Annotated in this window: 54 protein-coding genes (2 of these 54 cut by a window edge); 24 read left to right on the top strand and 30 right to left on the bottom strand. The window is 46.5% G+C overall.

Features of this window, described 5'->3' with window-relative positions; translation table 11 throughout:
• Together FJ444_RS06660 and FJ444_RS06655 are read right to left on the bottom strand one after the other, a co-directional pair.
• Nucleotides 1-79: the 5' end (the start) of an efflux RND transporter permease subunit gene (locus FJ444_RS06660; RefSeq protein ID WP_140957152.1), read on the bottom strand. It extends 3,077 nt beyond the left edge of the window; 79 of the gene's 3,156 nt are visible here — the first part of the coding sequence; its start codon is at nucleotides 77-79; the stop codon falls past the left edge of the window.
• 3 nt (nucleotides 80-82) lie between these two features.
• Nucleotides 83-1,291 carry an efflux RND transporter periplasmic adaptor subunit gene (locus FJ444_RS06655; protein ID WP_140957151.1) on the bottom strand — a complete coding sequence of 403 codons (1,209 nt, stop codon included), beginning with the start codon at nucleotides 1,289-1,291 and terminating at the stop codon, nucleotides 83-85.
• Between the two features lie 371 nt (nucleotides 1,292-1,662).
• Between FJ444_RS06655 and FJ444_RS06650 the strand changes: the two genes are divergently transcribed.
• Nucleotides 1,663-1,971: an isoamylase early set domain-containing protein gene (locus FJ444_RS06650; RefSeq protein ID WP_140957150.1), complete on the top strand. Its 309-nt coding sequence runs from the start codon at nucleotides 1,663-1,665 to the stop codon at nucleotides 1,969-1,971.
• 61 nt (nucleotides 1,972-2,032) lie between these two features.
• Here FJ444_RS06650 and FJ444_RS06645 read toward each other — a convergent pair whose 3' ends face one another.
• Nucleotides 2,033-2,959, bottom strand: coding sequence for an electron transfer flavoprotein subunit alpha/FixB family protein (locus FJ444_RS06645; RefSeq protein WP_140957149.1), 927 nt, complete (start codon nucleotides 2,957-2,959; stop codon nucleotides 2,033-2,035).
• Nucleotides 2,959-3,708 (bottom strand): electron transfer flavoprotein subunit beta/FixA family protein, encoded by a 750-nt coding sequence (locus tag FJ444_RS06640; RefSeq protein WP_140957148.1) that lies wholly within the window; start codon nucleotides 3,706-3,708, stop codon nucleotides 2,959-2,961. The genes FJ444_RS06645 and FJ444_RS06640 overlap by 1 nt, the downstream gene beginning before the upstream one ends.
• 283 nt (nucleotides 3,709-3,991) lie before the next feature.
• Here FJ444_RS06640 and FJ444_RS06635 point away from each other — a divergent pair, with 283 nt between their 5' ends.
• From FJ444_RS06635 to fldA, 5 genes are all read left to right on the top strand, one after another.
• Nucleotides 3,992-5,638: an electron transfer flavoprotein-ubiquinone oxidoreductase gene (locus FJ444_RS06635; RefSeq protein WP_140957147.1), complete on the top strand. Its 1,647-nt coding sequence runs from the start codon at nucleotides 3,992-3,994 to the stop codon at nucleotides 5,636-5,638.
• A gap of 106 nt (nucleotides 5,639-5,744) precedes the next feature.
• Entirely contained in the window at nucleotides 5,745-6,143 is a 399-nt protein-coding gene (locus FJ444_RS06630; protein ID WP_140957146.1) for an H-NS family nucleoid-associated regulatory protein, read from the top strand.
• A 96-nt stretch (nucleotides 6,144-6,239) separates the two neighbouring features.
• A complete protein-coding gene (locus tag FJ444_RS06625) occupies nucleotides 6,240-7,028 on the top strand; it encodes an alpha/beta fold hydrolase (RefSeq protein WP_140957145.1) in 789 nt (262 codons plus the stop codon).
• 109 nt (nucleotides 7,029-7,137) lie between these two features.
• Nucleotides 7,138-7,362, top strand: a complete 225-nt coding sequence (locus FJ444_RS06620; RefSeq protein ID WP_140957144.1) for a DUF2788 domain-containing protein — start codon at nucleotides 7,138-7,140, stop codon at nucleotides 7,360-7,362.
• 32 nt (nucleotides 7,363-7,394) lie between these two features.
• A complete protein-coding gene (fldA, locus tag FJ444_RS06615) occupies nucleotides 7,395-7,919 on the top strand; it encodes a flavodoxin FldA (RefSeq protein WP_140957143.1) in 525 nt (174 codons plus the stop codon).
• Nucleotides 7,920-7,989: 70 nt separating this feature from the next.
• Here the strand turns inward: fldA and FJ444_RS06610 are convergent, their stop codons facing one another.
• Nucleotides 7,990-8,610 carry a PEP-CTERM sorting domain-containing protein gene (locus tag FJ444_RS06610; RefSeq protein WP_140957142.1) on the bottom strand — a complete coding sequence of 207 codons (621 nt, stop codon included), beginning with the start codon at nucleotides 8,608-8,610 and terminating at the stop codon, nucleotides 7,990-7,992.
• Between the two features lie 275 nt (nucleotides 8,611-8,885).
• Complete coding sequence (locus FJ444_RS06605; RefSeq protein WP_255439061.1) at nucleotides 8,886-10,913, bottom strand: methyl-accepting chemotaxis protein; 2,028 nt, start codon at nucleotides 10,911-10,913, stop codon at nucleotides 8,886-8,888.
• A gap of 332 nt (nucleotides 10,914-11,245) precedes the next feature.
• Between FJ444_RS06605 and fur the strand changes: the two genes are divergently transcribed.
• Nucleotides 11,246-11,671: a ferric iron uptake transcriptional regulator gene (gene fur, locus FJ444_RS06600; RefSeq protein WP_140957141.1), complete on the top strand. Its 426-nt coding sequence runs from the start codon at nucleotides 11,246-11,248 to the stop codon at nucleotides 11,669-11,671.
• A gap of 74 nt (nucleotides 11,672-11,745) precedes the next feature.
• On the opposite strand, the gene FJ444_RS06595 is transcribed toward fur, so the two are convergent.
• The 4 genes from FJ444_RS06595 to FJ444_RS06580 are packed head-to-tail and all read right to left on the bottom strand — an operon-like array spanning nucleotide 11,746 to nucleotide 15,057.
• Entirely contained in the window at nucleotides 11,746-12,609 is an 864-nt protein-coding gene (locus FJ444_RS06595; RefSeq protein ID WP_140957140.1) for an aminotransferase class IV, read from the bottom strand.
• 22 nt (nucleotides 12,610-12,631) lie between these two features.
• On the bottom strand, nucleotides 12,632-13,570 hold the full coding sequence (locus FJ444_RS06590) for a biotin-dependent carboxyltransferase family protein (protein WP_140957139.1): 939 nt from the start codon (nucleotides 13,568-13,570) through the stop codon (nucleotides 12,632-12,634).
• 3 nt (nucleotides 13,571-13,573) lie between these two features.
• On the bottom strand, nucleotides 13,574-14,290 hold the full coding sequence (pxpB, locus tag FJ444_RS06585; protein WP_140957138.1) for a 5-oxoprolinase subunit PxpB: 717 nt from the start codon (nucleotides 14,288-14,290) through the stop codon (nucleotides 13,574-13,576).
• Nucleotides 14,290-15,057: a 5-oxoprolinase subunit PxpA gene (locus FJ444_RS06580; protein ID WP_140957137.1), complete on the bottom strand. Its 768-nt coding sequence runs from the start codon at nucleotides 15,055-15,057 to the stop codon at nucleotides 14,290-14,292. Before FJ444_RS06580 ends, pxpB begins: the two co-directional genes overlap by 1 nt.
• A 66-nt stretch (nucleotides 15,058-15,123) precedes the next feature.
• Between FJ444_RS06580 and FJ444_RS06575 the strand changes: the two genes are divergently transcribed.
• The 5 genes from FJ444_RS06575 to FJ444_RS06555 all read left to right on the top strand — a co-directional run bounded on the left by FJ444_RS06575 (nucleotide 15,124) and on the right by FJ444_RS06555 (nucleotide 24,042).
• Nucleotides 15,124-15,954 carry a S1 RNA-binding domain-containing protein gene (locus tag FJ444_RS06575; protein WP_140957136.1) on the top strand — a complete coding sequence of 277 codons (831 nt, stop codon included), beginning with the start codon at nucleotides 15,124-15,126 and terminating at the stop codon, nucleotides 15,952-15,954.
• Between the two features lie 7 nt (nucleotides 15,955-15,961).
• Complete coding sequence (locus FJ444_RS06570; protein WP_140957135.1) at nucleotides 15,962-16,354, top strand: OsmC family protein; 393 nt, start codon at nucleotides 15,962-15,964, stop codon at nucleotides 16,352-16,354.
• A 223-nt stretch (nucleotides 16,355-16,577) separates the two neighbouring features.
• Nucleotides 16,578-17,657, top strand: a complete 1,080-nt coding sequence (locus FJ444_RS06565) for an efflux RND transporter periplasmic adaptor subunit (RefSeq protein WP_140957134.1) — start codon at nucleotides 16,578-16,580, stop codon at nucleotides 17,655-17,657.
• 24 nt (nucleotides 17,658-17,681) lie between these two features.
• The gene (locus FJ444_RS06560) at nucleotides 17,682-20,981 is read left to right on the top strand and encodes an efflux RND transporter permease subunit (RefSeq protein WP_140957133.1); all 3,300 of its coding nucleotides are present in this window, start codon (nucleotides 17,682-17,684) and stop codon (nucleotides 20,979-20,981) included.
• Entirely contained in the window at nucleotides 20,974-24,042 is a 3,069-nt protein-coding gene (locus FJ444_RS06555) for an efflux RND transporter permease subunit (RefSeq protein ID WP_140957132.1), read from the top strand. Before FJ444_RS06560 ends, FJ444_RS06555 begins: the two co-directional genes overlap by 8 nt.
• Nucleotides 24,043-24,120: 78 nt before the next feature.
• On the opposite strand, the gene FJ444_RS06550 is transcribed toward FJ444_RS06555, so the two are convergent.
• The 3 genes from FJ444_RS06550 to FJ444_RS06540 form a co-directional block, all read right to left on the bottom strand.
• Nucleotides 24,121-24,447: a DUF3718 domain-containing protein gene (locus FJ444_RS06550; protein WP_140957131.1), complete on the bottom strand. Its 327-nt coding sequence runs from the start codon at nucleotides 24,445-24,447 to the stop codon at nucleotides 24,121-24,123.
• A gap of 520 nt (nucleotides 24,448-24,967) precedes the next feature.
• Complete coding sequence (locus FJ444_RS06545) at nucleotides 24,968-25,762, bottom strand: DUF2189 domain-containing protein (protein WP_140957130.1); 795 nt, start codon at nucleotides 25,760-25,762, stop codon at nucleotides 24,968-24,970.
• A 165-nt stretch (nucleotides 25,763-25,927) separates the two neighbouring features.
• Entirely contained in the window at nucleotides 25,928-26,446 is a 519-nt protein-coding gene (locus FJ444_RS06540; RefSeq protein ID WP_140957129.1) for a hypothetical protein, read from the bottom strand.
• Between the two features lie 269 nt (nucleotides 26,447-26,715).
• Here FJ444_RS06540 and FJ444_RS06535 point away from each other — a divergent pair, with 269 nt between their 5' ends.
• The 8 genes from FJ444_RS06535 (at nucleotide 26,716) to FJ444_RS06500 (ending at nucleotide 34,889) form a co-directional block, all read left to right on the top strand.
• A complete protein-coding gene (locus FJ444_RS06535) occupies nucleotides 26,716-27,939 on the top strand; it encodes a pyridoxal phosphate-dependent aminotransferase (protein ID WP_140957572.1) in 1,224 nt (407 codons plus the stop codon).
• Between the two features lie 2 nt (nucleotides 27,940-27,941).
• Nucleotides 27,942-28,547 (top strand): 5'-deoxynucleotidase, encoded by a 606-nt coding sequence (gene yfbR / locus FJ444_RS06530; RefSeq protein WP_140957128.1) that lies wholly within the window; start codon nucleotides 27,942-27,944, stop codon nucleotides 28,545-28,547.
• Between the two features lie 14 nt (nucleotides 28,548-28,561).
• Nucleotides 28,562-29,929 (top strand): anti-phage deoxyguanosine triphosphatase, encoded by a 1,368-nt coding sequence (locus tag FJ444_RS06525; RefSeq protein WP_140957127.1) that lies wholly within the window; start codon nucleotides 28,562-28,564, stop codon nucleotides 29,927-29,929.
• A gap of 78 nt (nucleotides 29,930-30,007) precedes the next feature.
• A complete protein-coding gene (msrP, locus tag FJ444_RS06520; RefSeq protein WP_140957126.1) occupies nucleotides 30,008-31,000 on the top strand; it encodes a protein-methionine-sulfoxide reductase catalytic subunit MsrP in 993 nt (330 codons plus the stop codon).
• 15 nt (nucleotides 31,001-31,015) lie between these two features.
• Nucleotides 31,016-31,645: a sulfite oxidase heme-binding subunit YedZ gene (locus tag FJ444_RS06515; protein ID WP_140957125.1), complete on the top strand. Its 630-nt coding sequence runs from the start codon at nucleotides 31,016-31,018 to the stop codon at nucleotides 31,643-31,645.
• A gap of 222 nt (nucleotides 31,646-31,867) precedes the next feature.
• The gene (locus FJ444_RS06510; protein ID WP_255439060.1) at nucleotides 31,868-32,227 is read left to right on the top strand and encodes a deoxyguanosinetriphosphate triphosphohydrolase; all 360 of its coding nucleotides are present in this window, start codon (nucleotides 31,868-31,870) and stop codon (nucleotides 32,225-32,227) included.
• A 104-nt stretch (nucleotides 32,228-32,331) separates the two neighbouring features.
• Nucleotides 32,332-32,805: a YchJ family protein gene (locus FJ444_RS21780; protein ID WP_140957123.1), complete on the top strand. Its 474-nt coding sequence runs from the start codon at nucleotides 32,332-32,334 to the stop codon at nucleotides 32,803-32,805.
• 254 nt (nucleotides 32,806-33,059) lie between these two features.
• The gene (locus tag FJ444_RS06500) at nucleotides 33,060-34,889 is read left to right on the top strand and encodes a M2 family metallopeptidase (RefSeq protein WP_140957122.1); all 1,830 of its coding nucleotides are present in this window, start codon (nucleotides 33,060-33,062) and stop codon (nucleotides 34,887-34,889) included.
• 33 nt (nucleotides 34,890-34,922) lie between these two features.
• Here the strand turns inward: FJ444_RS06500 and FJ444_RS06495 are convergent, their stop codons facing one another.
• Nucleotides 34,923-35,951 (bottom strand): family 43 glycosylhydrolase, encoded by a 1,029-nt coding sequence (locus FJ444_RS06495; RefSeq protein ID WP_140957121.1) that lies wholly within the window; start codon nucleotides 35,949-35,951, stop codon nucleotides 34,923-34,925.
• 211 nt (nucleotides 35,952-36,162) lie between these two features.
• Between FJ444_RS06495 and zntR the strand changes: the two genes are divergently transcribed.
• Both zntR and FJ444_RS06485 read left to right on the top strand, forming a co-directional pair.
• A complete protein-coding gene (gene zntR / locus FJ444_RS06490) occupies nucleotides 36,163-36,588 on the top strand; it encodes a Zn(2+)-responsive transcriptional regulator (RefSeq protein ID WP_140957120.1) in 426 nt (141 codons plus the stop codon).
• Nucleotides 36,585-37,907: an SO_0444 family Cu/Zn efflux transporter gene (locus FJ444_RS06485; RefSeq protein WP_140957119.1), complete on the top strand. Its 1,323-nt coding sequence runs from the start codon at nucleotides 36,585-36,587 to the stop codon at nucleotides 37,905-37,907. Before zntR ends, FJ444_RS06485 begins: the two co-directional genes overlap by 4 nt.
• Nucleotides 37,908-37,923: 16 nt before the next feature.
• On the opposite strand, the gene FJ444_RS06480 is transcribed toward FJ444_RS06485, so the two are convergent.
• The 6 genes from FJ444_RS06480 to FJ444_RS06455 form a co-directional block, all read right to left on the bottom strand.
• Nucleotides 37,924-38,241, bottom strand: coding sequence for a hypothetical protein (locus FJ444_RS06480; protein ID WP_140957118.1), 318 nt, complete (start codon nucleotides 38,239-38,241; stop codon nucleotides 37,924-37,926).
• Nucleotides 38,242-38,262: 21 nt separating this feature from the next.
• Complete coding sequence (locus FJ444_RS06475; RefSeq protein WP_140957117.1) at nucleotides 38,263-39,810, bottom strand: tryptophan halogenase family protein; 1,548 nt, start codon at nucleotides 39,808-39,810, stop codon at nucleotides 38,263-38,265.
• 3 nt (nucleotides 39,811-39,813) lie between these two features.
• On the bottom strand, nucleotides 39,814-41,307 hold the full coding sequence (locus FJ444_RS06470) for a tryptophan halogenase family protein (RefSeq protein WP_140957116.1): 1,494 nt from the start codon (nucleotides 41,305-41,307) through the stop codon (nucleotides 39,814-39,816).
• A 12-nt stretch (nucleotides 41,308-41,319) separates the two neighbouring features.
• Nucleotides 41,320-42,345 carry a cupin-like domain-containing protein gene (locus FJ444_RS06465; protein ID WP_140957115.1) on the bottom strand — a complete coding sequence of 342 codons (1,026 nt, stop codon included), beginning with the start codon at nucleotides 42,343-42,345 and terminating at the stop codon, nucleotides 41,320-41,322.
• Nucleotides 42,346-42,358: 13 nt separating this feature from the next.
• Entirely contained in the window at nucleotides 42,359-43,087 is a 729-nt protein-coding gene (locus FJ444_RS06460; RefSeq protein ID WP_140957114.1) for a SapC family protein, read from the bottom strand.
• Nucleotides 43,088-43,319: 232 nt separating this feature from the next.
• Complete coding sequence (locus tag FJ444_RS06455) at nucleotides 43,320-46,382, bottom strand: TonB-dependent receptor (protein WP_140957113.1); 3,063 nt, start codon at nucleotides 46,380-46,382, stop codon at nucleotides 43,320-43,322.
• Between the two features lie 740 nt (nucleotides 46,383-47,122).
• On the opposite strand from FJ444_RS06455, the gene FJ444_RS06450 reads away from it, so the two are divergent.
• A complete protein-coding gene (locus tag FJ444_RS06450; protein ID WP_181405089.1) occupies nucleotides 47,123-48,238 on the top strand; it encodes an ROK family transcriptional regulator in 1,116 nt (371 codons plus the stop codon).
• 74 nt (nucleotides 48,239-48,312) lie between these two features.
• Here FJ444_RS06450 and FJ444_RS06445 read toward each other — a convergent pair whose 3' ends face one another.
• Nucleotides 48,313-49,653, bottom strand: coding sequence for a GntP family permease (locus tag FJ444_RS06445; protein WP_140957111.1), 1,341 nt, complete (start codon nucleotides 49,651-49,653; stop codon nucleotides 48,313-48,315).
• Nucleotides 49,654-49,788: 135 nt separating this feature from the next.
• Between FJ444_RS06445 and FJ444_RS06440 the strand changes: the two genes are divergently transcribed.
• Complete coding sequence (locus FJ444_RS06440) at nucleotides 49,789-50,325, top strand: gluconokinase (RefSeq protein ID WP_140957110.1); 537 nt, start codon at nucleotides 49,789-49,791, stop codon at nucleotides 50,323-50,325.
• On the opposite strand, the gene FJ444_RS06435 is transcribed toward FJ444_RS06440, so the two are convergent.
• From FJ444_RS06435 to acpP, 9 genes are all read right to left on the bottom strand, one after another.
• The gene (locus tag FJ444_RS06435; RefSeq protein ID WP_181405088.1) at nucleotides 50,295-51,293 is read right to left on the bottom strand and encodes a substrate-binding domain-containing protein; all 999 of its coding nucleotides are present in this window, start codon (nucleotides 51,291-51,293) and stop codon (nucleotides 50,295-50,297) included. The genes FJ444_RS06440 and FJ444_RS06435 overlap by 31 nt on opposite strands.
• 193 nt (nucleotides 51,294-51,486) lie before the next feature.
• A complete protein-coding gene (locus FJ444_RS06430) occupies nucleotides 51,487-52,050 on the bottom strand; it encodes a pyridoxamine 5'-phosphate oxidase family protein (RefSeq protein ID WP_140957108.1) in 564 nt (187 codons plus the stop codon).
• Nucleotides 52,047-52,838: a TatD family hydrolase gene (locus tag FJ444_RS06425; protein ID WP_140957107.1), complete on the bottom strand. Its 792-nt coding sequence runs from the start codon at nucleotides 52,836-52,838 to the stop codon at nucleotides 52,047-52,049. Before FJ444_RS06425 ends, FJ444_RS06430 begins: the two co-directional genes overlap by 4 nt.
• Nucleotides 52,839-52,848: 10 nt before the next feature.
• On the bottom strand, nucleotides 52,849-53,757 hold the full coding sequence (gene holB, locus FJ444_RS06420; protein WP_140957106.1) for a DNA polymerase III subunit delta': 909 nt from the start codon (nucleotides 53,755-53,757) through the stop codon (nucleotides 52,849-52,851).
• Nucleotides 53,754-54,371, bottom strand: coding sequence for a dTMP kinase (tmk, locus tag FJ444_RS06415; protein ID WP_140957105.1), 618 nt, complete (start codon nucleotides 54,369-54,371; stop codon nucleotides 53,754-53,756). The genes holB and tmk overlap by 4 nt, the downstream gene beginning before the upstream one ends.
• A 6-nt stretch (nucleotides 54,372-54,377) precedes the next feature.
• Complete coding sequence (gene mltG, locus FJ444_RS06410; RefSeq protein ID WP_255439059.1) at nucleotides 54,378-55,391, bottom strand: endolytic transglycosylase MltG; 1,014 nt, start codon at nucleotides 55,389-55,391, stop codon at nucleotides 54,378-54,380.
• A complete protein-coding gene (pabC, locus tag FJ444_RS06405; protein WP_181405087.1) occupies nucleotides 55,384-56,217 on the bottom strand; it encodes an aminodeoxychorismate lyase in 834 nt (277 codons plus the stop codon). The genes mltG and pabC overlap by 8 nt, the downstream gene beginning before the upstream one ends.
• A 125-nt stretch (nucleotides 56,218-56,342) precedes the next feature.
• Complete coding sequence (gene fabF / locus FJ444_RS06400; RefSeq protein ID WP_140957102.1) at nucleotides 56,343-57,581, bottom strand: beta-ketoacyl-ACP synthase II; 1,239 nt, start codon at nucleotides 57,579-57,581, stop codon at nucleotides 56,343-56,345.
• Nucleotides 57,582-57,663: 82 nt separating this feature from the next.
• On the bottom strand, nucleotides 57,664-57,671 hold the 3' portion of the coding sequence (acpP, locus tag FJ444_RS06395) for an acyl carrier protein (protein ID WP_018981476.1). 232 nt of this gene lie beyond the right edge of the window; only the last 8 of its 240 coding nucleotides appear in the window; its start codon lies off the right edge, out of view; it ends in the stop codon at nucleotides 57,664-57,666.

Genomic DNA, 57,671 nt, shown 5'->3' with positions numbered 1-57,671 from the left:
TCCACATTAACAGGTTAGCCGCAACGTTGTTGCGTGCAAACCAGGCTATCAGGCCTGTATGCGTATTGTAGGATTGCATGGCTTACTCTCCTGTGCTCAACGTGTTTTGCGGCTCTTCAACATCGTCTTGTGCAGGATCTTCACCCGCGATCCGCACCGGCATTCCCTCGTAAGGCGTAGGCACAGCACTGCGTACTACCTTATCACCACTTTGCAGACCCTCAGACACATAAACACTTTCAGGACTGGAGCGCGCAATTTTTACATTGCGAATCGATAGTGTGTTATCTTCGCTTACCACCAGAACAGAACCATCAAGACGCAATAAACTGCGTGGGATTACAATTAACGTTTGCGCCTGAGTGCCACTCACCGTTGCCTGTACAAACTGACCAAAACGCAGTGGAACCGGATGCAAATCCGTGTTGTCTCGGCCGTAGGGATCATTCACTTCAACTACTGCATAAATTAAGCGGTTTGTGGTATCCAGAACACCTTCACTTCTCACTAAACGGCCATGCCACTGATGAAATTTACCGCCAACCACAGCCGACAAAGCAACCGGATTTTGCTCTTTCACACCTGCAGACAAATCGATGAAAGCTAAATCAGCATCAGTAAGGGGTAATCGCACTTCAGCAACACTGGTTCCATACAGTTCACCTACCTGAGCGCCGGTAGACACAAACTGCCCTAAATCCACGTTCCGTTTAATTACAATGCCATCGTAAGGCGCAACAATTTGCGTACGGGCGAAGTTACGCTGTGCTCTGGCCAATTTTGCTTTCGCTGCTTTAACGTTCGCCTGCTCTTTGGCAAGCTGTGGCTTGCGTAGACCCAGTTCAGGTGGCACTACACTGCGCACCGAACGCCATTCTTCTGCCGCCACTTTGCCACGCGCCATCTCTTCTTCCAATGCGGCTTCAGCCTGCGCCAATTCCGCCTCGGCTAAACGCAAGTCGGTTTCGTAATCATCTTGTTCAAGGGTTAACAGCACATCGCCTTTTCGAAACATGCCGCCCACAACAAAATTATCCGACAGTTTTATTACACGGCCACTCACCTGCGCAGCCACCTGAGTTTTATGCTTGGGAAGCACGTTCCCCTGAGAACTCACTGTAAACTCAACGTGTTCACTGAAAACCGGCTGTGCATCGACCAGAAAGGCCTTTTCTTCGACAACCTTTTTTTCAGGTGGCTTTTTACCAAGCACCATTAAGGCGGTTAAAACAATTGCAACCAGCAGTATTATTAGTGGAATACCCGCTTTTGCTATAGAAGAAACTTTCATGTGAGTGTCACCCGATTGGCCCAAAAGCACGATGCTTTTGTGTGTAATTATTGTATTTGTTCACGGTTTTGCACGTGTAGATACAAGCAAAGTCTACAAACGGCAGTCCTTATACTGAAGTGTAAAATGGCTGGATTACAAACGCTTTAATAACTTTGTTAGAAATTGTAACGGTATCTGAGCGGTAATGCCGCTATAACCTTTTCATTTTTATTTGCATTCCCAAATTCGCCGACAAACTTAATCGTTTAAGTTGATTTGACAAAATACTTACACAAATTGTCTGTTAATTGTGCCAAACCCCTTGAATTGCTAGTTTTTTGAGCGTAACTTGTAAGTTAATTACACATTGTAATGCGTAGGAGAAAACAATGAGCCTGAAGAAGCAATATTTAAAGTCAAAGCCCGTATGCAAAGTGACCTTTAAGCTCACTGCAGAGGAAGCCAAAAATGCATCTACAGCAAAATTGGTTGGCGATTTCAATGAGTGGGATTTGGGTGCAACACCCATGAAGAAGTTAAAAAACGGTGATTTTACCCAGACTGTCGATTTACCAGCGGATTGTGAATACCAGTTCCGCTATTTACTGGATGAAGACGTGTGGGAGAACGACTGGGAAGCTGATGCCTACGTTGCATCGCCGGTAAGTCTGGAAGAAAATTCTCTGGTTCGCGTTTAACGTTCACAAAAAAGGGCTTCTGATCAGAAGCCCTTTTTACATTGTACTTTCAAGCAGATCTTTACAGACCTGCTTCTATCTCGGGTAGTGCCTCAAATAAATCAGCAACCAGTCCGTAATCTGCCACCTGAAAGATTGCCGCTTCCGGATCTTTATTAATCGCAACAATCACTTTTGAGTCTTTCATACCTGCAAGGTGTTGAATAGCTCCCGAAATTCCCACTGCAATATACAGTTGTGGCGCTACAATTTTCCCGGTTTGCCCTACCTGCATGTCATTGGGAACAAATCCGGCATCAACTGCCGCACGAGATGCTCCAACCGCCGCTCCAAGTTTGTCAGCAATGCGCTCCAGCATGGCAAAATGCTCGCCATCCTGCATACCCCGGCCACCTGAAATAATAATATTCGCGGCAGTCAGTTCCGGACGATCAGATTTAGTTACCTCTTCACGCACGAACGCGCTCATCTTATTTTCAAACACCGCATCCACAATGCTAACAGGTGCACTGTTTCCGGTGGCTGCCGCATCAAACGCAGAGGCACGTACCGTAATGACTTTTACCGGATCACTGCTTTGCACTGTTGCTATGGCGTTACCCGCATAAATAGGTCGCACAAACGTATCTGCACTTTCAACCGCGATCACATCAGATAATTGCACCACATCAAGCAGTGCTGCTACGCGTGGCATAAAGTTCTTACCTGTGGTGGTAGCCGCCGCAATAATATGGGAATAGTCACCGGCAAGACTGTGTACCAACTCAGCAGTATTTTCCGCTAACTGGTGTTCATAAACAGCATTGTCGGCAACCAATACTGCTGCCACACCGGCTATTTCACTAGCTTGCGCGGCAACGCCTGCACAGTTAGCCCCAGCTACCAGGACATGCACGGTATCACCCATTTTAGTAGCGGCATTCACCAGTTTATGAGTTTCTGATTTTAACTGATGGTTGTTGTGTTCTGCATAAACTAAAACGGCCATTAGATCACCTTTGCTTCGTCGCGTAATTTAGATAACAACTCTTCTACTGAGTTTACTTTGATGCCTGCTTCACGCGTGGGTGGAGGCGTAACTTTAAGGGTGGTTACTCTCGGCGTTAAATCAACACCCAGCTCGTCTGCAGTTTTGACGTCTAAAGGCTTGCGCTTGGCTTTCATGATATCTGGTAACTTCGCGTAACGCGGCTCGTTCAGTCGCAAGTCCGTTGATACCACAGCAGGTAATGTCAATTTCAAGGTTTGTAATCCGCCATCCACTTCGCGGGTAACTAAAGCGTGTTCACCTTCTACAACCACTTCAGAAGCAAATGTACCTTGGGGCATACCGGTTAAGGCAGCTAACATCTGACCGGTTTGATTATTATCTGAATCGATGGCCTGTTTACCAATAATCACTAAACCAGGTTGTTCCAGCTCAACCAGCTTAGCCAGCAACTTTGCTACCTGCAGTGATTCCGGGAAACTCTCGCACTCTACGTGAATCCCGCGATCAGCCCCCAAAGCCATGGCATTGCGAATTTGTTCCTGGCACGCTTTTGGCCCAACGGTTACCGCTATAATTTCCGTTGCCACGCCCTTTTCTTTCAACCTTACGGCTTCTTCTACTGCGATTTCACAAAAAGGATTCATCGACATTTTTGCGTTTGTCAGATCAACGTCAGACTGATCTGATTTCACTCTTACCTTTACGTTGTAGTCGATCACCCGTTTTACCGGTACGAGTATTTTCATAATTTCCTCTGATTTGAATCAATTGCCGAATATTGAAAAAACACTACTGTAACTGCCTATACTGACATGATGGCATAGCCGCCTGAAATTACTTTGATGACAATCAAAGCATAGTGTCAAACAAGGATTACAACAGTTTTATAACATTTCTATCATAAAATTTACTTCCAGTTGACGTAAACGTCAACCTGGTTTAGTTTGACGCGAAATATTCAAGAGGTCGCTGGTGGCAAAAGTTCTTGCCATTACGTAACCCAACGCCTTAACGATGAGGAGTGACACTGTGGAAAGAGAATCAATGGAATTCGACGTAGTGATTGTTGGCGCAGGCCCGTCTGGTCTGTCTACCGCAATCCGGTTAGCCCAACAAGCTCAGGAGCAGTCTCACCCCGTGAGTATTTGTGTGGTAGAGAAAGGCTCTGAGGTAGGCGCACATATTCTTTCTGGCGGCGTAATGGAGCCAGAGGCGTTAACCGCGCTTATTCCTGACTGGAAAGAGAAAGGCGCCCCGCTCAATCAGGCCGTTACTGCAGACGAAACCTATCTGCTGCGCAGTGAAGTTGGCGCTATAAAGCTACCTGGTTTCATTACCCCCAAAACAATGAACAATAAAGGTAACTATATTGTGTCGTTAGCCAATGTCTGTCGTTGGCTGGCAGAACAAGCAGAATCATTGGGTGTTGAAATATTCCCGGGCTTCGCCGCAGCAGAGATTTTCTATAATGAAGATGGCAGCGTAGGCGGTGTGATCACCGGTGATATGGGCGTAAATGCCAATGGTGAAGAAAAAGACGGCTACATGCCAGGAATGATTTTGCAGGCAAAGCACACTGTATTTGCCGAAGGCTGCCGTGGACACCTCGGTAAAATGCTGATTGAACAGTTCAAACTCGATGAGCACGCCACACCACAACATTACGCCATCGGTTTCAAAGAAATCTGGAATATTGACCCTACCAAGCACAAACCTGGTCTGGTAATTCACACTGCCGGCTGGCCCCTAACCGAAGCATCCGGCGGCAGCTATTTATATCATGCAGAAAACAACCAGGTGTTTGTGGGTTTAATTGTTGATCTTAATTATCACAACCCGCATTTGAGTCCGTTTGATGAATTCCAGCGCATGAAACACCATCCACTCTTTGCTCAGTATTTACAAGGTGGTGAGCGGGTTGCTTATGGCGCGAGAGCCATTACTAAAGGCGGATTGAATTCCTTACCTACCATGTCATTCCCCGGTGGATGTTTAGTGGGTTGTAATGCGGGTACGCTGAATTTCTCAAAGATCAAAGGCATTCACACAGCTATTAAGTCTGGTATGTTAGCAGCCGAGAGTATTTTTACTGCACTTACCAATAATGAAACCACTGACTTTTGTACATTGTTCAATCAGAAATTTGAAAACAGTGAATTACGCGAAGAATTATATAAAGCCAGAAACTTTGGCCCTGCCCTGCATAAATTTGGCAACTTACTGGGCGGCGCATTTAATACATTTGAACAAAATATATTAGGCGGAAAAAGTTTTTTCACATTAAAAGACCTGACACCAGATTACGCTAAAATGGAAAAAGCGTCGGAGTCAAAACGGATTGAATATCCAAAGCCCGATAATAAACTTAGCTTTGATAAATTGTCGTCAGTTTACTTAGCCAATACCAATCACGACGAAGATCAGCCTTGCCATTTACAGTTGAAAGATATGGCTATTCCGGTATCGGTTAATTTGCCTGATTATGATGAACCCGCACAGCGCTACTGCCCTGCCGGGGTGTATGAAATGGTAGAGGATGAAAATAAACAACCCCGCTTGCAAATAAACGGGGCAAACTGTGTTCATTGTAAAACCTGCGACATAAAAGATCCGTCGCAAAACATTCGTTGGTTTGTACCCGAAGGTGCCAGTGGACCAAATTATCCGAACATGTAATTTAAAGATTCAGTAAAATGAATTAAAAAATACTTTTGAAAAAAATCGCACTTAATTTAAACTTACGTGCGATTTTTTTATGGGTCTAATTTATAAAGGTAATTTAATGAGTGATTTTTTAGAAATTTTAACTCATGGAAGACGTTTACAAGGTGCAGTAAAGGATTTATCTGTAGAAGAATTAGAAAGTGTAATTGAAAAACTCAATGGCATTATCGAAAAGAAAAAAGCAGAAGCTGAAGCTGAAATTCAGGCCCAACAGGAAAAACTGGAAAAGCTTGCTCAAATTAAACAGCAAATGGCTGATGCTGGCATTGAGATTAGTGACTTGCAGGAAGTCGCAGAGCCAAAAGCAAAACGCAAATCTGCGGGTAAAAAACGCCAGGTAAAATACAAAATTACTGTTGATGGCGACACCACTGCGTGGACAGGCGTGGGCAGAATGCCAGTGGTATTTAAACAAGCTCTGGAAAGCGGAAAGTCGCTGGAAGATTTCGCGATCTAATTCGTTTTCTGCAACTTTGCTTTAAAAATGGGGGCCAGGCCCCCATTTTGTTATCATTAATAAATTCACAACACAAAGCGCACTTGCTATTTGCTCATGTCATTTCAATTACATCATCAAGTTTACTCGCATTCTGAGAATGCTCCCTGGGTTGTATTAATTCACGGATTATTTGGCAATCTGGATAATTTAACTGTATTGCGTAAACCGCTTTCAGAACACTTTAATGTGATCACGCTGGATTTACCTGATCATGGCGAATCGCCTCATGTAAATGCATTTACAATGGCGTTATGTGTAGAAGGTATCACTGCCCTGCTAAACAAATATAATGTGCCAACAGCCCATTTGGTTGGTCATTCGTTAGGGGGTAAGGCAGCGATGATGACTGCACTGTTATCGCCTGAAAGAGTAACATCGCTGGTTGTAATTGATATTGCCCCGGTTAACTATCCTCCGCATCACCAAACTATTTTCAAAGCCCTCAGGCTTGTTGATTTGTCGCAGGTACAATCCCGTAAAGACGCTGACAAACAATTACAAAGTGGTATTGAAGAAGCGGGTGTAAGACAGTTTTTACTTAAGAGTTTGTATCAAACAGAAGCCGGCAATTGGCAGTGGCGCTTTAATCTTGCAGGGTTAGAATCCAATTACAGCAACATTAGTGAATTTAATGCGCCTGAGAATGCCTGCTACCAAGGACCTGTGACCTTCATAAAAGGCGGGAATTCTGATTATATTCGCCGGGAGCATCAATCTGCTATTGCGACATTATTCCCACATGCCAAAGCCCGCATTGTAGAGGGCACAGGGCACTGGTTGCATGCCGAAAAGCCCCAGGTAGTGGCTAAACTCGTTGAGCGGGCATTACTCACTGCTCAATAAATTGATCAGAACAGTTAAGTGGCAGGTATAACGAAAAGTGCGTCAAGACGCCTGCGCAACCACAAAGTCTGTGGTATAGTTTGCGCGCAAAAAATAGCGAAGGTTTATTATGCTTGCGAAAAATTACGAACTCATTGAAACCATCATGCTCAATGCGGGTTTAGTGTGTTTATTTGCATTAATGGGATTCGCAGTACACGACGTACTGAAAAAGAACGATGTTCCCATGATTGGACGTGTTGTAGCTTATGGCGTATTAGGCCTGGGTGCAATGGGCTTTGTCGCCAAGGGCATCATCCAGATTTTCTGGACCACCAGTGGCGTAGGCAGTTAACTTAGTTAAGTGACAGGATATAGAGGTTAAATATGGCAAGTGTTGGCCTTTTCTTTGGCAGTGACACCGGCAATACTGAACATGTTGCCAAAATGATTCAGAAAGAGTTGGGCAAGAATCTGATTGCCGTTCACGATATTGCGAAAAGCACCAAAGAACAAATCGCCGAGTTCGACTTACTGATTTTTGGTATTCCAACCTGGTATTACGGTGAAGCTCAGTGTGATTGGGATGACTTTTTCCCGGAGCTGGAGCAAATTGATTTTAACGACAAGCTGGTAGCCATTTTCGGTTGTGGTGATCAGGAAGACTACGCAGAATATTTCCTTGATGCCATGGGCATGATTCGGGATATCGTTGAAGCGCGTGGGGCTATTCTGGTTGGGCAGTGGTCTACCGAGGGTTATGATTTCGAAGCTTCCAAAGGCATGGCAGACGACAATCACTTTGTCGGTTTAGGTATCGATGAAGATCGTCAGCCCGAGCTGACTGATGAGCGTGTTCGCGCCTGGTGCAAGCAGTTACACGAAGAACTGTGTCTGGCTGAATTAGCCTGATAACCGCTTGTAATCAATACAAAAAAGCCCGTTTTACACGGGCTTTTTTGTCACAACTGCAAAAAATTGATTAGTTTACACGCTTCCGAGAAGAAGCAATACCTACTAAGCCGAGAGCTAATAACATTAACGCTGCAGGAGCTGGTGCTGGCGTTGACTCTGAAGAAATCGTGCCTTGTTGATAATAAATTGTACCGTTCCAAATGCGTGGTGAGAATGTTGAATCAAATAGGTATCCTTTACCTACACCTTGCAGAATTTGTAGTTCGCCATTGTCTGCGTATACGCTGCCCACCGAAGTACCATTGGTATAATTCATTACAGTATTATTCGCTGTTATGTATAAAGCAGTTGTTGTAAATCCACTTAGCACAAAGTCAGCAACATCGAAAAACGTGGCAACATTTGCACCAGAAGATACCACTGCGCTTGAGCCAATCAAAGACCATGCACCCGAAGTAGTTTCAAATCCGCTATAAGACCCAGATTTGGTATAAACCTCAATAGTATGTGTACCATTGTCGAGATTTAAATCTAATCCGGTAACAGTAACATCACCTATTAAGTTTACAACGTCAAACATATTTCCGGCCTGACCGTTATTTGATGCAAAGGTCGTACTGATAAGACTAGCCTGCGCCTGACCAGCTACCATTAATAACGATGCAACCACTCCCATCCACTTCTTCATAATATTAAACTCCAGCTTAACAACACAATAAACAATTAATACCAACCTAGTTAATCAACTTGCATGCCAATCATGCAAGCTATTGTATTTAATACAATAAAACACAAAGTGTAAATTTTTTAAACAATAGATGTAAAAAAATCAGACACATAAAAACAGAATGTGAAATGGAGTAAAGTAAGGAATTAAGGCACTACTATGAGGTACTAACGCGCCAGTTTGGCTTGGCACTGACGCGGTATTTAATAATGAGGCAACAATAATATTGCGCCAGTTTATAACTTAAACTGCGTAACCGCCCGTTTAAGATCCGAGATTTCTTCTTCAATTTGAGACGTAGACTCATTGGCTTTTTGCGTGCTGCTAGCACTGAGTTCAGCCAATTCAACAATGCGTTGCAGGCTGCCAGCCACATCTTCTAACAAGTCATCCTGCTTGCGGGTATCGTTAACGATTTCAAGATTGATGCTGCTAAGTTCATTAATAATTGCACTGATATTGGCCACCTGTTCGGTAACCTGCTCAGTAAGGCTAACCCCGTGTTGTGACTGATCACGCCCCAGATTAATGGCTTTTACGGCCTGAGCGGCATCGCGCTGCAGGTTACCAATCATCGACTCAATTTCTTCGGTAGAATTATGCGTGCGATTTGCCAGTGTTCTCACCTCATCTGCCACCACCGCAAACCCTCTGCCCTGTTCACCCGCTCGGGCGGCTTCAATGGCAGCGTTTAACGCCAATAAGTTAGTTTGTTCGGCAATCGTTTTAATTACGTCCAGAATACTGCCAATACTGCGGCTGTTTTCATCAAGACGATGTACCACATTGGCCGATTCTTCTGCTTGTCTGGCCTGGCTCAGAACCTGCTGACGGTTAGTTTCGGCTAGTTTGGCAATGTTGCGAGATTGCTCTTCAACAATGCGTAGCTTTTCCATCGCAATGTTAATTTGCTGCAGGTTGTTATTGCTGGTCTCACGGACGTGCTGAGTGTTGGTGGCAGTAACCTGAACCTGCTCGCGTTGTTCATCTACCTGTTGCAGGCTTTTTTCGCCAAGCGATACGCTGGATTTAATCACCTCTTCCAGGCGATGCTCCTGAGAAATAATATTGCCTACCAATGTTCGCAAGCTCTCTGTAAGCGCATTGATTTTGGCAGACAGCGCGGCAAATTCGTCGCTACCGGACTGGTCAAGCCTGCGTGTTAAATCGCCCTGGCTTAATTGTGTTAACCCGCGATTAATCTTCACAAGCGGTTTTGCAATACTGCGTGTAGTAAGCACCCCTAAAAATACAGCGGCAATCAGCCCTATAACAAATACGGCTGCTGTTTTTACCAACGCACCTACTACCGTATCCAAAATTTTCTGCTGTGCACTAAGGGTACTGTCATTCACCTGCGCATATAACGAACCAATGCTCTCCAGGGCCTGTTTAAGTGCTACCTGCGCAGCCTGTTGATGCGCAATGCTTTTTGCCGCGTGATCCAACTTTTCCTGCTGCATCCATATCAAACCTTCAGCACCGTTGATTGCATCCATTAACTTATCAAATTGTTCATTAAAGCTATCAACGGTACCCTGCGTATCCACTTGTTCAGCCAACCTGTTCAGATAATCTTTGTCTACCTGAAGGTTACTGATTTGATAGCTGAGGTCGTCCACAATAACTGTCGTCGCGTCAGGGTCGAAGCTGGATGACAAATCCGTGATAGCGTTATTCATGGTTAGCAGTTTATTGTCGATATTGGTGCCTGTACCAATGATGGTCTCGACGCCTTGCTGGCTGGTATCCAAATAACTTAAATCCAGCATTAATGCGCTGGCTTCATCGGCAATCATTAACACGTTATCCCGATGGGAAAGCAATCGCTGTTCAAATTCGATTCGCAGCGCCAGTTCATTATACATAGCGTTACTTTCTGTTACGTAAGTGCGACTTGCATCAATTGCCTGAGTTGAGACCTGGCCACTGCCTAGCATTTTTGCCAGTTTATCGAGTTTGGTAATGAAGGCTTCGGAGCGACGTTTAAACGCATCCTGACTATCTGAAAGGCCTTGTTTGGTAGACTCGTGAAATCCGTTTGCGGTGACCGTGGCAAGCGTAAGAATATCAGTATTAACGTCGTTCATTTGCGTCTGAACTGGCATTTTTACTTCAATGACGTCTTCGGCAGACGATTGAATCGCGGACAAGCCCGTATAGGAGAGGATGCTGGTAATTAATAACAAGCATCCAAAAGACGCGAATCCGAGAATTATCTTATTAACGACGGTTAATGGCATGAGTTGACCTGCTTTATTCACACATTGCTCTTTATTATTGTATTCGTAATCATTAGCAACCTAACTTAGTCAATAGACTAAATTATGCTAATTATCAACAGCGTTACGTTATTGCCTGATTTAACAGGACAGACCACTCCTTTGCAACGCTTTAATTACATTATCGGCACAAAATCGTTATATTTCAGCACAATTTATTTACGTCTAAATAAAGATAGCTTACATCTTATCGCTTAGCCGACAATTTCTTATTATTTTGTCTATAAAGTCCATTTCATTGAAAGCTAACCCTTTTAAATCTGATTAACTCACCTATAATAGCCTGATATTTTTAAAGCAGACGTAGGCGCCTCATGGATCAAAATAAAGAATTAAAGAAAGCCGGCCTTAAAGTTACCTTGCCCCGACTGAAAATCCTGCAGATCCTGCAAGAGCCTCAGAATCAACACATTAGCGCTGAAGACGTATACAAAATCTTAATTGAGCAAGGTGAAGAAATTGGTCTTGCTACTGTGTATCGCGTATTAAACCAGTTTGATGACGCAGGTATTCTTAATCGCCATCATTTTGAAGGCGGAAAATCCGTATTTGAAATCAGCCACAAAGCGCATCACGACCATTTAGTATGCCTAAAATGTGGTAAGGTAATTGAGTTTGAAGACGAGTTAATTGAACAGCGTCAGGAACAGATTGCGAAAGACAACAAAATCAAACTCACTCACCACAGCTTGTACCTGTACGGAGAATGTACAGACGGCAATTGCGATTCAGTTGATTAATTATTGATTTATAAATAAAAAAGGGAGCAACTATCTGCTCCCTTTTTTATTCCCAAAGACTTAAACCGCGCGAACTACAGTTCAAATTTCAATTTACTGTATAGTGCAAACGCTTGTTCCCAAACAGGCCCAGCCTTACCATCGCCAATCGTTTGACTGCCCACCTGCACTACTGGCAATATTTCCTTACCGGAACTGGTAAGCCAGACTTCATCGGCGGCGTAGAGTTGATCTACCGTGATCGTGGTTTCACGACAGGGAATACCGCCTCTTTTCAAACATTCCAGCACCAGTAGCCGGGTAATACCGGGAAGTAACTGATTATCCAGTGGCGGCGTTAACACTTCACCGTTTTTTACAATAAACACGTTACTGCTACTGGCTTCGGTAATCTGCTTTTCATGATTAAACAAGATCGTTTCAGCATTGCCATCGCGATATCCCTGCTGAAAATGCATCACGTTCCCTAATAACGCCGTGGATTTAATGTGGCAGCGCTGCCAGCGTAAATCTTCCGTAATGGCAACTTTAGCACCGGGATGAATAGTGCGATCGGCTTTCGCCGGGGCGGTTAGCGTAAATGCAAAGGCAAATACAGTAGGCTCAATGCCTTGTGGGTAGGCGTGAAAACGGCGGGTATCGGCACCACGACTCACATGCAGATACACTCCTATATTGTTGCCTAGCACCTCTCGATTAGACGTGATCAGCCGCTGACAGATCGCTTTTGTATCCTGTTCTGATAAGGCAGAGTTAATTTCTACCAGTGCCAAACCCTGTTGCATTCGTTTGAAATGCTGAGCAAACCCCACCATCTTGCCGTCGTAGCTGGGCACCACTTCATAAATGCCATCACCAAATAAAAAGCCCCGGTCAAGTGGCGAAATACGCGCTTCCTGTAAAGGCAGGAACTCCCCGTTTAGGTAAGCTGTTGTCATGAAATTCTCGTATGAAGAAACGCTAGTTACCAAACCACCTGGCAATGGATGATTGCTGAAGCAACCACGTTGCACGGGCATTGGCGGCGTCGAGTTGATAAAACTGTATCTTATCACCTGGCAGGCACTGGGCGAAACGGTAAAGATCGCAACGAGCCAGTGCGCCCATTTTTGGATATCCGCCCAACGTTTGCCTGTCGGCCATCATCACTATTGGCTGGCCATCTGGTGGTACCTGGACACTGCCTGCCGCAATGGCCTCTGAATACAAAGTAGACATACTACTTTTTACCTCAGGCCCTTTCAGTCGCACACCCATTCTGTCCATCTGTGGCGTCACGTCATATTCACTGCTCAATAAACGTTGCCAGGTTAATGTACTGAATGCCTGATGCTGGTAACCTGGCACAATCCCAATTAATGCAGTTGAGTCGTATTTGGGTATCAGGTGCGCGGGTAAACTGGCCGGTGAATTAAGAGATAAACCCGCTGAAATAGCTTTTACGTTCAACGTATCACCAACCCTGATTGATGAACCATCTTTGTGTAATCCACCCATATTTTCCCGCTTTACGGTTGAGGCACTGCCCACGATCGCATCAACGGCAAATCCTGATGGCACGGCCACATAATGCCGAGTGCCTAAACGCTCCGGTCGAATATGCACAATTGAATTAGCGTTTACTGCAAAGCGTTGCCAGCAATCTGTTTGCTGGTTATCTATCAGTAACGTTGCCGCAGGACCGGTTACGCTCAGGTAGCAGTCCTGTTCAACAAACAATGTACATTCCCCCATTATTTCGACGGTGGGGGCATTTGTTTGTCCGCATAAACGGTTTGCTAATTCAAATGCCCGTGCATCCATCGGGCCTGACTGACAAAATCCCTGATGTAACACACCGCGACGCCCTGCATCTACAATAATGGCTGATAGCCCAATATGTTGTATTTGAATTGCCATGCCTCAGCCTTTGTCCCAAAGCAGACCATGCTGCGCCGCAAGTTGTAAAAAAGTGGTTTGGTCGATAGCCGTAAACGATACTGTATCCCCTGCACTAATTAACACTCGCGCACCATCCTTTGGGGAATACAAAGGAATAGGACACAAACCCAAAAGATGCCAGCCGCCTGGCGATTCACTTGGGTATACCGCAGTTTGCCGGTCTGCAATGGCAACTGCCCCGGCAGGGACTTTTGTTCTGGGTTTTGCCATTCTGGGCACAGTTAACGCTGGGTCCAGCTCCCCCAAATAGGCAAAACCGGGGGCGAAACCGACAGCGTAAGCCCGATACGTAATATTGCTGTGCAGATTGATAATGGCTTCTTTCGATAATCCGGTATGCAAAGCGATTTGGTCAAGATCATTTGCCTGTGGCGCACCGTACCAAACGGGCAAACTGTGATGCAGGCCTTTTGGTTTGTCGGTACTGGCGTCAAGCTGTAACTGCGATAACGCACAATAAACGCTGTGATGGTCGGCTTGCCACATGTCAAACACTAACATCACGCTGTCGTAAGAAGGAATTAGCTCTACTAACCACTCGTATTTCTTCGCACTTATCGACTCAACCAGAGATTGAATAACGACATTCTTTTCTGGCAGTGACTCACCAGCAGCATAAAGAATCACCCCATCCTCCGCCGCGATTTGAATATCCCGTAACTTACCAAACGGCTTCATCAGTCGTTAATTCCTGGCCTTACATGGGTTAATTTTCGTTTGGTTAGCGCAACTCGCAAGGCTTCAGCCATTGCCAGCGCGCCAGGCGAATCGCCATGTACACACAGCGTATCAACTGGCATAGCCAGTACAGAGCCATCTGAAGCCACAATTTCACCGCGATCCATAATGCGGATAGCCTGTTCAAATGCCTCTGATTCACTTAACACTGCGCCGGGCAATCGACGGGACAACAAATAGCCATTCGGGGTATAGCGTCTGTCGGCAAACGCTTCAAACAACAATACCAGGTTGTACTGCCCTGCCTGCTGACTGATTAGCTTGTGATCGGGATGAGCTTGCAACATAAGAGGGATGCCAGGTACCGAACACTCCGCTACGGCTTTCATAACGGTGTCACGAATGCGTGGATCGCGCATCATGTCATTGTAGAGGGCACCGTGGGGCTTAACATACTCGATTTCCATTCCCTGAACCGCGGCCATGCCTGAAATCGCCGCGATTTGGTAATGCAAACAGGCGACGAGTTCATCCTCAGACATCGCCAGGCTGCGCCGGCCAAAGCCCTGTAAATCAGGATATGAAGGATGCGCGCCAACAGAAACCTGATGCTGTTTGGCAAGCTGCAACGCCCGTTGCATCACCAAAGGATCACCGGCGTGAAATCCACAAGCAATGTTGGCCATATCGATATGCACCATAATTTGCTCGTCCACCGGCATGCTCCAGGCACCAAAACTTTCGCCTAAATCGCAATTTAACATCATAAGCTGTTAGCTCTTGGTAATTGATCGGGTATCATGTTACCTATTTCGTATTAAAAGTCAGTGTTTATGATCACATTAGGCCAAATCAATACCTTAACCGTACAAGGTGAATTCCCGTTTGGATACCAGCTCGCTCATTCTGAAGATGATCGCGTAGTGGTATTACCTGGGCCCGTAACAGAACCGCTGGCAGAAGGCAGCGAAATACAGGTGCTGGTATATACCGATGAAAACGGCCAGCTTACTGCCAGTCAAAAAACCCCCAAAGCCCAGGCGGGCGAGGTAAAAGTGTTAAAGGCCGTGGGTGTAACCGACTTCGGCGCCTTCTTTGACTGGGGTATTGAAAAAGACTTGTTGGTGCCTCGCCAGAATCAGGCTGTACCGATCAGCGAGGGCATGGTGTATCCGGTATACATTTACGTTGATCCTAACAGTGAGCGCCTTGTTGGTGCTACCAAACTGCATCCGTTTTTAAGCGAGAAAGGCACATATTTTAAGCCGGATCAGGAAGTAGAACTGATTGTTTACGCAAAAACCGAACTGGGCTTTAAAGTGGTAATCAATCAATCCCACCTGGGATTAATTTTTGCCAGTGAGGCATTCAAGCCACTGCGTATTGGCGAAGAAACCACCGGATATATTAAGCAGATCCGCGAGGATGGTAAAATTGACGTTAGCCTGCAACAGGTAAACGCTACTGGCCGTGATAAACTGCAACAGGACATACTTGACGACCTGGAAGCGCACGGCGGTATGTCTACCCTGACGGACAAGAGTCCACCCGATGAAATTTATGCCCGTTTTAACGTAAGTAAAGCAGCCTACAAGCGCGCCCTGGGTGCATTGTATAAACAACATAAAATCCGTCTGGACAAACAAAAAATAACGTTACTTTGAGGTGACTATGAAAGCGACAGTAAGCTGGCAACAGGCTCTTACCTTTAACGGTAAAACTGAATCCGGTTATCAACAAACCATGGACGGCAACGGCGAAGCCATTTCACCCATGGAATCCGTTTTGCTGGCAGTAGGCGCCTGCTCCAGTATCGACGTAGTTGATATACTGAAAAAGCGCCGTCTTACCATTCACGACTGTGAATGTGATTTATCGGCCGAGCGCGCAGAACAGCCACCACGGGTGTTTACCGCCATTCACGCACATTACAAAGTGAAAGGCGACAACCTGACAGATAAAGACGTAGAGCGTGCGGTAGCACTATCTGCCGAAAAATACTGCTCTGTCATGTTAATGCTAAAAGGCAATGTAGACATTACAACCAGCTACCAAATTCTCTGATAAAACAGTGGTCAGATGGCAAATATTAGCGCATCTGACCAACAAAAAGCCCATCACACCAAAAAATACCGCTTCAAACCACAACCAGCTGATACATCTGGTTACACATGGACACATTAAGTCGCTAATTTATTGTTTTAATTGCATTTATAATTTTATTAACAAGCTGGCACACCACATGCTCATTAGCGTGTATACATAAAATTAATGCAGGTACCTGACCATGGAAACTTCAAAACGCACTACCCTTTCAACTCTATTGCTTGCTGGCACCCTGCTGACTTGTGCCGGCCTCACCGGTTGTATGGATGATGCTGAAGCCACTAACGCAACAGAGAAAAAAGAAGAAGTAATTGTTAGCATCCCGGTTGAAGCTGAAGCAATTCGCACCGGCGACATCTCTTCGAGCTACAACACCACCGCTATTCTTGAGGCAAAAGAAGAAGCGTTTGTAGTAGCCCGGGCATCCGGCATCATTGAACACATTTTTGTAGAAGAAGGTGATTACGTAGAAAAAGGCCAGGTGCTTGCGCAACTGGATCAAAAGCGCTACGAACTGAATTTGAGTAAGGCCCGTGCTGACTTAACGGGTGTCGAAAAAGAATTAAACAAAGTAGATAAAGTTTACTCCCGTAAATTGGTAAGTGACGATACCTACGACAAATTAACCGCCCAATATGAAGCGGCTAAAGCGGTGCTGGCGCTGGCAGAGCTGGATTTAAAAGAAACCACCATTACTGCGCCCATAAGCGGTTACATTGCCGAACGAAATGCAAAAGTAGGTAACCTTACCGAGTCTTTCCAACGCGAAAGAATGTTCCACATTGTGCAGCAAAAAGCCCTGCAAGGCATTGTTCATCTGCCAGAGAGTGAAATGTCGGCCATTGCGGCTAAACAACCAGCAACACTTCGTATCGCTGCGCTGGGCAACGCTGAAGTACTAGGTTATGTTGAACGGATCAGCCCGGTGGTAGACGCGACCACGGGTACGTTTAAAGTAACCTTGACCGTACCCAATCAGGATGGCCTTTTAAAAGCCGGTATGTTTTCTGAAGTTGCCATTAACTACTCTACTCACCAGAATGCCACCCTGGTACCACGCAAAGCCCTGCTTGCCATCGATAACAGCACAAGCGTGTTTATTGTTGATAACGGCGTGGCGAAGAAAATAGATGTATCAACCGGCTTTGAAGATGCCAGTTATGTAGAAATCACCCAAGGTCTTACTGGCTCTGAAACGGTAGTGACCGTGGGTCATCACAACCTGAAAGACGCTTCTCCTGTTGTTATTGTAAAAAGCTAAACAACGGCAGGCGGAGAACACACTATGAGTATTGTAGATATTGCCGTAAAACGGCCGGTAGCGATCGCCATGTTCACCCTGGCGATCCTGTTGTTCGGTATGGTTTCACTGGGCCGGTTATCAGTAAATTTGTTACCCGAACTGGCTTACCCTACCCTTACCATTCGCACCGATTACACGGGTGCCGCGCCAGCAGAAGTAGAGCAACTGGTATCCAAACCCATTGAAGAAACGATTGGCACGGTGAAAGGTGTTCGCACAGTGAAATCCGTTTCACGTCCGGGGCAATCTGATGTGGTGCTGGAATTTGCATGGGGCACTGAAATGGATTTTGCCAGCCTGGAGGTACGCGAAAAACTGGATGTGCTTCAACTTCCTCTCGACGTGGAAAAGCCGCGTTTGTTGCGATTCAATCCAAGTTTAGATCCTATTTTGCGCTATGGACTTAGTCTGTCTGTTCAGGATGGCAGCGACCAGACCGATGCCATGAAGCAGTTGCGCGTGTATGCCGAAGAGCAAATAAAGCGCAAACTGGAATCCATTGAAGGAGTAGCCTCGGTAAAAATTGGTGGTGCACTGGAAAATGAAATCCAGGTACTGGCTGATCAGCGCCGCATGAGCCAGCTGAATATCAGCGTAAATGACATCATTAAACGTTTAAAGGAAGAGAACATTAATGCCGCCGGTGGCCGTATCGATAATGGCAATCAGGCGTTTTTAGTTCGCACGTTGAATCAGTTTACGGAACTGGATGAAATTGGTCAGATGTACATTGCCAACCGCAACGGTACATCGATCCAACTAAAAGACGTAGCGACTATTTCAAACACCTTTAAAGAACGCGATGCCATTAGCCGCTTCAACGGGTTGGAAGGAGCTGAAGTAGCCATTTATAAAGAAGGTGATGCTAATTCAGTAGATGTTGCCCGTTTGGTTAGCATTGAACTGGAGCACATCGCCGAGCAATTACCCAGCCAGTACAAGCTGGACAAAGTATATGACCAGAGTGAATTCATTAAACAAGCCATCGACGATGTAAAGTCGTCGGCGGTGATCGGCGGCATTCTGGCCATGTTGGTACTGTATTTATTTTTACGTGATTTCTGGCCAACATTTATAATTTCGGTGTCCATTCCCCTGTCGGTCATTGCTACCTTCAACATGATGTACGGCAATGATATCAGCCTGAACATTATGAGCCTGGGTGGTATCGCACTGGCAGTGGGTTTACTGGTAGACAATAGCATTGTGGTACTGGAAAACATCGACAAACACAAACAAGCCGGCAAAGGCCTTATCAGCACTGCGCAAGCTGCGGCTGCGGGTACCAAAGAGGTGTCGAATGCAATCCTGGCATCTACCTTAACTACCCTTGCGGTGTTTGTACCACTTATTTTTGTAGAAGGTATTGCGGGCCAGTTATTCAGTGACCAGGCAATGACCGTATCGTTTGCATTGGTAGCCTCTTTACTGGTCGCTCTCACTGTAATTCCTGCTCTGGCCGCAAAAGCCAAACAAGCCGATACCCCCTTTGAAGCAAATCCGGAGCTTGAACACGTAGCTCCTCAGAAGCCAACCGGCATTGCAAAGGTGTTTTACTACCTTACCTGGCCGGTTCGCATGCTGCTGAAGCTGGTTTTTGTTTACCTTCCCATGCTTATTACTACCGTGATCATAAGCATCTGGCGCGTACTCAGCAAAGTATGCGGGTTAGCTCTGTATCCATTCGCGCAACTTTTCAACCTGGCCTTCAACGGCATTCAAGCCGCCTATAACAATATATTACGCGGCGCACTTCACGCCCGGGTATTGGTATTGAGCTGTTCCATTGCGGTTACCGCGCTGGCTTTTCTGTTGATCCCTAAACTGGGCATGGAATTAATTCCCCGTATGTCCCAGGGCGAGTTCTTTGTGGAAGTAAATTTACCAGCGGGATCACGGGTTGAGCAAACTGACGCACTGTTGAAAAAAGTAGCTGCGTACACAGAAGCGTTGCCGGGCGTTGCCCGTACCTACTCCTTGGCCGGCACCGGCAGCCTTATCAGCGCCGCGCCGTCTCAAGGGGGTGACCACTGGGGTAAGCTGAACGTGGTATTAAATAGTGGTACCACCGATACAGACGAAGCTCAGGTTAAAAACGCCATGCGTGAATTTCTGCAACAACAGGCAGGAGTGCAAAGTAAATTTGGTTACCCTGAATTGTTTACCTTTGCGGCACCAATACAAATCGAGTTGCAAGGATACGATTTAGCCTCACTGCAGCGCTACAGCGACCTGTTAAGTGCAGAACTGACTAATAACGATCGATTTGCCGACGTTACCAGCAGTTTGCGCATTGGTAATCCGGAGCTAAAAATCAATTTTAACCATGCAGCGTTAGCCCGTCTGAATATGGATGCGTCTACCGTGTCAAAACTGGTAGCGGCTCAGGTAGGCGGTGAAGTAGCGACTCAATACAGCATGCAGGATCGCAAAATAGATATTTTGGTACGTACCAATGAAGCCCAGCGCGATCAGATTGAAGACATTGGTCAAATCATGATTAATCCGGGTGCCGAGCAGCCTATTCCACTTCATGCCGTAGCGGATGTGTTTATTAGCAACGGTCCCAGTGAAATTACCCGTGTTGGCCAACAGCGCGTAGCGTTAATTGAAGCCAACCTGCGTTATGGCGATCTTACACAAGGTGTGGATGCGGCACAAAAAATCATTCACAGCTTAACGCTGCCATTGTCGCTTAAAGCCAGTATTGCCGGCCAAAGCGAAGACATGCAGCAGAGTTTTGACTCATTAATACTGGCGCTGTGCTTGGCGGTATTTATGGTGTACATCGTAATGGCATCGCAGTTTGAATCGCTGGGTCATCCCCTGCTGATCCTGTTCTCTATCCCCATGGCAGTAGCGGGTGCTATTTATGGTTTGCTACTTACCAATACACATGTGAGCGTGGTGGTGTTTATCGGCCTGATTATGTTGTGCGGTATTGTGGTAAACAACGCCATTGTATTAATCGACCGAATTAATCAGCTACGCGAACAAGGCCAGGACAAACACAGCGCCATTATCGACGCAGCCAATCACCGCTTGCGCCCAATTGTGATGACCACACTCACCACTATTCTGGGATTACTGCCCATGGCAATTGGTTTTGGTGAGGGTGCGGAAGTGCGTACGCCAATGGCAGTAACGGTAATATTTGGTTTGCTGTTCTCTACCCTGCTTACGCTGATTTTACTACCGGTTGTGTATTCCCTGTTTGACCGCAAGCGCTTTGATGTAACCAGTGCGACCGCTGCAGAAAGCAAGGAGACAGTGTATGGATAAATTTGCCGAAGCGGGTGCTGGGCTGGCGGCGTTTGCCTTGCGCAAACCCGTCACTATCTGCATGATTTTTATCTCGTTGCTGATTTTTGGTATCGCTTCATCCCGGTTATTGCCACTGGAAAAATTTCCGGGCATTGATATTCCGCAGATGATGGTACAAATCCCCTACAACGACGCAACGCCTGCTGAGATTGAACGCATGATTACGCGCCCGGTGGAGGAAGCCATTGCCACCATGTCGGGTATTAAACGCCTGCAGGCATCCTCGTTTGAAAATCGCGCTGAGATTTTTGTCGAGTTTGCCTGGGACGCCAACATTAAAGCAAAGAGTATTGAAGCCCGGGAAAAAATCGATGCTATTCGCGATGAGTTACCCGACGATGTAGAGCGTGTGCTGGTATATAAATTTAATACCAACGACATGCCTATTTTTCAGTTGCGGGTTTCCAGTGATCGCGACCTGTCAAACGCCTATGATTTGCTGGATCGCAACCTGAAACGCGTAATTGAACGTGTTCCAGGGGTGTCTCGTGTAGAGTTGTACGGCGTTGAGAAAAAGCAAATCAGTGTGCGCCTGATCCCCGAGCGTATTACGTCACTACACATCGATACTGATCAGTTAGGGCAGCGCTTACGGGCGGCCAACTTTTCAATGAGTGCCGGCCATTTTTTTGCCAACGACCAAAAATACATGGTTAACCCTCAGGGTGAATTTACCGATATGCGCGATGTGGAACAGCTGTACGTTGCGCCGGGCATTATGCTTAAAGACATTGCCACCATTAGTTTTGAGTTACCAGAACGCAATGAAGGACGGCATTTGGATCGCTCCTACGCTGTAGGCTTCAATATTTTTCGAGAATCCAGCTCCAACCTGGTAGAAGTATCCCGTCAGGTAATGAAGGTTATCGAAAAAGCGAAAGAAGATCCGGCGTTTAATGGCATAAACCTGTTCGTTATGGATGATGTAGCCGATTCCGTTACTTCGTCTTTGAGTGATTTGGTAGAAGCCGGACTGGTTGGCGCGTTGTTGTCTATTGTGGTGCTTTACTTATTTCTGCGACAACTGACCACCACGCTGCTGGTAGTGCTCTCGGTGCCCTTCTCTATTTGCATAACGCTGGGCGTAATGTACCTGTTTGACTATTCGTTGAATATATTGTCACTCATGGGACTCATGCTGGCGGTAGGTATGCTGGTAGATAACGCGGTTGTGATCACCGAGAGTATATTTCAACAACGAGAACACTATAGCAATCCAGAAACAGCCACTAAGGTGGGTGTGGGTAAAGTGAGTCTGGCTGTAATTGCCGGTACCACAACCACAGCAATTGTATTTTTACCTAACATTGTAGGCGTAAAAATCGATATAACTGTGTTCCTGGAACATGTTGCTATTGCGATCTGTATTTCACTATTTGCTTCGTTGTTGATTGCGCAAACACTGATCCCATTGCTGGCATCAAAAATGAAATCGCCCAAAGCACATCAGCAAGGTACCCCTTCCTACATCAACAAGTACCGCTCCATGCTGAACTGGACCATGCAAAATCAACGCAAATCAGCGCTGATTGCTTTGCTGATCCTGGCAAGTACTATGATCCCCATCGGCGCCGTATCCAGTGATGACGAAGGTAACGACGACCAGGGGCGAATCTGGCTGAATTACCACATTACGCAAAACTTTACGCTGGAAGAAGTAGAGAAAACCGTTGATAAAATGGAGGAATTTCTCTATGCCAACCAGGAAAAATTCTTCATTAAACAGGTCTACACCTATTATCAACCGGGTTTTGCTGTGTCGAACCTGACACTACAGGATGACTTACCTGTTCCAGTGTCGGAAATTAAACGCAGAATCAGTGAGGAGATGCCTCAATTTGTGCGAGCCCGCCCTTCGTTTCGTTGGAATGACGGCAACGGCGGTGGTGTGAGATTAACCTTGTTGGGTGAATCTTCCGAGCAGCTTCGTACCATTGCTGATCGCGTGGTTACGGTGTTGGGTAGCGTCGATGGTCTGATAGACGTAAAAGCGGATGTGGGCAGTGAACGCCAGGAATTGCAAATCAACATTGATCGTCAGAAGGCATTTAAACTGGGCTTAAATGCGCAGGAGGTAGCGAATCTGGTGGCCACGGCATTGCGGGGTAACAACCTGCGTACCTTCCGTTACGGTGAGGCTGGCGAAATTAATGTGAAACTACTCTACGGAAAATCCGTGCAGGAATCACTGTCTGCGTTACGCAACCTGAACATTGCTTATACAGACGGCAGAAACATTACACTGGATATGGTTGCAAATATTTCCGTTGCGCCTCAATTGTCTCAGATTAACCGTTATTACCGTCAAACTGCGTTGTCGATTGGTGCCAATCTTGAAGAAGAGACAACCATGGAACAGGCACGTGAGCGCATTGAAACTGCCATGCAATATATTTCGCTGCCCTCTGGCTATGACTGGACGCTGGATGGGGGCTTCCGCCGTCAGGACGAAGCCTTTGCGGTAATGCAAATGAACATGTTGCTTGCGGTGTGCATGATTTACATTGTTATGGCGGCGTTGTTTGAATCCATTTTACTGCCCACAGCGGTAATCAGTTCGTTGTTATTCAGTATCACCGGCGTATTCTGGGCGTATATGTTTACTGGCACATCGATGTCGGTGATGGGAATGATAGGCATGCTTATCCTCATGGGCATAGTGGTAAACAACGGCATTGTGTTGGTCGATCGCATAAACCAGTTGCTCAATGAAGGAGAAAGCCTGTTAAACGCAGTTGTTGACGGCTGTAGCTCAAGGATCAGACCCATATTAATGACGGTAGCAACTACCGTATTAGGCCTTATTCCGCTTGCCCTGGGCTCTACCCGAATTGGCGGTGATGGCCCAACCTATGCGCCAATGGCCATAGCTATTATTGGGGGATTAGTCTTCTCTACACTCACCAGTTTATTTTTGGTGCCGTTGGCTTATGTGCTATTGCTGAAAGTACGTTACCGTACCAGTAGGATGATTCACAGAATGAAGCAATGGGTAGGACAATGGATTGCGGCAAGCTAACCAGCCGATAACAAGAAGCAGTTTAAACGGGAGCAATGCATGTACAACTGCTGCTCCCGTTTACTGTTAACGCCACGCTTAACTTCTGGCAGTCAGGAATTGATATACGCTTGATGCTGAGCGAGTCTCAGAGAACTCAACCAGACTTACGCCATTACAAGTTACACCACCTTCTGCACTGATCACTCGCAAAACTTCACGCTGGCTTGAACCAATCAGACCAACATTGCGCGCTACTGCTGAACGAAGTAAACGAACGTCGTCTTTTACTACTGCTTTACAGAAACCAGCAAACTCAGTGTCACCAGTAAAACGAACACCTTCTGCTGTTACGTCTGCCATTGCAGCGTTTGCGCTGGTAGCTAATACAGTTGCTAATAAAGCCGATTTAAATACATTTTTCATAGTCGATTCCTCTCAAGTGTTTTTACAACACACAATCAACAGTCGTTAGGTAAGTTGCTTTGTGTGGCCCCTGACGTTTCGTCCTGGTGCACTTTATTTATGCCCTAACTGAAATAAAATTACTGTTTTTTTATTGTTTACGCTTAGTGAAATTACGGTAAATTTAATTGTGAAAAGAGAGTTAACCAAATAAATCATTGTTTTATAAAAGGTAATTATAATTTCATATAACAAAAAGAGATATCAAACAATATATTAAGATTACAAAATTCTTAAAAAACGTGAAATTTTGGTAATTTAATAACGGAAAATAGCAGTAAAACACCAATAATTTACAACTAAAGTGGAAAATGCGGAGAGAAAAACACAGCAATATGTAATTTTATTACATAAACAATAAAGAAAACTGAGCAAATTTGGCGTGAATATAATGAATTGGCTTAAAGCAACGTACCCGCTTTGTGAGAGTTCAATTACAAAAAAGGGCCCAATCAGGGCCCTTTGAAAGTGACATCAATAATTAAACGTAAGCACGCTCGCGTTTAGTTTCAATGGCATCGATATAACCATGCCATGACGCAAATCCCAGAATCGGCATTAGCACGATAAAGCCAATGAACCCGGTAACAAAACCAATTGCCACCATGGAGAAGATGATCCCTGCCCAGGTAAACATAGGCACTTTGTTTACCCACACAGCATTTACACTGGTCATAACAGCAGTCGCTAAATCCACCTTGCGCTCCATCAGTATAGGCTGGGTAAATGCCGTTACAAAAAACATCCCCACACAAAAGACTGCACCAACCACTGTACCTAACCCGAGAAACGGCAACAAACTTTCCAGGCTTTCAATCTGGTGCTGTGGGTACAGCGCATGTATTAATGATGCAACACGCAGCCAGAAGATCATTAACACCATTAATAAAATGCCAAAGCCCCACTCGTTTACAGCATTACGCCGAATCGCTCTTACTGAATGACGGAGTGAAGGCTTGTGCCCCTTCTCCAATTCCCAACTTACATCGTATAAGCCTGCCGCCAGAAACGGACCAATCAGCATAAAGCAAACAATAGAAGGCAGAATAACCAGGTGCCAGCCAGTTAATGCGACCAAATAAGAAATAAACCAGGGTATTGCGGCAAAAATCAGACCATAGAAAATGGAAATAAGTGGAGTTCGCAGAAAATCCTGCAAGCCTAACGACAACCATTTAATGGGATCGCCTACATCCAGTTCCTTACAAGGTATTACGCGGGCAATTCCACTTTCGGTTATAGCATTTTGCGGTGTTTCTTTAAAATGTTGTGACATAGCTTCCCTCAACCATACGCTATTGACTCAATAACACCGGGTTAAAGCAGGGTCCCACACATTATTACTGATGCTTTTTCGCCGGTCTCACTATATACGATAGCGTTGAATAGGAAAGTTCACAATTTTTTAACACATTAAAGTTAGCTATTTTTCATAATGCTTTCAGCAGCGTACCGGCTGCCAACGTATCTTTTGGTTAAAGTAAGCACTAAGCTTCTGATTAAATTCATAAAAACTTATACACTCTTCTTCTAAACCCGTTACACATCCCAATGAAAATCGATGGCAATTATTGCTGATTGGGTCGTAGTCGAGATACCTGAACACCTGCGCAATGGCGCGAGATTCACACTGTTCGGCAATTAACGGCGTATAGCTCTCATCACAGGCCACATAGATTTGGCTCCCACTGCGTTGATGAAGAAAACGCTCCTGCCCTACCGCCTTTACCAACCCATTGCCGTGTAGTTCAATAATCTGACCATCGCACCAGATCCCAGTGTGTTCAAAAACGCCATAGATACCGCAACACACCACACTGCCATTGAGTGGCGTTACCAAGCGCTCGCTCTCTCCTGGGTAACTGGTTACCACACTGTGCCTGCGGGCATTATTTGCTAACGCTCCTCCAGCATAGACTGAAGCAAGCCCTGCGCCTAACCAAATGAGTGGAAGTGGCATACAGCCTCCCAAAAACAACCGTGTTGTGAATACAAAAGCACCGTACCTATATATAGGAAAGCTTTGCTAGTTCTACAATCACATAAGTGTAACAGTGCGTGTAAAGCTGAAAACTTGCGAAGTGAAGGGTTTAAAAATCAGGTAAGTTCGCCTTGTTTTACAGAAATGAAAAATTCGCCTAATTAATACCCTGTATGCGCAAAATTTTGCTTAACAGATGACCTGCCGATGCGATACCCTGTTGGCCTCTGTATTTTAAGTTATTGATGATGAAACCCTTATACAAGTCGCACAAGTTAGACAATGTTTGTTATGACATTCGAGGCCCAATTGCTGCTCAGGCACGCAAAATGGAAGATGAAGGACACCGTATTCTCAAACTGAATATCGGCAACCCAGCCCCATTTGGTTTCGACGCACCAGACGATATTCTGAAAGACGTTATCCACCACCTGCCGACTTCACAGGGTTACTCTGACTCTACCGGAATTTATGCTGCGCGCGTTGCCGTAATGCAGTATTACCAGCAAATGAACATTCGCAATATCCAGGTGGATGACGTGTTCATTGGCAACGGTGTGAGTGAAATGATCATGATGTCGATGCAGGCCTTGCTGAACACCGGTGATGAAGTGTTATTACCTAGCCCCGACTATCCGTTGTGGACAGCCGCGGTGAGCTTGTCGTCAGGCACTCCTGTGCATTACCGTTGTGATGAGCAGGCAGGTTGGTTCCCGGATATTGAAGATATCAGGAGCAAGATAAACAAACGCACCAAAGCCATAGTGATCATCAATCCAAATAACCCAACGGGTGCGGTATACAGCAAAGAATTGCTGCTGCAAATCGTGGAATTAGCCCGTGAACACGATTTGGTGGTGTTTTCAGACGAAATCTACGACAAAATTTTGTACGACGATGCAAAACACACCTGTATAGCCTCGCTGGCGGACGATATATTTTTTGTTACCTTCAGTGGGCTATCTAAAAATTACCGCGTGGCAGGTTTTCGCGCAGGATGGTTGGTGATATCTGGCAACAAGCGAATTGCCAAAAGTTATATCGAAGGCCTGAATATGCTTTCATCTATGCGTATGTGTGCCAACGTACCCTGCCAGAGTGCCATTCAAACTGCATTGGGCGGATACCAGAGCATTAATGACTTGGTGAGAGACGGTGGCCGCCTGAAACAGCAGCGAGATCTTGCAGCAAAGCGTCTGAATGACATAGATGGCATCGAATGCGTTACGCCCAAAGGTGCAATGTATTGCTTTGCCAAGGTGGATGCAGCCAAATTTAATATTGCCAGCGACGAACAAATGATTCTGGACTTGCTCAGCAGCGAGAAAATCCTGTTGGTACACGGTAAGGCATTCAACTTAACCGAAGGCATTTATTTCCGCCTGGTATTTTTGCCTCACAGCGATATCCTGGCCCCGGCTATGGATCGCATTGAAAGCTTCTTTAACGGCTACCGCCAAAAAGGGAAATAAAAATGGCCGAAAACAGCCATTTCTTTGCCCACCTGGCCAGGATGAAACTGATTCATCGCTGGCCGCTTATGCATAATGTGCGCATTGAAAACGTCCAGGAACACAGTTTACAGGTTGCCATGGTGGCTCATGCACTGGCGCTAATAAAAAATCGCTATTTTGAAGGCAAGCTAAACCCCGAACGCATTGCCACACTGGCTATGTTTCACGATGTCTCCGAAGTATTAACCGGTGATTTACCTACACCGGTAAAGTACTTCAATCCCGCCATTAAAGACGAATACAAAAAAATCGAAAAAATTGCTGAACAAAAGCTCATTGAAATGGCGCCGGAAGACTTCAGGGAAGATTACGCAAAGCTGATCGACAGTCAGTACCACAGTGAAGACGAAGCCTTCATTGTCAAAGCCGCTGATGTATTGTGTGCCTATTTAAAAACCCTTGAAGAACTCAACTCGGGCAATCGCGAATTTACGCTGGCCAAGAAAAGACTGGATAAAATGCTCAAAGACTATCATTCAGATGAAGTGGACTACTTTTTGAAGCGTTACGTACCCAGCTTCTCACTTAGTCTTGACGAAATCACGCAAGAAGATCAGCACAATTAAGCTACGGAATACACATGCAGCAACCCGGCTCAACCCTAACAGATAACGACGATTGGCAATCAACCTGGTGGGAGCGCAGGCTGCCACGTACTCAGGCCAGAGATGGCGATCACCGTTCGCCGTTTCAGCGCGATAAAGCCAGGGTTCTGCACTCTGCGGCATTCCGCCGGTTGCAAGCCAAAACCCAGGTACTGGGTGTAGGATTGAGCGATTTCTACCGCACCCGATTAACACATTCACTGGAAGCCGCACAAATTGGAACGGGTATTACTGCACAGCTGCAAGGTAAATTTCCCCGTTTAACTGAGCATGTAGGCTTAGATCCTTATTTAATTGAAACGCTATGCCTCGCCCACGACATCGGTCACCCACCATTTGGTCACGGTGGTGAAATTGCGCTGAATTATATGATGCACGAGCACGGGGGATTTGAAGGTAATGGGCAGACCTTCCGCATAGTCAATCAGTTGGAACCGTATACCGCTGATCACGGTATGAACCTGAGCCGCCGCAGTGTGCTGGGTCTGGTTAAATATCCCAATTTTATAGACACATTAACCAATCACGCTATTCTGCCCTCACCTTCAGTGAGTTTGCGGCAGGTAAAAGCGGAACAATGGCATCCGCCTAAAGGTTTGTTTCGCTGTGATGAAAGCTTGTTTGAATGGTTAATCGCCCCTTTCAGCCAGCAAGACAAAGACCGGCTGATGTCGTTTGATACCGCAACGGGCAAGCACGGAAAAACCCGGCACAAATCCTTTGATTGCAGTGTAATGGAGCTCGCCGACGATATTGCTTACGGCATCCATGATCTCGAAGATGCCATTGTAATGGGCATGGTGAAACGCGCAGAATTCGTGGAAGAACTGCAACAATCACTGGAGCAACTACAGGTACCCTGGTTGTCTGAACACATAGCAGGTATTGGCACGCGATTGTTCAGTCAGGCGCAGCACGAACGCAAGAATGCCATTGGTGCGCTGGTAAACTGCTTTATTACCGCTATTCGCATTGAAGAAGATAGCACTTTCGACCATCCATTATTGCGCTATCAGGCCGTATTGCCTGAACACCACCACAATGCGTTGGGTTTATTCAAACAATTTGTGTACACCAAAGTGATACGCAAACCCGAAGTACAGTTACTGGAGTACAAAGGTCAACAGGTTGTAATGGAGCTGTTTGAAGCGTTCAGCGCCGATCCTACGCGATTGTTACCGGAAAATACTCGAAAACGATGGCTTGCTGCTGAAGAGCGCAATAATGGGCATCGCGTGATAGCTGATTATATTTCTGGTATGACGGATGAGTTTGCCGCCCGCTTGTATTCCAATATGTTTGTACCCAAACGCGGCGGTATTCTGGATACCTTATCGCTCTGAATCTGTTTTGAAATCTTTTTGCACTGTTTGCGGTCTTATACCGTAGCAACACTTATTATTTCTTTACAGAGCAGGAATATGAAACGTTTTCGCCCATCGCAAATATTCAGGGATAACCAGGTAACTGACGAAAAGATCTTTCGCGATCGCCGCCGTATCATTAAGACACTTGGGTTTGTTGGGACAGGTTCTTTGCTCAGTCAGTCTGCCCATGGATTGGGCTGGTTCGACAACGAGCCCGAGTTTGAAGCCAAAGCGTTACCTTTTACTCAATCTGCTCAATACACCACCGACGAAACGCAAACGCCTTATGCAAAGGTAACCTCCTATAATAATTTTTATGAATTTGGTACGGGTAAAGACGACCCCGCGGAACGTGCGAAAGGATTTAAAACCGATCCATGGACGTTGCGAATAGACGGACTGGTGAATACACCGCTAACACTCGATTACGATGCCATTATGAAGCAATTTGCCTTTGAAGAACGCATTTATCGTATGCGATGTGTAGAGGCATGGTCTATGGTTATCCCCTGGGTTGGATTTGAACTGAATAAACTCATTAAACTGGCATCACCTCTTGGTTCTGCCAAATACGTGGCATTTGAAACCCTGCACGACCCCAAACAAATGCCCGGACAACGCAACCCCTTTATTGGTGGCGGCATTGATTACCCCTATGTAGAAGGCTTGCGCCTCGACGAAGCAAACCATCCGCTTACGCTCATGGCAACTGGAGTATACGGAAAAACGCTGCCCCCACAAAATGGCGCGCCCATTCGCCTGGTTGTACCGTGGAAATACGGCTTTAAAAGCATCAAATCCATTGTGCGCATTACACTGACCGATCAGCAACCCCCGACCACCTGGAATCGCCTGGCTGCAAATGAATATGGATTTTACGCAAACGTGAATCCCAAGGTTGCGCATCCCAGATGGAGTCAGGCCAGTGAACGGCGAATCACTGATGGCGGTGTATTTAATCAACAGCGCATCGCCACACGCATGTTCAATGGCTACGACGAAGTTGCCCCCTTGTACAGCAAAATGGATTTAGCGCGTTATTATTAGTCTTAGGTTCATTGTGTGAAACGATTACTCAACAAGCCAGTGGTGTTATCACCACGACGATTAGTGTTGCTTAAAGCTGCACTACATTTTCTGTTTTTGGGTTATTTACTATTTATAGGCTGGGCTGCCATCACTGACAACCTCGGGGCCGATCCGGTTAAAGCACTGATCCACACCACAGGAACCAGCGCATTAAACCTGCTTCTGTTTACCCTGTTAATTAGTCCCGTAGCCAAACACCTGCCGTTTCCCGGGCTAATGCAATGCCGCCGTCTTAGCGGTATATACGTGTTTGTTTATGCGCTACTGCACTTATTCGCCTACATAAGCTTTGAATTACAATACGACTGGGCGCTGGTGGCCAGTGAAATAGTTGAACGCCCCTATATTACGATAGGGTTTATTGCCCTGCTGGATTTGCTGTTACTTACCCTAACCTCACCCATGTGGGTAAGACGCAACATGAAGCGGGCGTGGCAACAGTTACATAACAGTATTTACCTTATCTTACTGCTTGTTCTGATCCACTTCAGTTGGTCGCGTAAAACGGCTTTGCAGGAGCCATTAGTGTATTGGCTAATTGCATTGCTTATCATGCTACCGCGTTTCGTCTACTGGGCACAACGAATCAAACGCCGTCGTTAACGTTAGACTTTTACCTTCACCTTTTGAATTTTGTTCCATTTGGTATGACTGCCTGAAAGCGTGGAAAAGTGTGATGTTGTCCGCATTTTGCTCTGACCACTGCCAACAAGTGATATAAAACGCATAAAAAAAATACAAAAAACACTTGCATGTTGTTTTATACAGTACTACTGTATATCCATACACTGTATAAACAGACATCACTTTAAACGAGGCAACAACATGGCAACAGTCACCCAATTACATAACATTATTGAGTTTCCGGTCTCTGCTAACCTGCGCGCAGCTTCTCACAAAGGCTGGAGTTACCTGTTGTCTTCGTCACTGGCGTTTAATAAAAGCATTGATCATGCTATCCGCATACAAAAACCCAATGAAGAAATGGTTCCTCAATGGATTCGAAAACTGATTACCAGTGGTCAATGCAGCACTATTTATGTGGAAGACCTGTCTTTACCACAACACGAGCAAGTACTGATCAAACAATTGTGCGACCAGTATTCAGTGTCACTCATTGGTTTGTCAGTAAATGATAAACAAGCTGGTGCAAAGGCAAGCAATGTATTACAAGGCCCCTGGTAATCTGGCACCAGCAAACTCGACCAACATCTTAAATTAACAAACTACTTTTGCCAGTTAGCCACTGCGATTACACTTCCATTCAATCTACACTTTGGGAGAAAAAAATGGCAGACAACTGTTTCTGTTGCAGTGGACAGTCTTACGAACATTGTTGTAAGCCCTATCATATGGGGACTCATCATGCGCCTACGCCCGAGGCGTTAATGCGCTCGCGATATTCAGCTTATTGTTTACAAAACTGGCCGTACATTCTTAATACCTATGCTGAAAAAACCAGAAGCACCTTAACTGAAGCTATGCTAGCGGAGCACGCAGATGAACAAACATGGCTACATCTGACAATTCACGCTAGAGATGGGCTGGGGCCTGAACAGGTTGATTTCTCCGCCTATTACGCTATTTCAAAACAATGTTACGTACTCCATGAAACCAGTGATTTTATAAAAGAAAATGGATGCTGGCGTTATGTAACCGGATTACTCCACCAAGATACCGGCAAGCTTTCTACTGGCCGAAATGATCCCTGCTTTTGCAACAGCGGAAAAAAATATAAACAATGTTGCCTTAAGCGCCTGTAAAGCTTAATACGCCAGGGTTATCAGCCTTCTGCACGCTTGATTTATTTGCCCCGCGTATTACAGTGTATCCAGCGTGAACCAATACGGGTAATGCGGTAACGTATTCGCGGGTTGAAAACAGTTTGCTGTTTAATCAACCTCAGTACACTAATGACAAGCAGAAATCATCAGTTTTCGCATCCCACGATAACGGTTGCTTGTAGCCAGTTGGTGTAACTAATACCGCAATAATAATAACTAACGAGAGAATCAACATGAAAGCGATCTCCTTTACACTGGTTGCCGCCGGTGTGGCAAGTGTGTTGGCTGGTTGTCAGCCAGCACCTGACAATGTACAAACAAAACCATCAGATAAACTTTATACAGTGCAAGATGCACAAGCCTTTGTTGACGCATCACAGCGTGAAATGGCCAAGATGTCTGTTCCTGCGGCTAAGGCAGCCTGGGTATATGCCACCAACATTAATGACGATACCGCCGCAGTTAACGCCTACCTGTCTGAGCTTTACAGTAACCGGGCCGCAGAACTGGCAAAACAAGCTGCCGATTATAATCACGTAGAAGCGGATGCGGATTTACGCCGCAAGTTGGACCTGATGCGTGGCGGCCTGACCATGCCGCCCCCCGCGGATCCTACAAAGTCAGAGCGATTAGCACAAATTGGTTCGGAATTGGATGGCATGTACGGTAAAGGCAAATATTGTCGCAGCGAAAACGACTGTATAAGCCTGGTAGAAATGAGTTCTGCCATGGCTACAGAACGCAATGCTGATTTACTGTTAGAGTACTGGAAAGGCTGGCGTGATGTGTCTGTGCCTATGAAGCCTCTCTATGAAGAACAGGTTGCGATTGCTAACGAAGGTGCCAAAGAACTCGGTTTTGCCAACGTAAGTGAGTTATGGCGCAGCAAGTACGATATGCCTGCCGACGACTTTCCCGTTGAACTTGACCGCCTGTGGGGTCAGGTAAAACCGCTATACGATGCTTTGCACTGCCACGTTCGCGCTGAATTAGGTGAATTCTATGGTGAAGACGTAGTACCACAAAATAAACCCATTCCAGCTCACTTGCTGGGCAACATGTGGGCGCAATCCTGGGGTAACATTTACGATATCGTAAAACCCGATACGCCGATGCAGGTACCTGATGTTACCACTGCCTTGCGCGAACAGGGTTATGATGAAATAAAGATGGTAAAACAAGCCGAGTCATTCTTTTCATCTTTAGGGTTTGAAAAGCTACCAGACTCATTCTGGACGAACTCACAATTCAGCAAACCTGCTGATCGCGAAGTGCAGTGCCACGCTTCCGCTTGGGATGTCGATAATGTAGACGATTTACGCATTAAAATGTGTATTCAAATTACCGGTGAAGAATTCAACGTAATTCACCACGAGCTGGGCCACAACTATTATCAGCGCGCCTATAATCAGCAACCTTACCTGTATCAGGGTTCAGCCAACGACGGTTTCCACGAAGCCATTGGTGATACCATTGCGTTATCCATAACACCTAAGTATTTAAAGCAAATTGGCCTGATTGACGAGATCCCGGATCCATCAAATGATATCGGCATGTTGTTGCAGGTTGCACTGGATAAAATTGCCTTTATTCCGTTTGGATTAATGGTTGATCAGTGGCGCTGGAAAGTGATGGCGGGTGAAGTAGGTCCTGATGATTACAACAAACTGTGGTGGGAGTTACGTGAGAAATACCAGGGTGTAATGGCACCCGTTGCCCGCGATGCGAATGCGTTTGATCCGGGAGCAAAATACCACGTTCCAGCCAACGTGCCTTATACCCGCTATTTCCTGGCGCACATTCTGCAGTTCCAGTTCCACAAAGCGTTATGCGACATCGCCGGTGATGAAGGTCCGCTAAACCGTTGTTCGATTTACGGCAGTGAAGAAGCGGGTAAAGCGTTGAACGAAATGCTGGAAATGGGTCAGAGCCGTCCGTGGCAGGATGCACTGGCTACCATTACGGGTTCACCTAATATGGACGCCAGTACCATTGAAGCGTATTTTGCGCCATTGAAAACCTGGCTGGATGAGCAAAATAAAGATCGTCAGTGCGGTTGGTAATACGGTGTTGAATTGGGCTGCATTTGCAGCCCTTTACCAGTTAATATCTACAGGCTGATCCCGGTTAGTCTGTAGCCATTCTCCGTCAAATGTGAGTTCACTCACCTGAATAACACTGCGTCGCGTACTCTCATTATCGATGCCTTTATTTGCCGCTGTTTTACCCGGATGGGTAAAGTAAAACAAATACGCTTTGTTATCCTGTACTACGACATCGGGATGCTGGCCGATAACCCCATCCTGCTCTCCAGTGCCCGGCTCGCTCAGTAAATACGCTGTTTGTTGTTGCCAGCTAGTTAAATCTGCGGAGCGATAAACCGATAATCCGCGCCACGCATCGATAATCATCCAATACCAGCCCTGCCAGTAAAATACGACCGGCCCTTCTCCTCGACTGGTTAACGCCGCTTTGCCTTGATCCTGCCAGTGATATAAGTCTTCACTATCAGCGTAGTAAATTGACTTACCATCAGGTTCGTCGTTATAAAACAAACGAAAACCACCATTTGGCTTCACTATCACATCAGCATCAATCACCTTGTTAGTATTCAGATTTAATTGTGACTGATAAACCCAGTCCAGCAAATTTTCGCTGGTGTAATGGGCAATGGTGCGCGGATGAGACCAGTTATCAAAAATGCCTGGTACCAGTGTTAAAAACATATGATATTGATTGTCGTGTACAAATACATCCGGTGCCCACAACGTAGGCGGAATGTTGTTACCACTGAACGAGGCATCCTGTAAGTAATGCCATTCACGACCATTGTTTGAACTGGCAATGCCAATGGGTGTGCCGTGTACCCACTCCACCCCATTTAAGCCTGCTACATTGGCCCGGCGATTGGTGTAGAACATTAGCCAGCGCTGAGCTTGCGCGTCCCATACAATTGAAGGGTCCGCCGCGCCATCGTAAACCGGATCCTGATATAAAGGCTTTGGCGCTTGCGTTGCCACCGCGTTTTGTTGAATGGTGGCATTTTCAATTGTACGTGTGCTACACGAAAGCAGCGCAGCGGCACACGTTGTGCTGATAACAATGTTAAGTAACCCGTTGTTCATAGCGATTGAGTACTCCCTGATTCGCCTTATGAGCGCCGTATCTTGCTGACACTTTATGTGACAGATGTTGTAACACGCCACTGATTCAATGGGGCAGCCCACATTTTTGCTGATTTGATTTACATGTGAAATTTACCTTGTGGGCTTTCTTCAAAAAAAGCCTTGGGCTATGCTTGACTCTGGAGTTAACTCCAGGGTTTACACTACGAACATGAAAACACAAAACAGCTACAAAATCGGCCAACTGGCCAAAATAACCGGGCTCTCAGTAGACACGATTCGCTTTTACGAAAGTAAGGGTCTTATCACGCCTGACCAGCGCAGTGAGTCAGGCTATCGCCTGTATTCGAAAGCTGATGTCACTACACTCAGGTTTGTTCAACGTGCCAAACGCGTTGGCTTTACCCTTGGAGAAATCCATGAGCTGCTGGCACTAAAACTACAACCCGACGACCATACCTGCGAAGAAGTGAAACAATACACTGCCGACAAAATGCGTGAAGTTAACGAAAAAATTGCCGAATTGGTAAGAATTCGCGATGCCTTGCAGGCATTGCATCAAGTGTGTTGCGGCGGCAACGAGAGTGCCGCGCATTGTTCAATATTACAAACCCTGGATACGGTGGACCCGTTATGAATGAATTAACTGCCTTGTTCGAGAACTTTGCTGTGCTGTTTATGGAATCAGCCCCCTGGTTGTTATTAGGCTTGCTGATTGCTGGCATTATGCATGAGCTGGTGCCGGTGGATATTCTCAAAAAGCACATGGGGAATGCTAGTGCCAGTGCCATCGGCAAAGCGGCTATCATTGGCGCGCCGCTGCCACTTTGCTCATGTGGCGTGATCCCCGCCGCTCTGGGGCTACGCAGAAGCGGAGCATCAAAACCCGCTACCGTGTCTTTTTTAGTTGCGACGCCTGAAACCGGGGTGGATTCGGTATCAGTGTCTTACGCTTTATTAGGGCCGGTGTTTGCTGTTGTACGCCCTATCGCCGCGATCAGTAGCGCCATTTATGCCGGTTTAATGGTTAAGTGGTTTGATACACCAGAAACCGTAAACCATGATCAAAAGGATACGCAAGATTCATCGGTACCGGCTGCCAGTGCCTCTTGTTGCAGTTCAACTTCGCTAACATCGGCGCCAACACCTGAGCCAGTAGCGTCGTGCTGCAGCTCAGCGTCTGTGCAAACAGTTGAGCCAGTTACAACGGCAACCAGCTGTTGCAGTGCTGAGCCTATACCTGCGCCAGCGCCAACAGAGCCCGCCGAATCATGCTGCGGATCTAAATCAAACCAGGTTAAAAATGCGTCTTCATGTTGCAGTACTCCCAGCAACACTCAAAATGATGAAAAAACACAATCTGCCCCGGGCATTGGCGCAAAAATTCAGGCAATCTGGCAATTCTCATCGGTTAAATTACTCAACGACTTAACCCTGTGGTTACTGATAGGCTTATCGCTGGCTGCTGCAATACAAACCTGGGTTCCACACCAGTTTCTTACCCAATGGGGCGATGGCTTTGTAGCGATGCTGGTAATGGCAGTCATAGGTATTCCCATGTACATCTGCGCCACCGCTTCAACTCCTGTAGCAGTAGGATTCTTAAGTGCAGGCTTGTCACCGGGTGCGGTACTGGTATTTCTGTTAGCCGGGCCGGCCACAAATATCTCAACGATGGGCATGATTGCCAAGGAAATGGGTAAACGCACATTAGTGCTGTATCTGTTCAGTGTGGTGAGTGCCAGTATTTTGTTGGGATACCTATTAAATATTGTTATTAAGACACTGGATTTAACGTCGTTGATTCCACTCGCGCAGGGCGGCCATGATCACGGTGATATTTCAGCAATCTATGCCCTTTGCGCCATGTTGCTGTTTGGTTTAATGATGAGAAATGGCTGGCAAGCACTGCAACATCGGTTTGCCAAACCAGCAGCAGGCAGTTGCTGCCACTAACCAAGCAAAAAACCGGCTAAAACCAGCCACTCACACTGGCGGTGATCACTTCGCCGTCAGTGTCTATGTCGATATTACACCGATACATCCGCAAACTTACCGCGCTGTCTGAAATGATCCTCGCACCATACTCGGTGTTGGTTAACGTAACATCCAAAAAATTTGCGGTGGCAAGTTGTTTCATCACACTTTTATGTGTAACACCCGAGGTAAAATTGCCGCACAGATACACTACCTCTTTGCGTGCTTCATTCCAGCAGAACAGTGCAAAACACAATGCAAGTGCACTTATCCCAACCAACGCGTATTGCAACAGTTGAAAAGAACGGTTCATGTTATCGTCCCTGTGGCTGAATTAACGCCTCAATTTTTGCAGATATTCCCGATTGGTCAACAGTTGCGTGTTCACGCGGTTAACCTGCTGCTGAATTTCCTGTCTGAACCGGTCGAGCAGCGGTTGGTGACGGGCTAACAAACCCGATGACTGCCATTGTTCCGCCCGAAAGCCCATGCCAAATAACACAAACTGTTTACTGGCCGAGGAAAACAATTCCTGACGGTTATTGGTTTCATATAAGCCGGGAGGCTGACTTAGCCATAGCTGAAGCGAATCGCTTAACGATTCTGTCCAGCTTTCGTGATGTTGATGAGAGCGCCAATAAGGAGAATCCGTGCGATCTGACAACACATAATGCAGCTTTATAAAGTCGATGATCTCTTGCCAGCGACTATTGGTTAACTGATTAAAACGCTTCGCAAGTACTTGCATGGCTGCCGGGGTTCTGGGTAATTGTTCTGCAATCCACTGCGCTGACTTTTCTATCAGTACCAAAGCCGTTGCTTCCAGCGGTTCAACGAACCCAGCAGACACGCCAATCGCCACACAGTTGTGATGCCAGAAATATTTTCGATGACCGGGATCGAAACGTATCACCCGGGTAGCAATATCCTCCTGACACAGGTTCACATCATTCGCAATGTAATTGCGAAGCGTGTGTTCTGCCTGCTCAGTAGTGCAAAACTCACTGGCAAACACATGCCCAATACCCCGTCGACTCTGCAGTGCAATATCCCAGATCCAGCCATATTCCTGTGCTGTCGCCACTGTTGCTGATGCGATGGGTGATTGTTCATCGGCATGATGAACCTGTGCCGCTATCGCGGTATCGTTAAACAGTACAGCGCGTTGCGACACAAAGGGGATCTGGTAGTGTTTACCCATCAGTACGGCGGCAAAGCCACTGCAATCAATGAAGAAATCGCCATTAACACGGCTACCGTCTTCCAGCACTAACGCCTGAATAGCGCCATTGTCGTGACTCTCTATTTGAGCAACGTGTCCTTGTCGGTAGATCACGCCCAGTTTTTCGGTACAGTGCGCCTGCAGCATGGCAACAAACTTACCGGCATTCAGGTGATAACCATAATTATAGGTAAACGCAAACTCGGGTAATTGAGACAGCTTGGGCGATAAATAGCGTTCGCAGGCATGCCCCTGCGCGCTCACCCAGGATTCAAAATCGTTCGGCGATCCCGCAGCAATCCAGGCATCGGCCAGGCTAACCACACCATAGCCAGCCGGTGCGGTAAACGGATGATAATAATGATGCGATGCGCTGTCGCGCCAGCCCACAAATTTCGATGCCTGTTTAAAACTGGCATCACAACAGGTTAAAAATTCGCGCTCAGACAAGCCGATTTTTTTAAGTGTATCGCGCATGGTGGGCCAGGTGCCCTCGCCTACGCCGAGATTTTTCACATCCGGGGATTCAAGCAATATTACGTCGGTTGTGCTGTGCTCACCCAACAATGGGTTATGTGCGGCAATAATACCAGCAGTAAGCCACCCCGCCGTGCCACCGCCAACAATCACCACCCGGGTTTTCGAAGTCGTCGTATTCATTGGCTATGTGCTTTGGTTCGCCGGGCAATATTGTTTTAAAAAGGTGTCATGTGCTGGCAACTGCGCCAGCGCCTGATTAACCGATTGTTTGAACGCCGTGAGTTGCTGAGTTAATGACTGCGCGGGCAACATGCGACTGGCGCCATGATGTCGTTTCGGCATCAGTCCCTGGCCCATCATCACCTGTACCCAGGAATCCACCCGGAATAACGCCACATCGTCGGGCCACGCATAACCATGTTCGGCAAACATAGCCATGCGATGTTGTAACGATTCCGGAATGTCCATTGTGCGGTAAAAATGCCAGAACTCGCTGTCATCACGCTGTGTTAGGTGATAGTGCAGCACAATAAAATCGCGGATGGTTTCCATTTCTTTTTGGGTTTCACGGTTGTAACGCTCAGCGAGTAAACGGCATTCACCATCGAATGGAAATAATTTCATCAGGCGTATCAACGCGGTGGTAACCAAATGAATACTGGTTGATTCCAGAGGCTCAAGGAACCCGCTGCTTAACCCAATGGCAATACAGTTATTAGCCCAGGCCTGCTTGCGCATACCAGTGGCGAATTTAAGGTAACGCGGCGAGGTTACCGGATCACCGGAGATATTCGACATCAGGGTGTTTAATGCGCTCTCATCATCTGAAAAACGGCTGCTGTAAACAATACCGTTCCCCACCCTGGATTGCAGTGGGATGCGCCATTGCCAACCGGCCTTATGCGCTGTTGCAATGGTGTAAGGACGCGGCGGTTCAATGGCTGTGCTTTGCACAGCAATAGCGCGATCGGCTGCTAACAGATGGCTCCAGTCGTGGTAGCCAACGCCAAGCTCCTCACCAATTAACAGCGCGCGAAACCCGGTACAATCAATAAACACATCACCGTCGATATGCGTGCCATTATCAAGCACGAGTGCACTCAGGTTGCCGCTGTCTAAGTGTTTATTCACCTGTACAATTTTGCCTTCCCGACGCGTCACACCGGCACTTTCAGCTTTGTTGCGTAAATACGCCGCGTAGGCAGTAGCATCAAGATGATAAGCGTAATTAAGTGGGCGATTGCCTACGTTTAAGGCAAACTTATTTTGTTTGGCGGCTTTCAACTCAAGACAGTAATCTTCAAGCTTATCTTGCTGTCCATTAGCGATGGCTTCCATCCAGAATTCGTGAAACTCAGCCATCCATGAACGCTGTCCGATTTCGCCGAATGAATGCACATAACTGTCGCCTTGATTTGCCCAGTTATCGAATTGGATGCCCAGTTTAAACGTTGCCTGAGTCGCCGCCATAAATTCGCGCTCATCAAGCCCCATCAAACGGTGAAAATTACACATGGTAGGAATGGTCGCTTCGCCTACGCCTACCGTGCCAATTTGGTCGGACTCAACCAGCGTAATATCGAGCAGATTACCCAGCCGGGTCACCAAACTAAAAGCACTTAACCAGCCAGCGGTGCCGCCACCGGCAATTACAACGCGAGTCTTTTTATGTGTCATTCACACGCTCGTTTAACGGTTCAGATTATTCAGTAACATAGCGCGCATTCTACGCGCCGATACCTCGTTCATGGGCGCCAGCGGGCCGTGACATTCTGGCGGCAGATGCGCAGTTACCTGCGATGCATCACCAAATACATAATAGTTGAATAGTGCCAGCCAGGCAGCCTTTTCAGAATCCGGCTTGTCACGCAGGCTGAGCATACCATGTAACAGGGTATCCATAGGATTGCCCAAAAAGGATTTTGCTGTCATCCACCAAAAGTTCACCATTACGTTAAAGCGATCCATGGCTTCCACTTCGTGCCACCACATGCTGGGATAATACAACCCATCTCCCGGTGCTAAATCAGCAATGTAGGCGTTATCCAGTGCTGTTTTTAATTTAGGGTATTTATTGAAATCAGGATCAGCGAGATTTGCCACGGTCACAACCTGTCCGCCCGGTGTTGGACTCAGTGGCCCCGGGTAAAGATTTTCAACCTGCTCAGGTGCGAACAGGGTAAAACGGCGTTTACCTAACACACAGCAGGCGATGTTTTTGGGTTGATCAAAGTGCGCTGCCGCAACGGATTCAGTACCTATCCAGATTTTGGGCACAGGCTGATTATTATTGAATTCCGGGTGTGTGAATTGAAGCGTGTTCTGTGCACTGAGTTCAGGTAATCCCTGATCAAACCGCAGAGAATTAACATACAGGTAGTCGTGTTTATCCTGATCCATCTGACTGGCTATTTGCGAAAGTACGTCGGCCAGTCGCGATTTTTCGGTCACGTAATTGAAACCGGTGCAGGTTTGATTGTACCCAAAGCGCCCAGCGATGTCCGGCGCGCCTTTGTACACCAACAGTGGGTTACCGCTATCGGCTTCTGCCAGTGTATTCAGTAACGTATCGGGCGATAACGTTCCCTGCTTTACCAACGGCCAGTTTTTTACCAGCCCTTTAAGAATTACTGGTTCGTTAAGCGCGAATAAATCGTCAAATGGTATAGTGTCTGGCGTTATACCTTCCAGAACCCTTACAGCATGTGTTGCCATGTCGCTACCTTGTTCAGAACATTGCGTTTTTGGCATTCTTCAGGGCAATAAGCTGTTGAAAATTCCCCATCGACGCCATTAACAAATAAAGTGGTCCAAGCATCCCGTATTGATTCAATCGGCTTAGCTGCTCTCCTGGTAAAGACGCCAGTTTCTGCTGATTAATGGTGTAATAGTTATTCAGTTTTACCTGTTCGACATTACTTAATTTAATTTCAACCGACACGGGCTCCAGCAAATCCATTTCCGTTACCAACGCAAACAAGGTTTGATTGTACTGTGCGCCAGTTTCCACTGTTTGCAATGCTTTTTTCACATATTGCAGATAGCCTGACTCTCCGCCCATTGGCAGGAAAATATCCTCTCCACTCTGCGCATTTACGCGGCTGTCATCCAAATCGATGCATATCATTGGCGCGGGTTTTTCACTGCCTTCTTTGGCCTTGGGGTACCCAATACTAAACGGCCCTCTGGCGAGTAACGACGGTACAAAGCGCGTCGTCCAGCCGTTGTCGTCGAGGAACAGATTTTCGTCTTTTTCCAAACCCAGAATGGCATGTAGCTGGAGTGAATTACCCTGCTCGTCGCGATAAATTAACACCGGGAACTCTTTTTGTAGGTCGGCAATTTCTGACGCGTACACCTGAGTGCGATTTACCCTGAGAGACGGGTTATCTGCTGGATTAACGTTCACCTTAAGCGAACTGTGGTCAATGTTGTTTAATACGGTAATATTTGACATAACAAACTTCGCAATATTGCTAAGAAAAGTACCAATAAACCCGTTTTAATGTTTTACCGCAATCGCATTTAAACGCTGTCGGTAACACATTGCTATACAAAGATTTATTCCTACTGTTCCTAAAATTAACCGCCAGTATGCATCCTACCTTTACCTGCGGTTGCAGGCAAACCAGAATCTGGCGGTAATTGAAACGACTGCCTGACCCAACCAATCAGGCAGCCTCGACAGATTAGAACGTGTAACGTGTGCTCAACACGAAACGTCTGTCCAGTTCTTGAACGAAGAACGTATTATTGTAGCTACGGCCATACTGACGCTGACCTTCTTCAGTCAGGTTAATAATGTCCAGGCTTACTGTCAGGTCTTCGCTGAAGTCATAGCTCACGTTCACGTCGATTTGCTCGTACTCGTCAATAAACAACGGGTTACGAACAGATGACACTGAACGGTTAACTTCTGACAGGAACGCGTCACGCCAGTTGTAAGCAATACGAGCAGACAAACCGTCTTTTTCGTAAATGAATACAATGTTGGCACTGTCTGACAAGCCTTCCAGAGCGAACTGATCCAGTGAAGGATCGGCACCTACGTCGTAGCCGATGTCACCATCAACAATGGTAAAGTTAGCCTGATAACCAAAGCCACTTTCACCGAAGAAGTGTTGCCATGCCAACTCGTAACCAGAGATACGTGCACTTTGGTTATTCACAGGCTGAGTCACTTCAAACATCAGCAGAGGATCACCAGATTCAGGCGCTACGTCATAAGCGGCAAATACTTCGTCTGCGAACAACTGACCTTCCACAAAGTCGTCTGCGCCATTCGGATAGGCATCCGGATTGGCAAGCAGTGCTGTCATAGTGAAGTAGTTACGTTCAGTTACTTCGATACCACGATCCTGCAATGCTGCGATAGCATCACCCGACGTTGTACCAGCCTGGCCTGATGTAGCGTCAAGCAAACCAAACAGGCTTTGCGAAACTTGTTGTGTTCCCACAAAGTTTTCTACGTCTTTGCGGTAGTAACCTACTGACACCATGCTGGATTCGTCGTAGTAATATTCCAGAGACACATCGAAGTTGTTAGACAACAATGGATCCAGCTTAGCATTACCACGGCTACCCGAAGCCACACCACCTAAATAGGTAGGACGACCCGGTGCACCAATGCTGGTAGCAGTGTACATCTGATTATAAGCAGGACGCGCTAAGGTCATGCTATAAGACGCACGGGCTTTTATATCATCAGTAATGTTAAGTGATACGTCGATATTTGGCAGGAAGCTCTCATACATGTGATCTTCCGACAGCGCTTCGGTATTCGTACCTAACTGAACACGGAAATCGTTATCTGACGTCCAAATAATTTGCTCGGGTACCGACTGTAACGAAATAGAAGTTACATCTGTGCGCTCGTAACGCGCACCTACTACTAAGTTCGCTTCAAAGCCACCAATTTCGCCTTCCAATGTTGCCATTGCATACAATGACAAAATGTCTTCTTTAACGGTGTTGTTGGCAGAGCTTACCGCTGGCAGATCGCCCGGTGTATAACCGTAAGCTGGCGCCACTGCGTTTAACAAATCAACGGCATTGCCACGGAACGACACACTACCTAATGGAATTGTAGTTGCGCCTGCCGGAACGGCCATCGCATCGGCACCCGCGACACCACCCATGTTGTGATCCTGGAACGCACATGCGGTACAAGTGACCTCTAACAGTCCTTCCGGAATATTGCCTACATCAGCAACACCCCAGCCACCCAGCTGTGCTTCAGTTTCGTAACGAACCTGTTCCATTTCGGTAGACAAATAGCCCAAACCGAAATCAAGTTTTAAATCGCCGCCTTTATCCCAGGTACCGTCGAAACGGAACTGGTTTACTTTTGACGTTTGATCAGACGAAATTGCGCGGGTTACCTGCGGACCAACATCAGCCAAATCAAAGATTCCGTTGTTGTTACCCTTGATTGAATCGTCTACAACAATACTTGCTTGTGGTAAAGACTGCGAGTAATCAACTGTTTGCCAACCAGCAGTAGCACCAGCAACGTTGAAACGAATTACGTTTTTGCCGTATGGGCCATTGCCGCCACTGCTTGCTTCCGCTAATGAGGCGTCAAAACGCAGGTTCAGGGCATCGTTTGCCCACCAGTCTACGTTAAAGCCAAATGACTTCAGCTCGTCCTTCGCACCCATTACCAGGTTTTGGAAGAAGAAATCTTTACCACCATCGATATCTTCAGTAAAACGAATAGGCGTAGCAACCACTGGGTTGCCATCAAATTCCATATCGGTAAACTGACGCGCAAACCAAATACCATCTACAATTGACGTAGAAGAAATGGTGTTGCTCGCGTACGTTGCATCAGCAGTAATGGTCATTTGATCATTAGGCGCATATTGCACGGTTAACATGCCGTTAACGCGTTCGCGGTTATCATTGTTTAAACCAATACCCAGGTTAGAAGGCATAGCAACCAATTGCCCTTCTTCTGGTGCATTGGTTACGGTAGCACCGTCAACTAAACCAAACGTACCCGGTGACGTTGAATCCCAGTTGTACAGTTGGTAGTTTTCCACGCTCATGTGGCGGCTACCAGAATCACGTTCCTGATAAGAACCAAACAGCGCAACACCGAAGTTACCGTCGTCATTTACCCAGTTAGCTACACCGCTTAACTCTGGTGTTACACCGTCACCGCCTTCGTCTTTCATGGCTTTAACACCAATTGACGCGCGATCATCGCCCTGTGCCAGTGGCTTCAGCGTATTGATGTTAATGGTTGCACCAATACCGCCTGATGGCACTGCCGCACGACCAGTTTTGTATACTTCAATACCGCTTACACCTTCAGAAGCCAGGTTAGAGAAGTCAAAAGAACGCGTAGTACCAGATGCGCCCTGGTCTAACGGGTTACCTGTAATTGATGCAACGTTAGCAGCAGGCATTTGACGGCCGTTTAACGTAATCAGGTTAAAGTTACCGCCGAAACCACGTACCGTTACTTCTGAACCTTCACCGTTCACACGGTTAATCGATACACCGGTAATGCGCTGGAGTGATTCTGCCAAGTTGGTATCAGGGAATTTACCCATGTCTTCAGCAGAAATAGCATCCACAACGCCCGTTGATTGTCGTTTGACATTCATCGACTGGGATAAACTGCCTCTTACGCCTCTTACTTCAATCTTTTCTACCGTGTCCGTTTCCTGTGCATAGACGCCCGACGCGACCATGACACAAAGTGCCCCGGATACAGCTGTTGCTAGTTTATTCTTATAAAACATAGTTTTGGTTTCCAATTGAGATTAACACTTTTGTTTATATGTGCGTTTGTGCCTGCTTTTTGCCATCGTTGTCATAAGTGACCCAACCACTATTCCGATAACGCAAAGTCGTAGGAAGTCCTACACGCAGTACGCAGTGCTAACATTCAATACGATTTCTCTCTTCCGTATTGAACCGTACAGACCACCAACATTGTTAACAACCTGTAACAGGTAAACTTATAGCTTACAATTTGATAACAATGCAAGCGTTTTGTAAAGAAACCTAACAAATAAGTAAAATACTTGTCATTCACCGATTTTTTGTTCAATGCGGTGTAGTAATTGCTAGACTGGCAAATAAAGATATTTTCAATTGAAACACGACGTTTTGTTTTAAAAATACGATTGAAATCAGCAATATTCACCGTTTCTGGTTAAAAACCTGTTAATCACATGATGCTATAATTAAAATAACACACTGTTATTTATAATCTTTATTTTAAAAATAGAAAGGATTGTGAGTAACCTTAACCAACAAGAAGCACCTTTGGCCACCTCTTGCGGTATTAGTACTACATAACCAACTTGATTAACCCGGTTAACTTTATAAAAAGCTGGAAGGTGAGTAAAAAGCAGGTATATTAACAAAACACTTTGTGAACAGGTTTGATGGTAATTGTAAACACAATGCTTTGTTCACAGTACAACAAGAATAAAGCCCTACAGGCTTGATGTGTCGCAATAAAGACAATTACAACATGCAAAATAACAATGACACCCCGACGAACGCGGTTGACAGGAAACAACCTTTGGCACTCATGCCAGACAGGTTGTTTTTTCATACGATTAAACAACATGGGCCAATGAGTCGCGCTTCTATCGCGAAACTCACCGGTATTTCAAGACCCACTATATCAGAGTCGGCTCAACGCTTACTCAAGCAGGGTCTGGTAATTGAAACCAAAAGAAAAACGCAGAATAAACAAGGTCGTGCGGGCATTATTTACGAGATTAATGCCACCAAAGGCGTTATTCTGGCGCTGGCAATTGACGTAAAACAAATTCAGTTGCGCCTTACAAACCTTGCGCTTGGTGTGATTCGCGACCAGTGTTTTACCATTGATCCCAGCTGGAACAAACAAGACTTTATCAAAGCTGTTATTCAAATCATGGAATTATCACTTCATGATCAACAAGCGCCATTGTTGTCTATTGGTGTATCGGTGGCAACACCGGTGAATGCCACTACAGGCGAAATTATTGCCCTACCGTTTTCTCAATTCACAGTGATCCACGGCATCAATTTCAAACAGTTGTTTAGTCATCATTTCAACTGCACAGTGACCATAGATAATGACGTTAACTGGGCAACATTGGCAGAAAAGGCCAATGGTATCGCGCAGCAGGAATCCAATTTTATGTTCATCTATTTTGGTGAGGGTATTGGTGGTGGTGTGTACTTTGATAATCATTTGATTAAAGGTGCATCGGGTATGGCTGGAGAGCTTGGGCATATTATGATTGAGGACGGTGTTAACCTGCAGGATTATGTACACAAGCACAAGTTGCAGGAAGCGCTGGAAGCCGGTGACGATCTGACCTCTCACCCTGCGCTACAAGTCATTTCGCGAATTATTGCGTCTATGGCCACAGTGATAAATCCTAACATGTTTGTATTGGGCGGACCGTTAACCAAATACCCCACGTTTATTCCCGCAATTATTGCGTTAACGCGACCGCAATTGTTCACGCCAACGCTAATAGTACCCAGTGACGCGCCCAATTTTGCGCCTTTAAACGGGGTTGAGACTGGGGCATATGAAGTAGCGCTTGCACAATTTGGCTTACCAAAACCAGACGAAGTGAGCCAGTAAAACGCGGTATATCGTTTATTTACAATGTTCGTTTGGATAGGCCACAAAACGTCCTGCGCCTATCCAAACCTCTGTTAAAACAACCAGCTAAGCACGCCAGCAAACAAAAACGCAAGACTGCCAAGTAACGTTTCCATCACCGTCCATGTTTTAAGCGTCGTCTTTTCGTCCATATTAAGCAATCTGGACACCAACCAAAAACCAGAGTCATTGACATGCGAAAGTACGGTTGCACCGCCAGCAATGGCGATAACAATGCAACACAAGTCCATCGCAGACAGCCCCGTTTGAGCTGCCACGACAGGCGCGAGTAAAGCGGCAGTGGTAGTTAAGGCGACGGTTGCAGAGCCCTGCGCCACGCGAATACAGGACGACAGAATAAACGCCGCAACAATAATGGGTAATCCGGTTTCCGCCAGCATGCCAGCCAACGCATCGCCAATACCCGATGCGCGCAATACACCACCAAACATGCCCCCTGCGCCGGTAATTAAAATTACTGCACAGAGCGGCCCCAGCGCATCGTTGCAAAGAGACTCTAATTGCATTCTTGAAAATTGAGCGCGCAGTAACCACAGTGTTAGTAATAGTGTGATCATGAGTGCCACCGGCGTTTTACCCAATAGCCTCAGATTACTTACCCAGGTGCTTTGTTCAAGTACGCCGGCTGTTAGCAATGTATTGGCCACGGTATCCAGCGAAATCAGTACAAGAGGCGTTATCAGAATAAGGATGACACGCCAAAACGATGGCCGGGATTTCACATCAGAATGACTGCACGTTGCTGAAAACCACGTCGGAACAGGCAGTGGATACTTTGTACCTGCATATAAACCAAACAAATAAGCACCAAAGAACCAGGTGGGTATAGCAACCAACAAGCCTACCAGCAGCAACATACCCATGTTCACACCGAGTAAATCGGCCGCAGCGACCGGGCCTGGATGCGGTGGCACAAAGGCATGCATCACCGCAAAAGCCCCCGCAGCGGGTAACACAAACGGCAGAGTTGACTTACCCAGTTTGCGCGCGACAGTAAGCAAAACCGGCATCATTACGATCAGACCGGCATCAAAAAAGATAGGAAAACCAAACAATAATGAGGCAACGCCCAGTGCGAAAGGTGCTCTTTGTTCGCCAAACAAATCAAGTAAGCGTTTTGACAGCACATCAGCGCCACCACTGGCATCAAGCAGTTTACCAATCATGCCTCCCAGCCCTACCAACAGCGCAACAGCAGCCAGCGTGCCACCGAAACCCGATAGCATCACAGATACAATCTTATCCGTATCGACACCCGTCACTAAGGCAGTGACAAAACTAACCAGAATCAGCGCGATAAATGCGTGCATTCGCACCACGATAACCAGCAGCATCAGTATTCCTACCATGGCACCACCGGATAACAGCAACATCCCCTGCTCCACGTATTTCCCCTTATTTTAAGTGTGCTTTGTTCATTTTTATATTTACATTCTGCACGTCATCGCTAGAATGTTACGCATAACATTAAAGATATACATTTTCTTAACAACAAACAAGTATCCGCTATGACTGTATCCACGCAATCTGTAATTTATCGCTGTGTTGTAGTAATGGGGGTGAGTGGCAGCGGCAAAAGCAGCGTTGCAGCGGCACTTGCCACCTCTATGCACGCTGTATTTATTGATGGGGACGATTTGCACCCTGCCAGCAACATAGCAAAAATGGCTCAAGGTGTGCCGTTAACCGATGAAGACCGAGCGCCCTGGCTGCGGGAAATATGCCATCAGGCCAATGCAATCCTGGCCCGCGACACACATGTTGTGGTGGTATGCTCGGCACTTAAGCAACGTTACCGCGATATTTTCAGGCAACAAATCACTCATGTGTCGTTTGTTTTTCTTGACGGTTCGTATGAATTAATAGAACAGAGAATGCAGGCACGTCAGGGTCATTTTATGAAGGCAGGTATGTTAAAAAGCCAGTTTGAGACATTGGAGCGTCCAAATAGCAGCGAAAATGACATCATAACGCTAAATATTAATGAATCGATTGACGCATTGGTTGAGCGGGCCTACCAACTACTGCCTTCGGTAAGTGAATAACCTAAATCGAACTTGGTTTGATTAACCCGGGAGCCACATACTGCATCAATCAGTAACTGTGCACTTTTTCTTCCGATAGCTTCTCTGGGTGTAACCACACTGGTTAATCTGGGCTTCATCGCCTGCCCGATATCCAGCGCATTAAAACCCACCACTGCCATATCTGACGGTACGCGAATCCCCTTCTCCATGCAATATTGCATAGCGCCGATAGCGAGATCATCGTTAGTACAAAACACGCCATCAATGTTGTTATAGTTGTTTAACGCTTGTCGCATCAATGCCTGTCCCTGAGTAAAGCTGGAATGAAAGGGGGTGGCTACACTAGACGGAGTAAGGCCCGCATCCCACATAGCCTGCTCATAGCCTTTTTGTCTCAGCCGGGTGCGGTTATCCAGACGGGCGGCCAAATAAATTACGTGGCGACGACCGCGCTTAATCATGTTTGTAACGGCATGATAAGATGCCTGCATGTGATCCATACCTACCGCCATATCCAACGGCTTGTCAGGTAACTCCATGGCCTCGACTACTGGTATGCCGGCCTGCTTGATCATATTTACCGTTTTCGGCGTGTGTGTGGTTTCACACAATAGTAAGCCGTCAACGCGATAAGACAGCAGCATGGCAACTTTGCGCTCTTCAACTTTTGGATCGTACCCGGAATGAGCCAGTAAAATGTCAAATCCAGCGGGTTGAGTGATGGATTCAATGCCTTCAACCAAAGACGCAAAAACCTGATTTGACAGCGAAGGGATAATTACGCCAAGCGTCTTGGACATCGCTTTTGACATGAGCGAAGGTGCGCGGTTTTGTATGAAGCCCTGGGTTTCCACTATTCGGGCGATCCGTTCCCTGGTAGCTTTGGCTACGCGCTCCGGTTCGCGAAAATAACGCGACACCGTCATTTTGGTTATCCCCAGTTCATCAGCGATATCCTGTAGTGTCAGTGCTTTCTTATTACTCATAGCCATCCTTTACGGCCTTATTATCGGGTCAGTATGTTACAAGTAACATTACAAGTCAAAAAATGCCTGTTAAACGGTTAATACTTTAGCCAGTTGTGGCTTAGTATTATGATAACTAAGCGCTTCTTGCTCAAACGATGGAATGACATCGATGTCTCAAAAAGTCATAAAAAACAAAAGCTGTGAAGCAAGTTCAGGGCAGAATTGGCTGGCAAATCCATTGGCCATTTTGCAATTCAAATCGCTCACGGATTTGAGGATTACCGGTGAGGCTCAGATAGTCTGCGTTTCGTACGGTTAATTTGATAACCGCAAAGTGAAATGGGGGGATTTGTGTTGGTGGCGTAACAATCTTCAATGGATATTCAGGATTTTCGCGCACACTACCTGGTTCGCCCCAAAAAAACTGGGATTTTGCTGATTCTGATAACTGGGCCCAATAATCCGAACACAGTGATTCGTGCGAGTGAACGGTACAAACCTCCCCCGTTACGGAGAATCGATATTGCTCTCGGCTATGCGCAAAATACCAGCACAGCGCAGCTCTGCGATTACATTGAAAATCGAGACATTTTTGGCTGCGGGTGTCAGTAACGAGATACAACACATCCTGTGTCTCATCCAATCCCCTGAACACTACTGTTCGATTGTGTAACTGACCATCGGGAGACTGTGTCGCCAATTGAAAAAAACGACTCTCTGGTATGTCCTGAGTGAGCGCAAGGCTATTTACCAAACGCGTCCGCCAGCCGCTCATGCAGTTGCCTTCGCCTCTACTCTCTTTGCCAGTGAAAATAAACGATAGAAATTAGACGTAGTTGCTTCAGCCAGTTGCTTTGTGGATATCCCTCGTAATTTCGCGATAAATTCAGCCACTTCTACCACATAACCCGGCTGATTCTGCTTTCCGCGATAAGGTACCGGCGCCAACCAGGGCGAGTCAGTTTCAATTAACAAACGGTCTAGTGGGACAGCTTTAGCGACCTCTTGTAACTCAGTGGCTGACTTAAAGGTTACTATGCCTGAAAGGGAAATATAAAAGCCAAGTTCAATAGCCGCCTGCGCCATAGCCAAATCTTCTGTAAAGCAATGCAAAACCCCTTGAGTTCCCGGCACTAAATGGGCTTTTAACAAATCAATCGTTTCCTGGCGTGCATCACGAGTGTGGATAATCAGCGGCTTGCCAGTTTCATTTGCTACGCGGATATGGTCAATAAACGATTGTATTTGTACATCTCGCGTATCTGCACTGTAGTAATAATCCAGGCCGGTTTCACCAATGGCCACGACCTTTTCATCGCGAGCGGCAGTAAGCAAGTCGTTATAATCACAGGCATCTTCCTGGTGTAAAGGGTGCACGCCGCACGACACAGACACATCGTTAAATTCAGCCACTGTTTCTGCCATCGCAGGATAATCTTTCACCGATACGGACACACATAAAAAGTGCTCAACGCCACGACGGCGGGCAAATTCCAATGTATCGCGTAATGCCTCGGGAGATTTATCGAGTCGGTCTAAATGGCAATGTGAATCTACAAACAAAATGTGCCTCTTATGCTTGAACTAATTGAGAAAAAAGTTGTGATAACAGTAGTGTTTTATTGATGCCTGGATGCTGGGCACGCCGGGCAAATGCCAGGCACTGCTGATACCGTTCAAAATCGCTGGTACGCAGCTGCATCCGGTACTGATCATGGTAATATTGCTGACACCAGTCAAGAACCAATTCTGTACTCCCCTGCCACTTACCTGCCATCGCGGTAATATCGGCTTTACCCGCCAACATATCCGCCAAGCCATCGCTAAACTCCCGGAACGACACGCTGTTCTCATCCTGCAAAGCCTTTAATACTCTGAGCGGCGCGTTACCATATGCCTGTAGCAAGGCTTGCGAAACCTCAAAATCGCCCTGTTCGATTAACCAATTCAGGCTTTGGGCGATCTCTGGCACGGGCAAATGTACCTTTTCACAACGGCTCAGTATGGTAGGAAGCAAACTATTAATTTTACTGGTAAGCAGAAACAAATACGTATTATCAGTGGGCTCTTCCAACGTTTTCAAAAGCGCGTTTGATGCCGCTTCTGTCATTTTCTCGGCAACGGGGATCAGTAACACTTTGTGACGGCCTATTTGCGGTGTTGAACTGAGCTTGGAAATACTGGTTCGAATGGCGTCTACGCCCAACTGCTTTTCACTTTCCAGCACATGATGATCAGGATGAGTACCGGCATTTACCAGTTTACAACTCTGACACATTCCGCAAGCACCCTGCACTGACGGTTGTAAACACAAGATCCCTTTCATCATCGCATCAGCCAAACAACGTTTACCGATGCCCTCTTGCCCACTCACCAACAGGCCATGGTGCAGGCTGTGCTGTAAAAATCGTTGCATCAACGACTCACGCGTTAGCGTAAGCCAAGGCAAGAGAGAGTCTTGTGTAGCACTGTGCTGTATCATTGCAGAAACTGCTCCACAACATCACGGACCTGAACGTGAACCTCAGGCATAGTCTGCATAGCGCTTATAGTTATTATGCTTTCGTCTTGTGCAGCCAACGCCTGATATCGCGCCCGCGTGCGCTCGAAAAATGCAAGTCCCGACAGTTCAATGCGATCCAGTTCACCACGGCCACGAGCGCGCGCAAGGCCAGTTGCCGGTTCTACGTCAAGATACAGGGTTAGGTCTGGCTTGAAGCCTTTTAACGTTAGATCGCGCAAGGCAGTTAACGTTGAATGCGATATACCGCGCCCCCCGCCCTGATAGGCCTGTGAAGATAAATCGTGACGGTCGCCAATAACCCAGGTTTCTTCCGCCAAAGCCGGTTTGATCACATTCGCCAACAACTGGGCCCGGGCAGCATACATAAGCATCAGCTCGGTTTCTTCAACTACCGTTTCCTGCCAATTTTGCTTCACGCATGCTCGAATGGCCTCAGCCATAGGCGTACCGCCAGGTTCACGGGTAGTAATAGTGTGATGGCCTTTTGCCTTGATCAGCGACTCAATTAATGCAATTACCGAACTCTTGCCAGCGCCCTCAAGGCCTTCAACAACGATAAACTTTCCACTCATGGGCGCTTACTTATCCTCTATTTTTAACTGATACTGCCTGACCGCCTGATTGTGCTCCGCTAACGTAGCGGAAAACACATGGCTGCCATCACCTTTCGCTACAAAATACAGATCATCAGTAATTTCCGGTAACAATGCTGCGTTTACCGCAGCCTTACCAATCATGGCAATCGGGCCAGGAGGCAGACCTTTATGTACATAGGTATTGTACGGCGTATCTTCCCGCAAGTGTTTACGAGTCAGGTTGCCATCAAATTGCTCTCCCAGACCGTAGATCACGGTTGGGTCGGTTTGTAAGCGCATATTGCGGTCGAGGCGATTAACAAATACACCAGCGATATGCGCCCGTTCATGTTCAAGCGCGGTTTCTTTTTCAATGATGGACGCCATAATCAACACCTCGAAGGGTGTTTTATAAGGTAATCCACCTATTCGCTTTTCCCAATTATCCAATAAATACGTTTGCATCGCATTGGACGCACGCTGCACTATTACGCTGGCTTTAGTGCCTGCGGTAAAGCGATACGTTTCAGCTAATAACAATCCTTCGAGTGATGTCACATCCTGATCAGCGTGATTGCGCCAGCTATTGAGCACCGGTTGGAGGCTCTCTTCAGATAAGTCATTAGTTAATCGTGGATGAGATACCAATGTTTGTGCCCACTGCTCAAATGTCAGACCCTCAATGAGGGTTATATTGAACTGTGCTTCCTGTCCGGATGCCAACTGCGCAAACACTTCTGCCAGTGTTTTTCCCGGTTGAATCTCATATGTACCGGCGCGAATACGAGTATTGTCTGCAACAAATTTCAACCACAGTCTGGCCACCTTACGAGGCATGGGTAACCAGCCGTTGCGATCAAATTCGTTGATTGTTGCGATGGCAGTCTGCCCGCCTGGCAAGGTATACAAAACCGGGCTACTGAGTACAAGCGGCGTATTTAATTGCTGCTGAAACCAGCCGTTCGCTGCCATCCCGGCCGCGATCAGTAAGAGCACCAGTATGAACAGTTTACGCACAGGCGCTTTCCTGATCATATGCGCACTTTAATGACGTTTGTATCGCGTGAACCGGCTCCAGCGAATATTTGACAATGTCGGATTGGTTGCCCATCACCAATGAATGAGCAGGCACTATCTGCATTAACGCATTGGTGAGCATGATTGCTTCAGCATCAGCAAGATTGCGCAAATGATACTCGCCAATTTCTATATTGTTGACATGCTGTAAGATAAACTGCCGCATAACACCATTAACACCGGCCTGCGAAAGTTCTGGTGTAAACCAGATGCCCTGCTTATACCAAAATACATTAGCCGCACTGGCTTCAATAATGGTTTTATTGCGATCGGTTACTATGCAGTCGTCACAGTGCATGTTTTGCATGGCCCGTTTAACTAACACTTGTTCCAAGCGATTTGCGTGTTTTAATCCGGCTAACAACGGTTGCTGCGCCAGTGTGATTGGCGACACCGCCAATGCAATGCCATTCCTGCGCCAGTCATCATAAAATGCCGGGACCAGGTGCCAACTGACCGCAGCCGACAAAGAAACCGTGTCCGGGCGAGAATACCCGCGCCCACCCTGGCCACTTCCAATCAAGATCTTTAACACGCCGTCACTGCGCTGCATTAACGCCTGTGTAATTAGCTGTTCAATACTGTCTTTGGATACTGTCAGGCCTAACGCCGCAGCATCATTTACCAAACGCGCAATATGCCGTGACATCAAACCTACTTTGCCATCTGAAACATGCATGGTGGTAAAGACACCATCGCCGTAATTAGCCAGTCGTTCGTTCAGAGCAAATTGGTTAAGTGATTGTATTTGAACAGACTCTGTCATGCCCTGCGAAATGTAAAATCCATCATTAGGGCGAGTATAACAGTTATTAATCGGGAAATTTACTCTGAAAGCAAACAAAAACGGGAGCATGTGCTCCCGTTTTGTCATCTTTACGGCGATGCGTACTATGGGCGTTTGAAAATCAAACTGCCATTAGTACCGCCAAAGCCGAATGAGTTACATAACGCATACTCTTCTTCAAATGCTTTGGCTTTGTGTGCAACAAAATCTAAATCACACCCTTCGCCCGGATTATCGAGGTTTATGGTAGGCGGAGCCATTTTGTCACGCAGTGCCAGTATTGTAAAAATAGCTTCTACTGAACCAGCCGCACCTAATAAGTGACCCGTCATTGATTTGGTTGAACTCACCAGCAACTTATGTGCATGTTCACCAAATACACCTTTAACCGCAGACACTTCTGCAATGTCACCAGCAGGTGTAGAGGTACCATGCGCGTTAATGTAGCCGATCGTTTCACGCACAATTTGCGCATCATTAAGTGCATTCACCATAGAAGCGGCTGCACCTTCACCATTTTCTGGTGGCGAGGTCATATGATATGCGTCTCCACTCATCCCAAAGCCAACCAACTCGGCATAAATGGTCGCCCCACGAGCAACAGCTGATTCATACTCTTCCAGCATGACTACGCCAGCACCTTCGCCCATAACGAAACCGTCACGGTCTTTATCCCAGGGACGACTGGCTTGTTGTGGCGCATCGTTGCGAGACGATAAGGCGCGAGCTGCAGCAAAGCCGGCGATACCCAGCGGCGTAATAGTCGCTTCTGCGCCGCCTGCCAGCATGGCATCAGCATCGCCATAAGCAATGGTTCTGGCCGCAACACCAATGTTATGCACACCAGTGGTACACGCTGTAACGATGTTCAGGTTTGGCCCTTTAAGACCTTCCATTATCGACAGGAAGCCAGAAATCATATTAGTGATAGTAGATGGAACAAAAAATGGCGACACGCGACGTGGGCCGCTGTTCATCAACTTCACGTGATTCTGTTCAATTTGTTCAAGACCACCGATCCCAGAGCCAATCGCTACACCTACGCGATGCGCGTTGTCGGCGGTAATCGCTAAGCCTGAATCGGCTAAAGCCTGTTTACCCGCAGCTATCCCTAATTGGATAAAGCGGTCCATTTTCTTGGCTTCTTTTTTGTCGATATATTCTTGTGGGTCAAAATCATTGATTTGACCGGCAAACCGGGTGGAATAGTCACTGCAATCAAAATGGGTGATTTCACCGATCCCGCTCTCGCCCGCTAACAGACGTGTCCAGGTTTTGTCTACTGACAAACCCAGTGGGGATAGCATGCCCAGACCAGTAACCACTACGCGACGTTTTGTCACAAAATGCCCTCGCATTGGAACTTATAAGGAAGGTAAACAGAAAACGGCTCGTTATCGAGCCGTTTTATCTGGAAAAAGATGCTTACGCGT

The sequence above is a fragment of the Aestuariibacter sp. GS-14 genome, from assembly GCF_006494365.1.
GTDB classification, from domain to species: domain Bacteria; phylum Pseudomonadota; class Gammaproteobacteria; order Enterobacterales; family Alteromonadaceae; genus Alteromonas; species Alteromonas mangrovi.
Note: the sequence above shows the minus strand (reverse complement) of the source record. Positions and strands in the feature narration are given on the sequence as shown.

What these genes read in the sequence shown, in the direction of transcription:
- FJ444_RS06655 (WP_140957151.1), bottom strand. Translation starts at nt 1,291, where the DNA reads ATGAAAGTTTCTTCTATAGCAAAAGCGGGTATTCCACTAATAATACTG.
- FJ444_RS06650 (WP_140957150.1), top strand. Translation starts at nt 1,663, where the DNA reads ATGAGCCTGAAGAAGCAATATTTAAAGTCAAAGCCCGTATGCAAAGTG.
- FJ444_RS06645 (WP_140957149.1), bottom strand. Translation starts at nt 2,959, where the DNA reads ATGGCCGTTTTAGTTTATGCAGAACACAACAACCATCAGTTAAAATCA.
- FJ444_RS06640 (WP_140957148.1), bottom strand. Translation starts at nt 3,708, where the DNA reads ATGAAAATACTCGTACCGGTAAAACGGGTGATCGACTACAACGTAAAG.
- FJ444_RS06630 (WP_140957146.1), top strand. Translation starts at nt 5,745, where the DNA reads ATGAGTGATTTTTTAGAAATTTTAACTCATGGAAGACGTTTACAAGGT.
- FJ444_RS06625 (WP_140957145.1), top strand. Translation starts at nt 6,240, where the DNA reads ATGTCATTTCAATTACATCATCAAGTTTACTCGCATTCTGAGAATGCT.
- FJ444_RS06620 (WP_140957144.1), top strand. Translation starts at nt 7,138, where the DNA reads ATGCTTGCGAAAAATTACGAACTCATTGAAACCATCATGCTCAATGCG.
- fldA (WP_140957143.1), top strand. Translation starts at nt 7,395, where the DNA reads ATGGCAAGTGTTGGCCTTTTCTTTGGCAGTGACACCGGCAATACTGAA.
- FJ444_RS06610 (WP_140957142.1), bottom strand. Translation starts at nt 8,610, where the DNA reads ATGAAGAAGTGGATGGGAGTGGTTGCATCGTTATTAATGGTAGCTGGT.
- fur (WP_140957141.1), top strand. Translation starts at nt 11,246, where the DNA reads ATGGATCAAAATAAAGAATTAAAGAAAGCCGGCCTTAAAGTTACCTTG.
- FJ444_RS06595 (WP_140957140.1), bottom strand. Translation starts at nt 12,609, where the DNA reads ATGACAACAGCTTACCTAAACGGGGAGTTCCTGCCTTTACAGGAAGCG.
- FJ444_RS06590 (WP_140957139.1), bottom strand. Translation starts at nt 13,570, where the DNA reads ATGGCAATTCAAATACAACATATTGGGCTATCAGCCATTATTGTAGAT.
- pxpB (WP_140957138.1), bottom strand. Translation starts at nt 14,290, where the DNA reads ATGAAGCCGTTTGGTAAGTTACGGGATATTCAAATCGCGGCGGAGGAT.
- FJ444_RS06580 (WP_140957137.1), bottom strand. Translation starts at nt 15,057, where the DNA reads ATGATGTTAAATTGCGATTTAGGCGAAAGTTTTGGTGCCTGGAGCATG.
- FJ444_RS06575 (WP_140957136.1), top strand. Translation starts at nt 15,124, where the DNA reads ATGATCACATTAGGCCAAATCAATACCTTAACCGTACAAGGTGAATTC.
- FJ444_RS06570 (WP_140957135.1), top strand. Translation starts at nt 15,962, where the DNA reads ATGAAAGCGACAGTAAGCTGGCAACAGGCTCTTACCTTTAACGGTAAA.
- FJ444_RS06565 (WP_140957134.1), top strand. Translation starts at nt 16,578, where the DNA reads ATGGAAACTTCAAAACGCACTACCCTTTCAACTCTATTGCTTGCTGGC.
- FJ444_RS06560 (WP_140957133.1), top strand. Translation starts at nt 17,682, where the DNA reads ATGAGTATTGTAGATATTGCCGTAAAACGGCCGGTAGCGATCGCCATG.
- FJ444_RS06555 (WP_140957132.1), top strand. Translation starts at nt 20,974, where the DNA reads ATGGATAAATTTGCCGAAGCGGGTGCTGGGCTGGCGGCGTTTGCCTTG.
- FJ444_RS06550 (WP_140957131.1), bottom strand. Translation starts at nt 24,447, where the DNA reads ATGAAAAATGTATTTAAATCGGCTTTATTAGCAACTGTATTAGCTACC.
- FJ444_RS06545 (WP_140957130.1), bottom strand. Translation starts at nt 25,762, where the DNA reads ATGTCACAACATTTTAAAGAAACACCGCAAAATGCTATAACCGAAAGT.
- FJ444_RS06540 (WP_140957129.1), bottom strand. Translation starts at nt 26,446, where the DNA reads ATGCCACTTCCACTCATTTGGTTAGGCGCAGGGCTTGCTTCAGTCTAT.
- FJ444_RS06535 (WP_140957572.1), top strand. Translation starts at nt 26,716, where the DNA reads ATGAAACCCTTATACAAGTCGCACAAGTTAGACAATGTTTGTTATGAC.
- yfbR (WP_140957128.1), top strand. Translation starts at nt 27,942, where the DNA reads ATGGCCGAAAACAGCCATTTCTTTGCCCACCTGGCCAGGATGAAACTG.
- FJ444_RS06525 (WP_140957127.1), top strand. Translation starts at nt 28,562, where the DNA reads ATGCAGCAACCCGGCTCAACCCTAACAGATAACGACGATTGGCAATCA.
- msrP (WP_140957126.1), top strand. Translation starts at nt 30,008, where the DNA reads ATGAAACGTTTTCGCCCATCGCAAATATTCAGGGATAACCAGGTAACT.
- FJ444_RS06510 (WP_255439060.1), top strand. Translation starts at nt 31,868, where the DNA reads ATGGCAACAGTCACCCAATTACATAACATTATTGAGTTTCCGGTCTCT.
- FJ444_RS21780 (WP_140957123.1), top strand. Translation starts at nt 32,332, where the DNA reads ATGGCAGACAACTGTTTCTGTTGCAGTGGACAGTCTTACGAACATTGT.
- FJ444_RS06500 (WP_140957122.1), top strand. Translation starts at nt 33,060, where the DNA reads ATGAAAGCGATCTCCTTTACACTGGTTGCCGCCGGTGTGGCAAGTGTG.
- FJ444_RS06495 (WP_140957121.1), bottom strand. Translation starts at nt 35,951, where the DNA reads ATGAACAACGGGTTACTTAACATTGTTATCAGCACAACGTGTGCCGCT.
- zntR (WP_140957120.1), top strand. Translation starts at nt 36,163, where the DNA reads ATGAAAACACAAAACAGCTACAAAATCGGCCAACTGGCCAAAATAACC.
- FJ444_RS06485 (WP_140957119.1), top strand. Translation starts at nt 36,585, where the DNA reads ATGAATGAATTAACTGCCTTGTTCGAGAACTTTGCTGTGCTGTTTATG.
- FJ444_RS06480 (WP_140957118.1), bottom strand. Translation starts at nt 38,241, where the DNA reads ATGAACCGTTCTTTTCAACTGTTGCAATACGCGTTGGTTGGGATAAGT.
- FJ444_RS06475 (WP_140957117.1), bottom strand. Translation starts at nt 39,810, where the DNA reads ATGAATACGACGACTTCGAAAACCCGGGTGGTGATTGTTGGCGGTGGC.
- FJ444_RS06470 (WP_140957116.1), bottom strand. Translation starts at nt 41,307, where the DNA reads ATGACACATAAAAAGACTCGCGTTGTAATTGCCGGTGGCGGCACCGCT.
- FJ444_RS06465 (WP_140957115.1), bottom strand. Translation starts at nt 42,345, where the DNA reads ATGGCAACACATGCTGTAAGGGTTCTGGAAGGTATAACGCCAGACACT.
- FJ444_RS06460 (WP_140957114.1), bottom strand. Translation starts at nt 43,087, where the DNA reads ATGTCAAATATTACCGTATTAAACAACATTGACCACAGTTCGCTTAAG.
- FJ444_RS06455 (WP_140957113.1), bottom strand. Translation starts at nt 46,382, where the DNA reads ATGTTTTATAAGAATAAACTAGCAACAGCTGTATCCGGGGCACTTTGT.
- FJ444_RS06450 (WP_181405089.1), top strand. Translation starts at nt 47,123, where the DNA reads ATGCAAAATAACAATGACACCCCGACGAACGCGGTTGACAGGAAACAA.
- FJ444_RS06445 (WP_140957111.1), bottom strand. Translation starts at nt 49,653, where the DNA reads ATGTTGCTGTTATCCGGTGGTGCCATGGTAGGAATACTGATGCTGCTG.
- FJ444_RS06440 (WP_140957110.1), top strand. Translation starts at nt 49,789, where the DNA reads ATGACTGTATCCACGCAATCTGTAATTTATCGCTGTGTTGTAGTAATG.
- FJ444_RS06435 (WP_181405088.1), bottom strand. Translation starts at nt 51,293, where the DNA reads ATGAGTAATAAGAAAGCACTGACACTACAGGATATCGCTGATGAACTG.
- FJ444_RS06430 (WP_140957108.1), bottom strand. Translation starts at nt 52,050, where the DNA reads ATGAGCGGCTGGCGGACGCGTTTGGTAAATAGCCTTGCGCTCACTCAG.
- holB (WP_140957106.1), bottom strand. Translation starts at nt 53,757, where the DNA reads ATGATACAGCACAGTGCTACACAAGACTCTCTCTTGCCTTGGCTTACG.
- tmk (WP_140957105.1), bottom strand. Translation starts at nt 54,371, where the DNA reads ATGAGTGGAAAGTTTATCGTTGTTGAAGGCCTTGAGGGCGCTGGCAAG.
- pabC (WP_181405087.1), bottom strand. Translation starts at nt 56,217, where the DNA reads ATGACAGAGTCTGTTCAAATACAATCACTTAACCAATTTGCTCTGAAC.